This is a genomic window from Kitasatospora sp. NPDC089797, assembly GCF_040684795.1.
Classification (GTDB): Bacteria; Actinomycetota; Actinomycetes; order Streptomycetales; family Streptomycetaceae; genus Kitasatospora.
The window spans coordinates 57,672-104,199 of record NZ_JBFBGS010000033.1 but is presented as its reverse complement, the minus strand read 5'-3'; the positions used below and the strand labels follow the sequence as shown (position 1 = coordinate 104,199).

Sequence of the window (46,528 nt, the reverse complement as noted above, 5' to 3'; positions counted from 1 at the left end):
GCGCCCCGCGCCCCCCCCCCCCCGCCCCCCGGCGCCCCCCGGCCCCCCGCGGGGCCGCGGGGGCGGGGCGCGCCCCCCGGGCCGGCCCGGGCGGCGCGACGGATCCGGTGGACGGGCGCACGGGTACCTCCTTCGAGTCGGGGTCACGAGGACGCGCCCAGACTCTCCCGTCCGTCCCTTCTCCGGCATCTGACAGGGGAAGTAACCTCGGCTACTCCCCCGCGAGTACGCGCCGGGGAGCAGCCGCGGCCCGCGGACTCCTCCGGGAGTACTCCCGTTCCGTGGGGCCCCGATCCCGGCCCGGCTCCCGATCCTGATCCTGATCCCGACCCGGCTCCAGGCCCGGCTCCCGGTCCGGGCTCAGTCCGTCACGGCGAAGCCCTGGGCCGCGCCCAGCCGTTGCAGCGAGTCCCGCCCGGGGATCCCGTCCGCGGCCCCGGCCGTGTACCCGCACCGGCGCTGCCAGCCCGCGTACGCCGTGACCGTGAGGGAGCCGAAGGAACCGTCCACCCAGCGCTGTTCGAGCAACCCCTCGTCGGCCAGCGCCTGTTCGACGATCGCCACCTCCGCCCCGTACGTCCGGTGCCCCTGTGCGGCACCGGGGTCGGTGCGCGCCGCCGCGATCGCGTGGGCGAGCGAGACCGTGCGCGGACCGGGCAGGTAGCCCAGCAGCCGGTTCAGCGAGGCCTCGCCCGGGACGCCGTCCGCCGCCTGGCCGGAGTAGCCCAGGGAGACCTGGTAGCCGGCGTAGTTCTCGGTGTCCGCGTCCGTCCAGTCCGGGCCGGGCCCCGACTGGTAGTGGCTGCCGTGGCCGGCAGCGACCAGCGCCCGGCCGACCACGGTGACCTGGTAGCCGTGGGCGCCGTAGCCGTAGGCCAGGCCGTTGATGGTGACCTGGTACCGGGCGGGGGTGGAGGCCGGCGGGACCGGCTGCCGGTGCGGGGGCGGGTCGGAGGGGGCTCCGGGGCCGGGGCCGGCGCCGAAGTCCGGCCAGGAACCGGGGTCGACGTGGTCGTTGTACGGCACGTGCGCGTGCGCGTACCAGCCGGGCCGGGTCTCCCACACGTGCTCGTCGCGGTGCTCGGAGAAGTCGGTCGGCCGTCCCATCGGCCAGACGTCGGGCACCCCCCAGGAGGAGATCCAGGCGTGGATCCGGTCCCAGCCCGCGCACGGGGTGTCGACCAGCCGGGGGTAGACCGTGCCCTGGTGGCGGCAGTACGGGAAGAACACCGCCTCGATCTGGATCACCACCTGCCCGGCCCGGTTGGTGCGGGTCGGGCTCTGGGCGGGGCTGAGCAGGCTCTTGGAGCGGGAGTCGGCAGGGAACAGCTGCGTCGTGCGTCCGGTGAACGGGTCCCAGACCAGGTGGGGGGCGTCGCCGGCGCCCGCGCCGGTGAAGTACCCGACCAGGTCCTCGTAGGAGCACCAGTCCTGCGGTGCGGCGGCGGTGGCGTTGCGGTCCCAGGTGATGTGGGCGATGGCCTTCGGCGGGTACTGGTGGTCGGTCGGTGCGTGGTCGCCGAGGTCGTGGATCTCGGCACCGGGCAGCCACGGTTCGGGCATGCTGGCTCCTCCGAACGGCGTAGTGACGTCTTTGCCGGTATCGGCAGGTACGCGTCGGGGATTGACCCCGGCGGCGGGATCGATGACGGGATCGGTGGCGTTGAACCACCCGGGGCCGTACGGCCGTTCGGATCAACGAGGGGAGTTCGACCTGGCGTGCGGGCCAGGGGCCCGCAGCGCGCGCCGTCGGCTCCGTACTCCGTCCTGCCCGGAAACGGGCCCGGGGAAAGCCCGGAGGGCCCGGAGACCGGCGGGCGGGGGCGCATTCCACCTCGCCGCGGCTGCCCTGTCAATCGTTGACTTGGAAAGTGGTCTAGTCCACGGTGGTGCGCTCGTAGCCCTCATTTCGGCCTTGCCGCAACGACTCTGACGAACCGACGGAGAACCAGCGCCATGCAGAGAGTCTGCCTCGCCCTGCCCACCATGCGTTCCTGCCCCGAGACCATCGCGGAGCTCCACGAGGAGGCGGCCTACGCCGTCGAGACCTTCGGGACCGAGGTGCACCTCCTCGTCCTCGACACCACCGACGCCGCCACCTTCGCGGAGAACGCGCGCGCCGTCGCCGCGCTGGCGCCCACCCCCGGCGTGGTGGTCCACCACCTGGGCGAGGCGCGGCAGCGGGAGTTCCTGCGCGGGGTGGCCGAGCGCTCCGGCGCCGCCGACCCCGCGCTGCTGCTCGACCTGATGCTCCCGCAGGCGGTCGCCTACGGCTCCTGCGTCAACCGGCTCTTCCTGGGCGCGGCCGCGCTCGGCTGCACCTCGGCGCACCTGCGCAACGACGACGCCGACTTCCAGGTCGTCGACGGCCGCAAGGTCTTCCCGATCCACCACGAGCTGCTCTCGATCGGCCGCCCGGCCGGCGAGGCCGCGGCCGGCGTGTCCCGCTCGGAGCTCGACCCGGCCGACGCGGACAAGCCGGTGATGCTGGTCAGCGGCTCCTTCATCGGCGAACTCAACGTGGACATCAGCGAGATCCACGAGCTGGACCCGGCCGTCTACCGCGACGTGGTCCGCCTGTGGACCCCGCCGGTGTGGCCGGAGGAGGACCGCGACGCGATGGTCGACGTCTCGTTCAAGGGCGCCGGCTCCGAGCCGTTCGAGACCGACGAGTCCGTCCTCGGCGTGCCCGACATCTGGGACGTCTACATGTGCAACATCGCCCTGGACCACCGGGCCTACGAGGTGCTGCCGCTGCTCCCCGCGACCGAGACCATCGGCAGCGACTACGCCCTGCTGCACGCCATGGTCCACTCCCGGCTGCCCGGTGTCGTCCACAACCGCCACATCGTGAACTACTACACGCCCGAGCGCCGCACCGGGGCCGGCTTCATCGCCTACCAGCTGCGCTTCGTCAAGTTCCTGCTGTCGATGCTGTACCTGTACCCGGTCTACGGCGGGATGATCGACCTCAACCGCGAACTGCTCGACGAGCGGCACGGGTTGAGGGTCGAGCCGATCCTCGGCCTGATCCGGGGCAGCGTCGACTGGGACCGGGCCGGCAACGAGCACTGCCTCGACGTCCTGGACAGCTCCTACCGCAAGCTGGGCGGCAAGTACGCCGAGCTCGCGGACGTGGTGGCCGGGCAGCGCCGGCAACTGCTGGACGAGGCACAGCGGGACGCCGAACTCTGGGCGGTGCTGGTGGAGTCCTGGGGGTCCCTGGTGGCGGCCGCGCGCGCGGAGGGACTGGCCGCCGCCCCGGCCGGAGCGGCCGACGGGGCGGAGGAGCCGACCCGGTGAGCGAGGACCTCCGGATCCGCCTGCTGGCCGACGGCGACTGGGACGCCGTGGTCGCGCTGGAACACGACGCGTACGCGGCCGACGGCCTGTCGGAGGGTCGGGAGGCGTTGCAGTCCCGGGCGCGCAGCTCACCGGGCACCTGCTTCGTGCTGGAGCAGCAGGGCGTCGTCCGCGGCTACCTGCTGAGCCTGCCGTACCCGCCGCTGCGCTGCCCGGACCTCAGCCGGCCGGAGGACACGGCGTACGCCTCCGACAACCTCCACGTGCACGACCTGGTGATCGCCGAGGAACTGCGCGGGCGGGAGGTCGCCCTGGAGTTCATGCGGCACTTCCGGGCGCGGGCCGAGGAGCTGGGCTACGGGCGGATCTCGATGGTCGCGGTGCGCGGGGCGGACATCCTGCTGCGGCTGCTCGGCTACCGGGCGCACCGGGAGGTGGCCGTGCCGGAGTGCTACGGGCGGCGCGCGGTCTACATGTCGGCGCCCGTGCGCTGACCCCGGCGACGGACGGGGCACGGACGGACGGATCGGCAGCCCGACGAACGGGGCGGGCCGCCCGGTCGGACGGCCCGGTCGGGCGAACCGGCAGGGCAGACAGGCAGGCGGGCGGGGGTCCACTCGATCGGAGCAGTCCGAGCTGCGGGGATCACTCCTTCGGGTGAAGCTGCTGGCGGTTGCGCCCACCGCGCCGCCGCCGGCAGCACCCGTCCGTCCGCCCGAGGGAGAAGCGCATGAAGGCCGCCGTCGTCCACGACTTCACCGCACCGCTGGTCATCGAGGACCGTCCGGTACCGCAACCGGCCGCGCACCAGGTACGGGTCCGGCTCGAGGCCTCCGGCCTCTGCCACACCGACATCCACGCCGCGCACGGCGACTGGCCGGTCAAGCCGAGCCCGCCGTTCGTCCCCGGCCACGAGGGCGTGGGCATCGTCGAGGCGGTCGGCGCGGAGGTCCGGCACGTCCGGGTCGGCGAGCGGGTCGCCATCGCCTGGCTGGCCGACGCCTGCGGTCGCTGCGACCAGTGCGTCACCGGGTGGGAGACGCTCTGCCTCCAGCAGCACAACAGCGGGTACTCGGTGGACGGCGCCTACGCCGAGTACGCGCTCGCGCACGGCGACTACGTCGTCCCCGTCCCCGACGGCATCGACCCGCTGGACGCCGCCCCGCTGTCCTGCGCGGGCGTCACCACCTACAAGGCGCTCAAGGTCTCCGGTGCCCGCCCCGGGACCCGGGTGCTGGTCTCCGGCATCGGCGGGCTCGGCCACCTCGCCCTCCAGTACGCCCGGATCTCCGGCGCCGAGACCATCGCCGTCGACGTCACCGACGACAAGCTCGCCCTCGCCCGGGACCTCGGCGCCGACCACGTCCTGGACGCCCGCACCCAGGACGTCGCGGCCGAGGTGCAGGCCCTCGGCGGCGCCCACGCGGCCGTCGCGCTCGCCGTCAGCAACGCCTCCTTCCAGGCCGCCTACGGCGCGCTGCGCCGCGGCGGGACGCTGGTGCTGGTCGCCCTCCCGGCCGGCGGAAAGCTGGAACTCCCGGTCTTCGAGACCGTGTTGAACGGCACCAAGGTGATCGGATCGATCGTCGGCACCCGGGAGGACCTCGCCGAGGTGTTCCGGCTGCACGCCCTCGGACGCACCCGGGTGATCCGTGAGACCCGGCAGCTGGACGATGTGAACGCCTGCTTCGACGAGGTGCTGAGCGGCAAGGTCTCGGCCCGCCTGGTCTTCGACCTCCGCTGACCCGGCCGCAGCCACGGCGGGGCGGCGTCCGACGCGCTCCTGGCGGACGCGCCCGCATGCGGGCCGACGGACCGGCCGGACGCGCGGGACCGGTGGGACGCGGGGGGCCGCCGGGCTCCGCCGCGTCCGGGCGCTGTTGCAGTTCAGTCTCCGTTCAGTCCGGCGGGGCTGTGCCGGGGCGGCCGGTCCGGGACCCTTGGGGCAACGGCTCATGCGGCGGGGGGAGTTGCGATGGGGGACGGCGACGGGCTGGTACCGGACGTGGTGGCGGCGCTGGTACGGCTGGCCCAGGGCGTGCGGGGCGGCCCCCGGCAGGCGGTGGCCGAGGTGGTGCGGGCCCGGCTGCGGCTGATGCCGGAGGGGGCGCGGGCCGTCGCCGCGGTCGAGGCCGGCCCGGGCGATCCCCGCGCGCACACCGCGCTGACCGCGGCCGTCGGCCAACTGCTGGCCACCGACCCGGGGTTCGCGGACTACCTGGCCACCACCGCGTTCGGCGGGTCGGGCGCACCGGCCACCGTGCACCTGCGGACCGGACCGCAACCCGGCCCCGCCACCGCCCAGTTGCGGGCGGCCTCGGAGGCCGACCCGACCACCGTCCAGCTGCGGACCGACCCGGAGGCCGACCCCGCGACCGTCCAGCTCCGGGCGGAGCCGGCGGCGAGCCCGGCGACCGTGCAGCTCCGGGTGGGCCAGGACGCACCGTCCGGCCCGAGCACCGTGCAGCTGCGGGTCGACCCGGCGGCGGGCGGCGGCCCGGCGGTGGGCGCCCGCCACAGCACCACGGCCCTCCTCGTCGCCCTGGCCCTGGTGCTGATCGCCGCTCTGGTCGCCCTCGGGATCAACCTCGGCTCCCGGCCGCTGCTGCACCCCACCGGGCCCGACTTCGCCCATGCCGCCCGCACCATCCGGGATCCCGCGCAGGTGCAGGGCGTCCTGCCCGACGCGGCGGCGATGCCCACCGGCTGGCAGGTGGCGGAGGCACCGCGGTCGGGGGCCGGCGGCGCGGCCGGGGCACCCTGCCCGCTGCCGGACGCCTGCGATCAGCAACTCGCCTACGCCACCGTGACGTTCCGTGCCCCGCCGCTCCAGAGCGCCCAGTTCACCGTGCTCACCTTCGACTCCGCCCAGGCCGCCGACCGGGCCTTCGACGGGAGACTGCGCCTCCTCGACGGGGAGGGCGGCACGGCCACCGCGGGCGTCCCCCCGATCGGCGACCGGAGCGCCGCCCGCACCCGGGGGACCGGCTCGGCGGAGGCGCTGGTCCGGGTCGGGCCGACGCTGCTGTCCGTACGGGACGACGGGCCCGGTGCGGCGGTCACCGCGCCCGCCCTGGCCCTGTTCGCCCGGCTGCTCACCGAGCGCGCCCAGCAGGCCCAGGAGGGCCGCACCCCGGACGCCGTCCTCCCCTCCGCCGCGGCCTGACCCCTCCCCCGCGCACCGCCCGCGGCGCCGCCCGCAGGCCCCCGCACGGTCACCGCACGGCCACTGCACGACCCCCGCGCCCGATTCCCGTACGCCCCGCAGGCCGCACCGGCCCGCGGGGCGTACCCGTTGCCCCGGCACCTCTTCCACACCCCTCGCCCCGGTAGCCCGAATGCATGTATCGCTCCCTTGACTGGCGTCACGAGAGCGCCATACTGGCTTCACTCCCGCCCGCCTGATGAGGTGCCCGCCCATGGAGCTCTCCCCCTCAGCGCACCTGGACACGTTCTGTCGCGACCATCTCCCACCCTTCGACCAGTGGCCTGAACTCCTCTTCGAACTACCGGAGTTGGCCTACCCCGACCGCCTGAACTGTGCGGCCGCACTGCTCGACGACACCATCGCCCGGCTCGGGCCGGACCGCCGCTGCCTGCTCACCCCCACCGACCGGTGGAGCTACGGCGAACTGCGCGACCACGCCGACCGGGTCGCCCGGCTGCTCACCGAGGACCTGGGCCTGGCCACCGGCAACCGGGTGCTGCTGCGCGGCCCCAACACGCCCTGGCTGGCAGCCTGCTGGCTCGGCGTGCTCAAGGCCGGCGGCGTGGTGGTCACCACCGTGCCGCTGCTGCGCGCGGCCGAACTGACCGAGCTGGCCCGGATCGCCCGCCCCACCCTCGCCCTGTGCGACCACCGCTTCCTCGCGGAACTCGACCGGGCGGACACCCCCGGCCTGCGGGTCCTGCCCTTCGGCGGCCCCGGCCCGGAGGACCTCACCGCCCGCTGCGCCGATCAGCGCCCCGGGTTCACCGCCGTGCCGACCGCCGCCGACGACGTCGCGCTGATCGCCTTCACCTCCGGCACCACCGGCCGCCCGAAGGCCACCCTGCACTTCCACCGCGACGTGCTGGCCAACGCCGACACCTTCTCCCGCCACCTGCTCCGCCCCACCCCCGACGACCTGTTCACCGGCACCCCGCCGCTCGGCTTCACCTTCGGCCTCGGCGGCCTGCTGGTCTTCCCGCTGCGGGCCGGCGCCGCCAGCCTGCTGCTGGAGCAGGCCACCCCCGACCAGCTCGCCGAGCAGGTCGCCCGGCACGGCGTGAGCGTGCTGTTCACCGCGCCGACCGCCTACCGGGCGATCCTGGCCGCCGGGCTGACCGACCGGCTGGCGGGCGTCCGGCGCTGCGTGTCGGCCGGTGAGCCGCTGCCCGCCGCCGTCTGGGAGGCCTTCCACGCCGCCACCGGCCGCCGGCTGATCGACGGCATCGGGGCCACCGAGCTGCTGCACGTGTTCATCTCGGCCGCGGACGAGTCCATCCGCCCGGGAGCCACCGGCCGGCCCGTCCCCGGCTACCGGGCCGCGATCCTCGACCGGCACGGCGAACCGGTGCCGGACGGCCTCCCCGGGCTGCTCGCGGTCAAGGGCCCGACCGGCTGCCGCTACCTGGACGACGAGCGCCAGCGCGACTACGTCCGCAACGGCTGGAACCTCACCGGCGACACCTACCTGCGCGACCGGGACGGCTACTTCTGGTACCAGGCCCGCAGCGACGACATGATCGTCTCGGCCGGCTACAACATCGCCGGACCCGAGGTCGAGCAGGCGCTCGCCGCCCATCCGGCCGTCGCCGACTGCGCGGTGGTGGCCGCGCCGGACGAGCGGCGCGGCACCGTGGTCAAGGCCTACGTGGTGCTCCGCGAGGGCGCCCCGGCCGGCCCGGAGACCGTCAAGGAGCTCCAGGAGCACGTCAAACGCACCATCGCGCCGTACAAGTACCCGCGGGCCGTCGAGTTCGTCGCCGGGCTGCCGCGCACCGCGACCGGCAAGCTGCTCCGCGCCGAACTCCGCCGCAGGGCCGCCGTGCGGCCGCCGGAACCGTCGGCACTCCCAGAACTCCCGGCACTCCCAGAACTCCTAGAACGCCCGGAACCACAGGAACCACAGGACCCCCCGGGCCCGCGGCCGGCCCCCGCCAGCGTCACCGTCGAGCGCCGGGTCGAATGGGTGGACACCGACGCCGCCGGGCACTACCACTTCTCCGCCGTGCAGCGCTGGGCCGAGGCCGCCGAGGCGGAGCTGCTGCGCCGGCTCGGGCTGGACGGGCTGTTCGGGCGGATCCCCCGGGTGCACTTCGAGGCCGACTACCGGGAACGGCTCTGGTTCGGGGACGTCGTCCGCACCGAGCTGCGGGTGGTCCGGGTCGGCGGCTCGTCGCTGCACTACGCCTTCGAGGTGCACGGCCCGCACGGCCTGGCGGCCAGCGGTCGGATGTCGGTGGTGCACGCCGCGCCGCGGGCCGAGGGCACCGAGCCCTGGCCCGAGCCCGTCCGCCGGGCCCTGACCGGGGCGGGGCCGCAGCAGGCGGAGGTGCCGGCATGACGGCCGGAGCACGACCCGCGACCCGGACCGCCGACCGGATCGCCGTCATCGGCGGCGGCCCCGGCGGGCTCTACTTCGCCGCGCTGGCCAAGCAGTTGGCGCCCGAGCGCGAGATCACCGTGTTCGAGCGCGATGCCCGGGAGGACGCCTTCGGCTTCGGCGTGGTCTTCTCCGACGAGACCCTGGACGGCATCGCCCGGGCCGACCCGAAGGTCTTCGCCGCGATCAGCGCCGAGTTCGCCCGCTGGAGCGACATCGACATCCGCTACGCCGGCCAGGTCCGCACCAGCGGCGGCCACGGCTTCGCCGCCCTGGACCGCAACCGGCTGCGCGCCGTCCTGCAACAGCGCTGCGCCGAACTGCGGGTGGACGTGCGCTACCGCACGCCCGCCCCGCCGGTCGAGCGGCTGCTCGCCGAGCACGACCTGGTGGTGGCCGCCGACGGCATCCACTCGGCGACCCGCGCCGCCCACCCCGAGGCCTTCCGCACCGAGCTGGATGAGCGGAGCTGCCGCTACATCTGGCTCGCCACCGACCGGGTCTTCGAGGCGTTCACCTTCGTCGTCGAGGAGTTCGACTTCGGCACCCTCCAGGTGCACGCCTACCCCTACAGCGCCACCCGCTCGACCTTCATCGTCGAGATCGCCGCGGACGCCTGGCGCCGCGCGGGCTTCGAGGCCCTCGCCGCACGGGAGTTCGCGCGCGGCGAGAGCGACCTGGCGAGCGTGCGGCGCTGCGCGGAGCTGCTGGCCGGGCACCTGGACGGCCACCGGCTGATCCCCAACGCCTCCCGCTGGATCCGCTTCACCACGGTGCGCAACGCCCGTTGGCGCCACCGCAACCTCGTCCTGCTCGGCGACGCCGCGCACTCCGCGCACTTCTCGATCGGCTCCGGCACCAAGCTGGCCCTGGAGGACGCCCTCGCCCTGGCCGCCTCGCTCGCCGAACAGCCCACCCTGGACGAGGCCCTGGCCTGTTACGAGGCCGAGCGACGGGCGGTGGTGGAGTCCACCCAGCGCGCCGCCCAGGCCAGCCTGGAGTGGTTCGAGACCGTCGGCCGCCGCACCGGCCAGGGCGTCGACCAGTTCGCCTTCAACCTGCTCACCCGCAGCCGCCGGGTGACCTACGGCAACCTGCGCGCCCGGGACCCGGAGTTCACCGCCGCCGTGGACGCCGCCGCCGGCGGCCCGCCCGGGGTGCCGCCGATGTTCCGGCCGCTGAAGCTGGGCGCGCTGGAGCTGCGCAACCGGATCGTCGTCCCCCCGCTGGCGACCTTCACCTCCCCCGACACGCTGCCCAGCGCCTTCGACCGCGCCCAGCTGACCGCCCACGCACTGGGCGGCGCCGGGCTGGTGATCGCCGGGATGACGGCGGTCAGCCCCGAGGGCCGGGCCACCGACCATTGCCCCGGGCTGTGGAACGACCGCCAGCAGGCCGCCTGGACCGAACTGCGCCGCGCCCTGGCGGCGGTGAGCGACACCCCGGTCGGCCTCCAGCTCACCCATGCCGGGCGGCGGGGCGCGACGGCCGCGCCCGGCCCGGACGGCATCGGCCGCCCGCTCGCCGGGGGCTGGCCGCTGCTCGCCCCCTCCGCGCTGCCCTGGGACGCCGGGAGCCCCACCCCGGAGGAGCCCGACCACACCCGGCTGGCCGCCGTCGCCGCCGACTTCGCCGCCTCGGCGGAGCGCGCCGCGCGGGCCGGATTCGACCTGCTGGAGCTCCAGTTCGGCCACGGCCACCTGCTCTCCTCCTTCCTCTCCCCGCTCACCAACCACCGCACCGACGGCTACGGCGGCCCACTCACCGGGCGGCTGCGCTTCCCCGTCGAGGTGCTGACCGCCGTGCGCGCCGTCTGGCCCGCCGGGCGGCCGCTGCTGGTCCGGATCTCGGCCGCCGACTGGGCCCCCGGCGGCACCACCGAGGCGGAGGCGGTGGCGATCTGCCGGGCGCTGGGCACCGCCGGGGCGGACGCGGTGGACGTGTCCACCGGCGAGGTGGTGGCGCACCAGCGGCCGCCGTACGGGCGCGGCTACCAGACGCCGTTCGCCGAACTGGTGCGCGCCGCGACCGGGTTGCCGACCGTCGCGGTCGGCGCGATCTCCGGCCACGACGACGCCAACTCCGTCCTGCTGGCCGGCCGCGCCGACCTGGTCGCGATCGGCCGGGCCCAGCTGCACGACCCGCTCTGGACCCTGCACGCCGCGGCCGAACAGGACTACACCGGCCCGGGCGCCCCCTGGCCCGGGCCCTGGCTGGCCGGGCGCCGCAGACCGCCCGGCCCGGGCGCCGACAGGGTCGCGCCGCGCCTGCACCTGCTGCGCGAGCCCGCCCCGCCCGTCCACCGCCGCTGGCCACCGGCTCCGCGCGAGGAGTGAGAGGAAAGCATGGACCTGCCCCGTTTCACCGCCGCCGCCGTCCAGGCCGCCCCGGTCTACCTGGACCCGGCCGCCACCGTGGACAAGGCCGTCGCCCTGATCCAGGAGGCCGCCGGGCACGGCGCCGAACTGGTGGTCTTCCCCGAGGTCTTCGTGCCCGGCTACCCGTACTGGAACTGGACGATGACCCCGGTGCAGGGCTCGCCGTGGTACGAACGGCTCTACCGCGCCGCCGTGGACGTCCCCGGACCGTACGTCGACACCCTGCGGGCCGCCGCCCGGCAGGCCGGGGTGGTACTGGTGATCGGCGTCAACGAGCGCGGCCGGCACAGCCTGGGCGTGCTGTACAACACCCTGCTGATCATCGGCTCGGACGGTGAACTGCTCGACGTGCACCGCAAGTTGGTGCCGACCTGGGCGGAGAAGCTGACCTGGACCCAGGGCGACGGCAGCTCGCTGCGGGTGCACCGGACGGCCGTCGGCCCGCTCGGCGCGCTGGCCTGCGGCGAGAACACCAACACCCTGGCCCGCTTCACCCTGCTGGCCCAGGGCCAACTCGTCCACGCCGCCGCCTACATCGCCCTGCCGGTGGCCCCCGAGGACTACGACATGGCGGAGGCGATCGCGCTGCGCGCCGCCGCCCACTGCTTCGAGGGCAAGCTCTTCACCGTGGTCTCCTGCTCCACCATCTCGCCCGCGATGGTGGACCTGATCGCCGGCGACGACCAGCAGGTCCGCAAGCAGCTCGCCCGCCCCCGCAGCGCCCTGTCCGGGATCTTCGGCCCGGACGGACGGGCGGTCACCGAACCGCTGGTCGACGAGGAGGGCATCGTCTACGCCGAGATCGACCTCGGCCGGTGCATCCAGCCCAAGCAGATGCACGACATCGTCGGCCACTACAACCGCTTCGACGTCTTCCGGCTGCACGTGGACAACCGTCCACTGCGGCCCCTGACCCTGTCCGACGACGAGACGTGACCGAGGAGCAGACATGACCGGCCAGGAAGCCTACGACGACGACCGGATCGGCCGGGCGCGCGTCTCCGACAGCCCGGAACTGCTGGCCTACTACAAGGAGTTGGCCGAGCACGAGGCCGGCGCCCTGTGGACGGTGGCGAACGAGATCGAGCCCTGGTACCCGCAGCCGAGGTCCGTCCCGGTGCTCTGGCGCTACGCCGACCTGCGCCCGCTGGTCCGCAAGGCCCTGCCGCTGGTGAAGGCCGACGACGCGGGCCGCCGGGTGGTGATGCTGGTCAACCCCGGCCGACGCGAACTCAGCGCCGCCGTCGGCCTGTTGTACACCGGCCTGCAGATCATGGGCCCCGGCGAGGCGATGACCGCCCACCGCCACCAGGCCTCCGCCCTGCGCTTCGTGCACGAGGGCACCGGCGCCTGGACGGTCGTGGACGGGCAGAAGCTCAGGGTCGGCCCGCGCGACTTCGCGATCACCCCCAACGGCAGCTGGCACGAGCACGGCAACGAGTCCGACGACGAGGCGGTGATCTGGCAGGACGGCCTGGACATCCCGCTGGTCAACACCCTCGACGCCAACTTCTACGAGGTCCACCCCGACCTCCACCAGCGCCCGGGCCCGGTGCCGAACTCCTCGCTGCTCAGCTACGGCGGCAACCTGCTGCCGTACGGCGTCGAGAAGTGGACCCGTCCGTACTCGCCGCTGCTCGGCTGGCCCTGGGAGCCCAGCTACGACGCACTGCGCCGACTCGCCCGCGCCACCGAGGGCTCCCCGTACGACGGCGTCATCATGGAGTACACCAACCCGGTCACCGGCGGCCCGGTGATGCCCACCATGGCCGCCCACCTCCAACTGCTCCGCCCCGGCCAGGCCACCCGCGCCCACCGGCACACCGGCTCCGTGGTCTACACCGCCGCCAAGGGCCGCGGCGCCTCGGTGATCGCCGGGCGGCGCTTCGAGTGGCAGCAGGGCGACGTCTTCGTCGTCCCGTCCTGGGCCTGGCACGAACACGCGAACCTCGACCAGGGCGAGGACGCCTGCCTGTTCTCCTTCAACGACTTCCCGGTGATGCACTCGCTCGGCCTCTACCGCGAGGAGGCCCACCCGGACCGCGACGGACACCAGCCCACCACCCCGTAACAGGAGTTCACCGAGATGCAGCTGCTGACCTACTGCGCCGACGGCGACCGCACCCCCCGCCTCGGCGCCCGGACCGGCACCGACCGGGTCGCCGACCTGACCGCCCTCGCCACCGCCGCCGGGGTCGGACTCCCCTCCGGCCTGCTGGAGTTGATCAGGGCCGGCGCACCGGCGCTGGCCGCCGTCCGGGAGCTGCTCGACGGCGCCCGGGACGCCGACACCCGGCCGCTCGCCGAGGTCTCGCTGTGCGCCCCGCTGCGCCCCGGCAAGATCGTCGGCGTCGGCCTCAACTACGTGGAACACGTGGCCGAATCGCACCTCAGCCTGGACACCGCCCGTGAACTCCCGGACCGTCCGGTGCTGTTCGGCAAGCCCGCGACCGCCGTCACCGGCCCCGGCCAGCCGATCCGGCACAACGCCGACCTCACCAAGCAGCTCGACTGGGAGTGCGAACTCGCGGTGGTGATCGGCGAACCCGCCTTCCGGGTGAGCGAGGCGGACGCCCTGCGGCACGTGTTCGGCTACAGCATCGTCAACGACATCAGCGCCCGCGACCAGCGCCGGTCGGGGCAGTGGTTCTTCTCCAAGGGCCAGGACAGCTACGCACCGTTCGGCCCGGTCGTGGTCACCGCCGACGAGATCCCCGACCCGCAGCGGCTCGACCTCTCGCTGCGGGTCAACGGCGAACTGCGCCAGGACTCCAACACCCGCCACATGCTGTTCGGAGTCGCCCGGCTGATCGCCGACATCTCCGCCGGCATGACCCTGGAACCCGGCGACGTCATCGCCACCGGCTCCCCCTCCGGGGTCGGCGCCGGCATGGTCCCGCCGCAGTTCCTCCAGCCCGGCGACCTGGTCGAGGCCACCATCGAGCTGATCGGCACGCTCGCCAACCCCGTGATCGACGCCCGCTGAGAGGAGTCCGAGACAGATGACCACCTACCGGATCGGCCAGATCGTCCCCAGCTCCAACGTCACCATGGAGACCGAGGTCCCCGCCCTGCTGCGGGCCCGCGAGGCGATCGCCCCGGAACGGTTCACCTTCCACTCCAGCCGGATGCGGATGACCAGGGTCACCCCCGAGCAACTGCGCGCCATGGACGGCGAGTCCGACCGCTGCGCGGCCGAGCTCTCGGACGCCCGGGTCGACGTGATCGGCTACGCCTGCCTGGTCGCGGTGATGGCCACCGGCCCCGGCTACCACCGCGAGGCGGAGCAGCGGCTGCACCGGCGCACCGTGGAGAACGGCGCCCCCGCACCGGTGGTCACCAGTGCCGGGGCCCTGGTCGCCGGGCTGCACACGCTCGGTGCGCAGCGGGTCGCGATGGTCACCCCGTACCTGCGCCCGCTGGCCCGGACGGTGGTCGACTACCTCGGACAGGAGGGCATCGAGGTGCTCGACCACGCCGCCCTGGAGATCGCCGACAACCTGGACGTGGCCGCCCACGACCCGGCCCGGCTGCCCGCGATCGCCAAGGCGCTCTCCTACTCGGGCGCCGACGCCGTGGTGCTCTCCGCCTGCGTGCAGTTGCCCTCGCTGTCGGCCGTCGAGGAGGCCGAGCAGCAGCTCGGCAAGCCGGTGGTCTCGGCCGCGATCTGCACCACCCACCAGCTGCTGCGCGCGCTCGGCCTGCCCGCCGTCGCCCCCGGCGCCGGGCACCTGCTCTCCGGGGCCTACCGCTGAGGGCCCGCGGCCGGCGGCCGGCGGTGACTCCTCCAGCGGCGGGGCCTGCCGGCCGTGGATCCCTCCGCCGGGGCAACCCGCCGCCGGGGCGACCGTTATGATCACCACCAGCCGTCGGGGAGGAGGGTCCAGGCATGCCGGAGAGCACGCTGAGCACGACCCGGCCCGGCTCCCTGATCAACACCGTCTACGGCGAGTTCGTCCGCCGCCTCGGCGGCTGGATATCGATCGCCGACCTGATCGCGCTGATGACCGAGCTGGACGTCGACGGCCCGGCCGTCCGCTCGGCGATCTCCCGGCTGAAGAAGGCCGGCACCCTGCTCCAGGAGCGCCGCACCGGCACCGGCTACCGGCTGGCCCCGGCCATGGGCCCGGTGTTCGACGAGGGCGACCGGCGGATCTTCCACAGCCTGGAGCCCGCCGAACTCGCCGACGGCTGGGTGGTGGCGGTCTTCTCGGTGCCGGAGTCCGAACGCGCCCACCGCCATCAGCTGCGCTCGCGGCTCAGCTGGCTGGGCTTCGGCAACGCCGCCCCCGGCGTCTGGCTGGCCCCGGCCCGGCTGCTGCCGGACGCCCGCCGTCTGCTGGCCCGGCTGGACCTCAGCGGCTACGTCCACCTGTTCCTCTCCGCCGAGTACGCCGGCTTCGCCGAACTCCGCACGGCGGTGGCGAGTTGGTGGGACCTCCCGGCGATCGAGGCGCAGTACGCGGCCTTCACCGACGCCTGGCGCCCGCTCGCCGACGAGCTGCGCGGGCGGGACCGGGCCGACCCGGTCGAGGCCTTCCGGGCGTACGTGCCGATGCTGACCCAGTGGCGGCGCCTGCCCTATCTCGACCCCGGACTGCCCGAACCGCTGCTGCCCGCGGACTGGAACGCCCGCCCGGCCCGTGCCGTCTTCGCCGAGGTGCACGGGCGGCTCGCCGAACCGAGCCTGCGGTACGTCGAGAAGGTGACCGGCCTGACGGCCCCGCCGACCCCACCCAGCGAACCGACCGCACCCGCCGAACCGCCCCGGACCGCCGGACCGTCCGACCCCCAGGAGCTGCCATGACCGCCCCGGCCGACCTGCTGATCCGCGCCGCCGCCGTGCACACCCTGGTCCCGGGCGAGCCCCCGCAGCGGGCGATCGCCGTCACCGACGGCCGGATCACCGCCCTGTCCGCCGCGCCGGACGGACTGGACGCCCTGGTCGGGCCGGACACCGAGGTGCTGGACGCCCCCACCGGCACGGTGCTGCCCGCCTTCGACGACACCCACACCCATCTGATCCTGGCCGGGCACAGCGTCCACGGCGTCCCGGTCCACCGGGCCCGGGACCTGGCCGGGTTCCTGGCGCTGATCCGCGAGCGCGCCGCCCGCACCCCGGCCGGGGAGTGGATCCTCACCACGGTCAACTGGCAGGAGGTGCTGCTCGCCGAGCAGCGGATGCCGACCACCGAGGAGCTGGACGGCGCCACCGCCGACCACCCGGTGCTGGTCCGCCGGGGCGCCTACAACATGGTGCTGAACTCGGCCGCGCTGCGGCTGGCCGGGATCGACGGTTCCACCGAGTCCCCGGACGGCGGCGTGATCGAGCGCGACGAGCGGGGCCGGCTGACCGGCCGGCTGATCAACCGGGCGACCGAGCTGGTCGAGCGGGTGCTGCCGCGCCCGACCCTCGCCGAGCGGATCGCGGGGCTGCGCGCGGCCTCCGCCGACTACGCCGCCACCGGGATCGGCACCGTGCGCGACTGCCTCGTCCCGGTGGAGGACCTCGACGTGCTGGACGCCGCCCGGGCCGAGGGCGCCCTCGCCGTCCGGGTCCGGGCCCTGGTCTCCGGCTTCGCGGCCCGCACCCCCGAGCAGGTGGACGCCCTGCTGGACCGGATGGACGACTGGCGCTCGGGCGGCCGGGACGACGGACAACTACGGCTGTGGGGCGTCAAGTTCGGCATCGACGGCGGCTTCGAGGCGGGCGCTCTGGAGGAGCCGTACCAAGGGCAGCCGTGCTACCACGGCCGGCTGCTCTGGGAGCCGGAGGAGTTGCTCACCGCGGTGGACCGGGTGGTCGAACGCGGCTGGCGGGCGGGCGTGCACGCCTGGGGCGACCGCGGGCTGCGGGTGCTGCTGGACGTCTTCGAGCAGGTGCTGAAGCGCCGCCCGGGCCTGCTGCCGGGCACCCTCGTGGTCGAGCACGGCGGGCTCGCCCGACCCGACCAGCGCGCCCGGGCGATCGCGCTCGGCATCCCGGTGACGGTGCAGCACCCGCTGCTGCACGACGGCGCGCTCACCCAGCAGCGCGCCTGGGGCGAAGAGCGCACCGCCGCGCTGTTCCCGCTGCGCGAGTGGCTGGACGAGGGTGCGCAGCTCTCGGCCGGCTCGGACTTCCCGGTCGGCCCGTACGGCGCGATGCTGTCGGTCTGGGGCATGACGACCCGCGGCACCACGGCCGGGGTGGTCGGCCCCGAGCACGCGATCGGGCGCGCCGAGGCGATCGCGCTGCACACCGTGAACGCGGCCCGGCTGACCGGCGAGAGCACCGTGCGCGGCAGCCTCCGCCCCGGATCGTCGGCCGATCTCACGCTCTGGCCGGTCGACCCGCTGAGCTGCCCGACGGCGGCGCTGCGCGAGCTGCTGCCGACCCGGACCGTGGTCAACGGTCGCACGGTGCACCGGGCCTGACGAATCGTCAGGCGATCGGGGCCGGTCAGGCCGCGATGAGCTCCCGCAGGTCGATGTCGCCGCGGTGCAGGGCGCGCAGGTCCTCGTGCAGGGAGGACGGCGGGACGACGAGCACGTCGCCGCGCGCGTGGTCGAGGCAGTGCCGGGCGACCGAGCCGCGCAGCAGTCGGCGCAGTCGCCCGCGCAGCGAGCCGTGCCGACCGGCACTGATCACCAGCAGGTCCCCGGGCCGGTCGGCCAGTGCGGTCAGCACCGGCCCGGCCTCGCCGCGCATCACCAGCGGCTGGACGGGCAGGCCGATCGGCAGGCCGCCGAAGGCCTGGCCGAGCGCGCTCTCCAGCCTGGCCTCGGCGGCGTCGCGCCAGGCGCGGAGCAGCGGCGGGCACGGCCGGGCGCGGTAGCTGCGCTCACCGCCGACCGGGGTCCAGGCCAGCACCGGGACCAGGAGGGCCCCGCGGGCCCGGGCCTCCTCGGCGGCCCGGTGCAGGGCGGTGAGGCTGTGCAGTGAGCCGCTCACTCCGACGATGACGCGCGCGTCGCCCGACATGATCCTTCGCTTTCCGGGGTCAAATCTCATCCAATGTCTGCGATTATGCTGCCATGACGGCGCAGTGGCCTGCAAATCAAAGGCATTCACTGAATAAGGCCTTGCATCACTCGCCTTCCGGCCGGACTTCCTGGAGCAGCCCCCAGGTCTGGAGCAGCCCCCAGGTGAAGTCGGCCGCCCACACCCGGCGCCGCCCGTCCGCGTCCGGCGCCTCGAAGTCCAGCCGGAAGCGGGTCGGCGCACTACCCTCCCGCGGCACCGCCCCCGGGAAGGCCGCCCCCACGTCGCCCACCACGCAGCCCCACGGCACCAGGTCGGCCACCGTCCGCAGCTCCGGCAACGGCGCGCCCGCCGCCCGCACCAGCCACTCGTTCAGCACCGGCGCACCGATCTCCGCCGGCCCCAGCAGCACCTCGAAGCGCAGCTCCGGCCAGAGCGGCAGCGCCCACTGCCGCGCGGTGCACGCGAGGTCGCCGATCCGGCGCGGCAGGCTCGCCTCCGCCGGCCCGAGCACGGCGGCGTAGCGGGCCGCGCCGCGCGGGAACCGGGGCGCCCGGACCATCGCCTGCCAGCGCTTGTTCACCTCCCGCATCGACGCGCGGGTGGCGCCGAGCCGCCGCACCGCGTCCTCCACCAGCCCGGGGTGGTGGTCGGCCATCCGCCGCAGCAGGTAGAGCTGGAACTCGGTGACCCCGAACCCGTTGATCGCCATACCGGCAGGCTAGTCCCCACCCTTTTGTTCGAGCAGGTGTTCGATTCTCGGCGTACGCTGGACCCCATGCACGGCACCGTCCACCTCCAGCCCTCGCTGTTCGAAGAAGCCGCGGAGCCCCGACTCGGGCCGCTCGACGGCCTCCAGCGCCTGCCGCTCGGCGACGGCGCCTGGCTGGACGTGCTGCCCGGCTGGCTGCGCGGGGCCGACCGGCTGTTCGAACACCTGGCGGCCACGGTGCCCTGGCGGGCCGAACAGCGCGAGATGTACGAGCGGACGGTCGACGTCCCCCGCCTGCTCGCCTCCTACGCCGCCGACGCCGAGCCGCCGCACCCCGTCCTCGGCGCGGCCCGGACCGCGCTCGGCCGGCACTACGCGCCGGAACTGGGCGAGCCCTTCCGCACCCTCGGACTCTGCTACTACCGGGACGGCCGGGACAGCGTCGCCTGGCACGGCGACCGGATCGGGCGCGGCGCCCGCGAGGACACCATGGTGGCGATCCTCTCCGTCGGCGAGCCGCGCGTCCTCGCCCTGCGGCCGCGGTTCGGCGGCGGACCGGTGGTGCGCCGCCCGCTCGGCCACGGCGACCTGGTGGTGATGGGCGGTTCCTGCCAGCGCACCTGGGAACACGCGGTCCCCAAGACCACCCGCCCGGTCGGCCCCCGGATCAGCATCCAGTTCCGCCCCCACGGAGTGGCCTGAAGCATCCGGAGGCCGGCTGCTCTTCACGGTGACCCGCGACGCCTACGGCTCCAGGCGGGGGTCGTCGATGTCCACGGTGGCGACCCCGGGCGGATACAGCTCCGGGCGGGCCGTCAGGATCAGGTGCTGCAACGGACGCGCCGGAGTGGGCAGGCTCGTGGCGATCACCTGCGCGAGATCCGCGCCTCCGTAACCGTCGCGGACCATGGTCGCCACCACCACGGCGGTGCTCGCGTCCAGGGGCTCGAACTCGAGCGCGGGCAGCGCCATGACCGCGTGCGCGGCACCCTCGTCCTTGATCTCGGCCTCGACCACGCACAGCACCGGCACCAGCAGGTGCTGGAACGGGCTCTGCAGGGCGGAGTCCACGATCCGGTGCAGGCGCGGGTGACCGGCCGCCAGCGCGGACAGGGCGCTGGAATCCAGGATGATCACGCGCTGCGCCGGGGGGCGACCTTGGCCCGGGCGTCGGCCGCGGCGATGTCGTAGACCCGCTGCAGGAGGTTCGGCCCCTCGCCCAGCTCGGTGTCGGTGAGAGTCATCCCGAAGTGCTCCCGCAACAGCCGGCGACCCTCGGCGACGCGCTCCGCGATCTGCTCCGCGGTCGGCTGCGCCTCCACCAGCAGGGCCACCTGGGCGCCGATCGTGGTGCCGCGGGCCGCCGCGAGGGCGGCCAGCCGGTCACGCGTCTCAGGGGAGACCTTGATCGTCGCATCAGCCATACCACGAGCGTACACCGCTGGTGTACCAGCGGTGTACCGCTCCGTCCCGGCGATGTACCGGCGATGTACCGGGCCGGGGACCTCAGTCCTTGACCGCGCCCGCCAGTCCGGAGACCAGCTTCCGCTGCACCGCGATGAAGAAGATCAGCACCGGCACGGTCATCAGGGTCGACGCCGCCATGATCCCGCCCCAGTCGTTCTCGTCCGGCTTGAAGAACACCAGCAGGGCGGAGGGCAGCGTCTGGTTCTGGGTGGCGCTGATGATGAAGGTCTTCGCGAAGACGAAGTCGTTCCAGGCGGCGATGAAGGAGAACACGCTGGTCGCGGCCAGGCCCGGGGCCACCAGCGGCAGCAGGATCCGCCACAGGATGCGGGTCCGGCTCGCCCCGTCGATCTGCGCGGCCTCCTCGATCGAGACCGGCACCGCCGCGACGAAGCCGCGCATCATCCAGATCCCGAACGGCAGGGAGAACGCCAACTGCACCAGCACCAGCGAGGCCAGGGTGTTCAGCCCGACGCCCGGGGCGAACCGGCCCGCGTCGCGGAACATGAAGAACAGCGGGATGGTAAGCGCCTCGACCGGGATCATCTGGGCGATCAGGAACATCACCATGATCGTGGTGCGGAAGCGGAACCGGAACCTGGTCACCGCGACGGCGGCCAGGAACACCACCACCGCCGACAGCACCACCACCGACAGCGCCACCACCAGGCTGTTCACGAAGTACCGGCCGAAGCCGTCCACGCTGAGCACCTGGCGGAAGCTCTCCAGCGTCGGGTGCGCCGTCCACGGCTTCGGGTCCAGCGCCTGCACCTCGCCCTTGGGCTTGAACGCCGAGAGCACCATCCAGAAGATCGGGAAGGCGGTCACCACCGCCGCCACGACCGCGCCGGTGTTGGCGGCCAGCCGCCACCGGGCCCGCGTGTTGCGCGTGTTGCGCGGGCCGGCACCGCGCCGAACAGTCGTCACCGTGCTCACAGTTCGTTCCCCGTCCGTCGCAGGGTGCGGATGTACAGGACCGTCGGGATCACCAGGATCAGCAGCATGATCACGCCGATCGCCGCGCCCAGCCCGTACTGCGAGGAGGCGAACGCCTTCTGGTACGCGTACACGTTGAGCACCAGGTTCTGGCCGGCGATCCCGCCGCCCTCGGTCATCACGTAGATCTGGGTGAAGACCTTGAAGTCCCAGATCACCGACTGGATCACCACGATGGTCAGGATCGGCCGCAGCATCGGCGCGGTGATCCGGCGGAAGGTGGTCCAGGTGCCGGCGCCGTCCAGCGCGGCGGCCTCCATGACCTCCTCCGGGATGGCGCGGATGCCCGCGTACAGGGTGACCATCACGAACGGGAAGGAGTGCCACACCACCACGGCACCGACGATCAGGAACGCCGTCCACTTGTCGTAGAACCAGTTGAACTCGTGGAATCCGCTCAGCCCGAGCTTCACCAGGGTGTGGTTGACCAGGCCGAGGTTGGTGTCGAACAGGAAGCTCCACACCGTCGAGCCGGTCATCGCGGGCGCCGCCCAGGCGGCCATCGCCGCCGTGGTCAGCAGCAGCCGCGGCCACCGGCCGACCTTCGTGAGCAGCACCGCGAGGGTGGCGCCGACGGCCAGGGTGGCGACCACGCAGAACGCGGCGAAGCCGACGGTCTGCAGCAGCACCGTCCAGAACTGGCCGTCCTCCAGGATCTTCGCGTAGTTGCCGAAGCCGACGAAGGAGGTCGGGACGCCACCGGAGGCCTGGGCCTGCCCGAAGTCCAGCACGGACAGCAGCCCGAGCTGGTAGACGGGGTAGGCCACCAGCGGGATCAGGATGACCGCGGCCGGCAGGAGCAGCAGCAACGGGGGCCTGCGGCGCCGGCCGCCCGGGGGTGCGGCCGGCGCCCTGCCCCCACGGCGCCGCGGGGAAGGCGGCGCCGACGGGGCGGTCGTGGTGGATGCGGACACGTGCGTGACCTGCTCTCTGCTCGGCGCGTCGGTGGTCGGCGGATCAGCGGGCGGCGAAGGCCGAGTTGATCTGCGCCGCGGCGTCGGCCGAGGCCTTGGCCACGTCCGCCTTGCCGGTGACGACCTGCTGGAGCATCGTCGGGATCACCGACTGGGCGTCGATCTGCGCCCACCCCTGGTCCAGCGGCACGAAGCGGGTGCCGGCCGCGATGGTGTCGGTGAACGGCTTCAGGAAGGCGTCCTTCGTCCCGACCTTGCCGCTGACGGACTTGAGCGTCGGCAGGTTGCCCATCGCGTCGTACATCTGCTCCTGGTAGGCCGGGCCCGCGAGCAGTTCGGCGAACTCGACGGCCAGGGTGCGGTGCTTGGCCGCCTTCATCACCCCGAGGTTGTTGCCGCCCGCGAAGGCGGGGGCGATCGAACCGGCCTTCTCGCCGGGCAGCGGGACCACGCCGTACTTGCCCTTGACCGCGCCCGCGTCCACCTTGCTGCGGTTGGAGTTGAGCAGCACCGCCATCGCCGACTTTCCGGCCGCGAACAGGTCGACGGTCTTGCCGCCGGTCAGGTCGGCGCACTGCTGGGCGGGGCAGCCGTCCGGTCCGAACAGGTCGGTGTAGCGCTTGATCCCGGCCTGCGAGGCGGGCGAGTCGATGGCGGCCTTGAACGCGGAGCCGTTCTTGGCCGCGATGTCGCCGCCCGCGTCCCAGACGAACGGCAGTGCGGCGAAGGTGTACTTGCCGCCGACCGCGATGCCGAAGGTGTCGGGGTGCGCGCCGTGGATCTTCTGCCCGGCGGCGACCAGTTCGGCGTACGAGGTGGGCGGGTTGAGCCCGGCCTCGGTGAACAGGTCGGTGCGGTAGTACAGGGCGCGGACGCCGACCCACCACGGCAGCCCGTAGGTCTTGCCGTCGACCACCGCGGTCTGCGCGATCGCCGGGTCGAGGTCGCCCTTGCTCTGCCACTTGTCCAGTTCGGCGCCGATCTCGGCGAGGCCGCCGGCCGCCACGTAGCCGGGCAAGTCGGTGTTGCCGAACTCGACCAGGTCGGGGGCGCTGTTGGGGTCGTTGAAGGCGCCCTTCATCTTGGCCGCGCGGGCCGAGGCGTCGGTGTCGATGTAGCTGACCTTGACGGTGACGCCCTGGTGGGAGGCCTGGAACTCGTTGACCGCCTTGCCGACCACGGCCTCCTTGGCCGCGTTGCCCGCCTCGTTGTACAGCCAGACCTGGAGCGTGCCGGTCCGGTCGTCGGCGGCCTTGTCGCCCGCCGGTGCGGCGGTGCCCGGGGCGCAGGCGGTCGCGGCGAGGCAGCCGACGGCGAGCACGGCCGCGGCGGCGGCCCGAGTGGTGAGTCGCATGGGTGGAGACCTCCCCTCCCGACAGTTGCCGCCGAGACGTGCGCCGCTGCGGACGGGCACGTCGAAGCAGGCCCTGACCGGGGCCGGTGGTGGGTGAGTGGTGGGGGTGACGGCAGGGCTCGGCGCCTCGGGTGGGCGACGCCGCCTGCTCGATGGCAGGGACGTTAGGCGTGGGCGATCGACCCCAACAAGAGGCGGTTCACGAAGTTTTGCACTGCACAACGTTGTATCGCAGATGCGGCGATCCGGCCCCGAAGGGGTACGTTCTGACAACCGCCGCCGACGAGCGGGGGAACTCCAGCGGAACCGGACCAGGGAACGGACCCATGACGGAGACGTCGCCCCAGCAACCCCCACCAGCCACCACCCCGGCGCCTGCGCCGTCGCCCGCGCCTGCGCCTGCGCCGAAGAACACCACCGAGCGCAACCAGTCCTCCTCGCTGCGCCGGGCGCTCGCCGTGCTCGGCCACGTCCGGGACCACGGCGACGGGCGGGGCGTCCCGCTCGCCCAACTCGCCGACGGGCTGGGTCTCAACAAGAGCACCGTGCTCCGGCTGGCCGGCCCGCTGCTCGACGAGCACCTGCTCGAACGGGACCGCGAGACCGGCTGGTTCCGACTCGGCCACGGCGCGCTCCGGCTCGGCCAGGCCTATCTGACCACCCTCGACCTGCGCAGCGTCGCCGCCGAACACCTGCGCCGACTCCAGCGCGAGGCCGGGGAGACGGTCCACCTCACGGTCTGGCAGTCCCCGGGGATCGTCTACCTGGACAAGGTCGAGGACGAGACCAACGTCCGGATGGCCTCCCGGGTCGGCAGCCGGGCACCCGCGTACTGCACCGCCACCGGAAAGGCGATCCTCGCCTGGCTGCCCGAGGAGGCGGTCACCGAGGTCGTCGCGGCCGGACTGCGCCCGGTCACCGCCTGGACCATCTCCGACGAGACCCGGCTGCGCGCCGACCTGGCCCGGATCCGGGCCCGCGGCTACTCGATCGACGACCGGGAGAACGAACCCGAGGTGCGCTGCGTGGCCGCGCCGATCTTCGACCACACCGGCGAGGTCACGGCGGCGCTCTCCGTCTCCGGCCTCACCTCGCGGATGACCGCCGCCCGGGTCCGCGCCCTCGGCCCGGTCGTCGCCCAGGTCGGTCTGCGGATCTCCCGCGAACTCGGCTCCGACCGCCAGCCGTCCTGACGGCGGCCGGGAACACCCGCGGCGGGGAACGCTCGTGGCGGGGGCCTCCCGCTGCCCGGAGACGCGGACGGGGCCCGGCGCCTGGAAAGGCACCGGACCCCGTCCGTCCGTGGAGCGCCAGGCCCGGATCGCACGGACTCTTCCTACTGAAAGTAGGACGTGCTCTGGTAGCACCGCTGACGCCTGACGAGGAATCATCTCCCCCGCGACGGGAGTTACAGTACAAGCTCCGTGATCAAGCGCCAAATCGGAGGCGAACCCGGCATGACGAACAGCCGCCCGGAGACCCGACCGGACCCCCAGCCGGACCCGCTGCCGAACCCGCAGCCGACGGCCCGACCGACAGCCCGACCGACGGCCCGGTGGGAGAGCGTCCCGTACGCCGACGGACGGCTGCTGGACGTCCACCGCCCGCCCGGCGACACCGCCGGGCCCGCCCCGGTGGTCCTGCTCTGGCACGGCTCTGGCCCCGACGAGCGCGACGTGCTGCGCCCGCTCGCCCAGGAGGCCGCCGGGCTGGGCCTGTTGGTCCTCGTCCCGGATTGGCGCTCGGACCGGGAGGACGGCGGCCGCGCCGACCTGCTCGCCTCGCTCGCCTTCGCCCACCGCAACGCCGCCCGGTACGGCGGGGATCCGACCCGTTTCGTGCTGGCCGGCTGGTCGCTCGGCGGCCGGGAGGCCGTCGCGGTGGCCACCCACCCGGACACCCCGGCCGACCTCCGCCCCACCGCCGCCGTCGGGATCGCCTCCGCCTACGGCCGCCCGGCCGCCACCACCGGCGACGTCCCGCTCGACCACCTCGCCGCGGCGCCCTCCCCGGTACCGGTCCTGCTGGTGCTGGGGACCACCGACGAGGTGGTGCCGGCCGAGCTCACCCGTCGGCTGCACACCGTGGTGCCGACCGCCGAACTGCTCGAACTCCCCACCGACCACGCCGGCGTGGTGATGACCGTGTACGGCCCCGAGGCCGACCGCTGTCTGCCCGCCACCGACCCCGCCACCGTGGCGGCCGGCCGGCGGACCGCCGCCCTCCTGGCCCGGGCGGCCGGGGTCCGGTAGCGGGCCCGCGGCAGCCGACCGGACCGTCCCGCGCACCCCAACTGCCGTTCCCCGTAAGGGTGTCGGGTCAGGCCCCGGTGACCAGCTCGCGCAACCCGTAACCGCGCTCCAGCGCCTCCAGATCCCGCTGCAACGGCGGCCGCGGGACGGTGAGCACCGGGCAGGTCGCGTACCGGACGCAGTAGGCGGTCACCGACGGCCGGATCAGCCGGGAGAGGCGGCCCCGCTCGCGGCCCGCGCCCAGCACCAGGACGTCGTCCGGCCGGTCGGCGCAGCGCACCAGGGTGTGGGCGGTCTCACCGCGGACGGCCTGGCAGCGCAGCCGCACTCCGGCGTAGCACCCGGCGAAGGCCTCGTCCAGGGCCTGCCGCAGCCGGGCGACGGCGGCATCGCGACCGGCGTCGACCACCGGCGGGCAGACCGAGCGGCGGTACCCGAGCTCGCCCGCCGGCGGGGTCCAGCACAGCACGGCGAGCACCTCGACGTCCGTCCGCCGGGCCTCGGTCACCGCGTGGTGCAGGGCGGCGAGGCTGCCGAGCGAGCCGCTGACGCCGACCACGATCCGGCCCCCGTCCGCACCCGTGTCCGCGTCCGTCATCGTCCGCCTCCGCCTTCCGCCTCGCCGGCCCGGCCGCGTCCGACGCGACCGCCGCGACCGCCCTGCGGCGCGTCACCCCAGCTAAGCGGTCGGCCCCCGGCCGCCCCTGGCCGTTGACGCGGCTCTGACGCGCCGCCCGGCGTTCCGTACGCGTCCCTGATGCCCGCCGGGCCGGGGCGGATCACGCCTCCACCGCTCCTGCCGCCGCTCCCGGTGCGCCCGCCTCCGGCGGCGGCCCCGCGTCCCCGAGGCCGGCGGAGTGGTCGGCGGACACCCGGGCCCGGTGCACCGCGCCGACCGGCGGGACCGGCAGCGGGTGGGCGGCCCGGGTGCGGAAGCCGTCCAGCAGCAGGGCGAGGTGGCGGCGCCAGAGGTCGGCGCGCAGGTCGGTGGCGGCGGGCAGGGCGCGGCAGAGCGGGCCGAGCAGGGACAGCAGGTCCCCGGTGACCACGTCGCGCCGCATGCTGCCCTGCTCCTGGGCGCGGGCGACCAGCGCACCGACGGTGGCGGCGTGCCCCCGGCCGATCCCGGTCGTCCCGGCCGTCCCGGCGGTGCCGAGGGTGCTGGCGGTGCCGGCGGTGCCGGCGGTGCCGGGGGTGCCCGGAACGGCCCGGGTGACCAGGTCGTTGATGCCCCGGTCGGCGGCGACGAGTTCGCAGATCCGCTCGCAGTACCGTTCCAGAGCCGCCCAGGCGTCCCCGGCGGCCAGCGCCTCCCGCCCGGCGGCGGCCAGTCCGGCCCCGGCGTCCGCGAAGACCTCGGCGACCAGCGCCGCACGGGTGGGGAAGTGCCGGTAGAGGGTGGCGTTGCCGACCCCGGCCTCCTTGGCGATCCGGTCCAGCGGCACGTCGAGGCCGTACCGGGAGAACAGGTCGCGGGCGGCAGAGACCAGCAGGTCCCGGTTGCGCCGGGCGTCGCGCCGGAGCCGTCCCGCGGGGTTCGCGCTGCTCGGTGCCATGCAACGACCCTAGCAACCGTACGGCCGCCCGGAGTTCACCGGTTCGATGCCCGGGGCCCGGCCTGCCGGAGTGCGCCGACCGGACCGCTCGGACCGGCAACTACCCTACGGGGAAACGGAACAGCGCGGCCCGGTGCGGCCGCAGGGTACGGGGGCGGGGCGGCATGGCCACGGTGACGGAGTTGCGGTACTACCCCGTGAAGGGGTGCGCCGGAGTGCGCGTGGAGCAGGCGGAGTTGACCCGGGCCGGGCTGGCGCACGACCGGGTGTTCATGGTGGTGGACGAGGAGGGCGGCTTCCGCTCCCAGCGGCGGGACCCGCTGCTGGCCACCGTCCGCCCGACGGTGGCGGAGGGGGGCGGACGGCTGCGGCTCGCCGCGCCGGGGGTGGAGCCGGTGGCGCTCGCCGTGGACACCGAGGGCCCGCGTCGCGAGGTGCGGCTGTTCGGCACGCCGTACCGCGCCGTCGACCAGGGCGAGGAGGCCGCCGCGTGGTTCTCCCAGGTGCTCGGCTCGCCCAGCCGGCTGGTCCGGGTGCCGCCGGAGCACGACCGGGTGGCCGACGGGCTGACCCCGGGGACCTCCGGCTTCGCCGACAGCAGTGCGGTGCACCTGCTGTCCCGCGCGACCCTGGACGACTTCCACGCCCGCGCGGCGGGGGCCGGGGCGCCGCTGCCGGTGGAGCGGTTCCGGCCGAACCTGGTGGTGGACGGCTGGTCGGAGCCGCACACCGAGGACCTGCTCCGCCGCTTCACCGTCGGCGGTGCCGGGGCGGACGCCGAACCGCCGGCCGGACCGGGTGCCGACCTGGACCGCGAGCCGGGCGCCGAGCCGGGCGCCGAGTTGGGCTACACCAAGCTGGCGATCCGCTGCTCGGTGACGCTGGTGGACCAGACCACCGGCGCCAAGGCCGGCCCGGAGCCGCTGCGCACCCTGGCCCGCTACCGCCGGGCGACGGCCGGCGGGGTCGCGTTCGGCAGCAAGTTCTCGGTGCTGCGGCCGGGCACCCTGCGGGTCGGGGACGCGCTGACGGTGAGCGCCTGGGGACCGTCCGAGCTGTAGGCCGAGTGGCGCGCGCCGGAACGGCGGTGGCCCCGGCGGGCTTCCCCGCCGGGGCCACGCGCGCGACGGCGGGCGTCAGCAGGTCTGGTCGACCAGGTAGAACGTGGCGTAGTGGTCGCCGGTGTAGTAGTCCTCCTGGGAGGCCTCGCCGGTGATGATCCGGCGGGTGCCGCGGGTCGGCGCGCCCGGGGTGATGACGGTGTACTCGTGGTAGTACCCGTACGACTGGCTGGGCAGGACACCCTCTCTGTTCTGGAACACCACGCCGTCCTGCGAGTACGGGAACGGCCCGTCCGAGGCGATCAGGTTCAGGGTGTCGGCGGCCTGCGACGGCAGCGCGGACAGGCACACGGTTCCGCTCACGTCGGCGTGCGCGTCGGTGGCGACGGCGACGGGGGCGAGGGTCATCAGGGCGACGGCGGTGATGGCGGCAGCGCGAGTCTTCCACGCGCGTAGAGTGCGAGTCATGTCCACCAGTGTGGCGAGCCACCGACAACTCCGGAAGGCCCCGGAACAACTATTAACCGGCGGGTAACTCCCTTGTCCCACCTGCGACTTCATCCAGACGTCACACTCCGTGGACCGATCGTCGAAGCCGTCCACGAACCGCCCGCGGCCCCCTTGGGTCGACCGCCGTCGAACAACCGCGGCCCCCGCTGTCGGGCTCCTCACACCTTCACAGCACTCCCACAGCGGCCGCTCCCCGCCGCATAGAGTCATGGATCGCGACGGGCAGCCGGAACGATCTCCGACGGGCGGACAACGGGGTGGACATGGGTACGGGAACGGACACCGCGCTGACGGCGCACCAGCTGATCGGGCTGCTGGTCGACCCCGGCGGCTTCGACAGCTGGGACGAGCCGCCCGCCGCACCGCCGGCCGACCCGGGCTACCGCGCCTCGCTCGACCGGGCCCGCGAGCGCACCGGCCTGGACGAGGCGGTGCTCACCGGCCGCGGCCTGGTCCACGGGCGGCCGGTCGCCCTGGTCGCCTCCGAGTTCCGCTTCCTCGGCGGGTCGATCGGCGTCGCCACCGCCGAACGGATCACCCGGGCCGTCGAACGCGCCACCGCCGAGCGGCTCCCGCTGCTCGCCCTGCCGGTCTCCGGCGGCACCAGGATGCAGGAGGGCTCGGCGGCCTTCCTCTGCATGCTTCGCATCACCGCGGCCGTCCAGGCCCACCGCGCGGCGGGCCTCCCCTACCTCAGCTACCTGCGCAACCCGACCATGGGCGGGGTCTTCGCCTCCTGGGGCACCCTCGGCCAGCTGGTCCTCGCCGAACCGGGCGCCCGCCTCGGCTTCCTCGGCCCCCGGGTGTACGAGGAACTGCGCGGCGTCGAGCTCCCGCCGGACGTCCAGCGGGCCGAGACGCTGGCCGGGAACGGGCTGGTCGACGCCGTGGTGCCGCCGCAGGAGCTGCGCGAGCTGCTCCGCCGCACGCTCACCGTGCTCGGCACGACCCCTCCCCTTCCTCCTGCCGCTCCCCTTTCCTCCGGCCCCGCCTCCGCTCCGCCGTCCCCCCGGCCCGCGGGACCGGACGCCGCGACACCGGACGCCGCAGCACCGAACGTCACGACACCGGACGCCGCCGCCGCGGACGCCGGGACACCGGACGCCTGGGACTCCGTCCGCCGCACCCGCCGCCCGGACCGCCCCGGCACCCGCGAGCTACTCCGCCGCACCGCCGAGGAGCTGGTGCTGCTCGACGCGCCCGGCGGCCGTGACGGCGCCCTGGTCCGCGCGCTCGCCGTGCTCGGCGGCCATCCCGTCCTGGTCGTCGGCCAGGAGCGGCGGAGCGCGGCGCACGAGCGCCCCTTCACCGCCGCCGACCTGCGGGCCGTCCGGCGCAGCGCCCGGCTGGCCGAGGAGCTGGGCCTGCCGCTGGTCACCGTGGTGGACACCGCCGGGGCCGAGTTGTCCGCCCGGGCCGAACGGGAGGGGATCGCGGTCGAGATCGCGCACTGCCTGACCACCCTGCTCGCCCTGCGCACCCCCGTCCTCGCCGTCCTGCTCGGCCAGGGCTCCGGCGGCGGTGCGCTCGCCCTGCTCCCGGCCGACCGGGTGCTGGCCGCCGGGCACGCCTGGCTGGCGCCGCTGCCGCCGGAGGGCGCCTCGGCGATCGTGCACCGGGACGGCGCCCACGCCGCCGAGCTGGCCCGCTCCCAGGGCATCGACGCCCACCGGCTGGCCGAGGTCGGCCTGGTCGACGAGGTGGTCGACGAGCTGCCGGACGCCGCCGAGGAGCCGGCGGCCTTCTGTGCGCGCCTCGGCGGGGCGGTCGTCCGGGCGCTGGGCGAGCTGTCGGCCACCGGCGGGACGGAGCGGCTCGCCGCCCGGGCACTCCGGCACCGGCGCCTGGGCGACCTCCGCTGAGCCCCGCCCTGCTCCGACGCCCGGCCGGTCCACGGCACTCGTCCGTCCACGGCACTCGCCCGTCCCCGGCGCTCGCCCGTCCCCGATCGCGGCCTTCGCCCCCGAAGGCGGCCTTCGGTGGCCTTGCGCGCCCGGCCCGCCACGGAACGCGACCGATTCCTGTGGCGCCGGGCACAGATCGTCAGTACCCAAAGTGCTGTGACCGGATCGTGCGGTGACGGCGGCCGCCGCTAAACGGTGAGTGCGCTCACAGGCGAAACGTGCCTACGACGGACGGTAGTGGTGCCCCCGGGCCGCTTCGCCCACCCCCGGAGCAGGCCCCGGCGGGACGGCGTCCGCCCAGCTCGGAGCCGGTCCGGACACCTCCCCCGGAGGCCCCTTCGAATCCACGGCCCCCGGCGCGCGTACGACCGTCCGTCGTAACGAGGGGGTCTTGGCGGCGGCCGATCCGGTCTGGCAACAATGGCTCTCGTCGTCAGCCGCACCGGCACCTGTCCCGCCGGTGGACGGCTTTTCGCCGAGTCGCGCCCCACCACCACAACGGCCCCTGTCCGGCCCGTGGAGCTGGGTGGAGCGCGACTCAGCCCAACCTGATTGAGGTCTTGTCCTACATGCCCACTTTCAAGCTCCGTATGCGCACCTCTGCCGCCGTTCTCGCCGGCACCGCCGCCCTCACCGCCCTGGGCGCGGGTGTGCTCCCCGCCACCGCGAACGCCGCGACCGCCTCCCCGCAGACCCTCGCCGCGCAGATCGTCCCGGCGAACCAGCTGGCCTCCTTCAGCCAGATCATCTCCCACGAGTCCGGCTGGAACGTCTCCGCGACCAACGCGAGCTCCGGCGCCTACGGCCTGGGCCAGGCGCTGCCGGGCTCCAAGATGGCCTCCGCCGGCTCCGACTGGAAGACCAACCCGGCCACCCAGATCAAGTGGGCGCTGGACTACATGAACTCCCGCTACGGCAGCCCGAACGCCGCCTGGAACTTCTGGCAGGCCAACCACTGGTACTAAGCCGACCGACCACCGGCGTACCAGCGTCCCACCTGTCTCCTGACCTCATCCCCCTCACCCTTGGGGCCGGACAGGGACCACCGGGGTGACCCGAGAGGGCCCGGGCCCGCGCGATCCGCGTGGCCCGGGCCCTCTCGTGCCTTGTCCGCTGCGGCTTCCCGTCGCGCCTTCCCGGCACACCTTCCCCCGTGGCGTCCCACCGCGCCGGGGCCGTGCCGGGGCCCGTCTCAGAGGTCCCCGGTGAGCCCCAGCAGCTCCCGCATCCGCGCGTACTTGGCGGCCAGCCGCTCGGCGGTCGCCGGATCCAGCGAGGCCAGCCGGGCCGGGTCCGTGTTGTGCGCCAGGTCGGCGCGCTTGACCAGCAGCGCCCCGGGTGTGGCCAGGATCCGCGCGGTGTACGCCTCGACCGGCTCGTCGGGCCGCCGGGTGAGCGCGTCCACGATCGCCTTGGTCTCCGCCGGCAGCGCGGCCCGCGCCAGCCACTCCCGGCTCAGCCGGTCGTCCTCGACGGTGTCGTGCAGCCAGCCCGCCGCGACCTGCGCCTCGCTGCCGCCGCGGGCCGCCGTGCCACGGGCGACCGCCGCGATGTGCTCGCTGTACGGGTGGCCGTTCTTGTCCGTCTGCCCCCGGTGGGCACCGCGCGCGACGGCCTCCACCTCGGACAGGCTCAGGTACTGGTCCTCCACCGGGCCATCGTAGGCCGGACCCGCCGACCGGTGACAACCGCGGCACGGTCCGTCACCTCACCCCGGGCCCGATGATCAACTCCCCGACGGCCACTGGTTTACTGCCTCAGGGGGGTTCTCGGCGGTTCCGATGGTCCTGGACCCCGGGCGGGCGACACCCGCCGTACCCGGCAGGCCCGTCGAGCGATCCGAGGAACCATGCATGCCCTCCATCCGCTGCTGTCCGCCTTCGCCCCGATCTGGGTGCTCACCGCGGTCGGCTACGTCGTCGCCCGCGCCGGACTGCTCGGACCGCAGGCGGAGTTGATCCTGACCCGCTTCGTCTTCCACGTCGCGATGCCGGCCGCGCTCTTCCTGATGATCGCCCGCACCTCGCTGGGGCGCTTCGCCAACCCGTCGATGCTCGCCTTCGTGTCCGGCACCGCCGTCGCGACCGGCCTCGGACTGCTCGTCGGGCGCCTGCTGTTCCGCCGCGAGCGCGGTGAACTCGCGATCGGCGCGATGGCCTCCGGCTACGTCAACTCCGCCAACCTCGGCATCCCGGTGACCATGCAGGTGGTCGGCGACGCCTCCTTCGTCGGACCGGTGATCCTCTTCCAGATCCTGCTGGTCACCCCCGCCGTACTGGCCGTGCTGGACAGCGGCGCGGCCGGTCGGCGGGCCCTGCTCACCCTGCCGCTGCGCAACCCGATCCTGCTCGCCACCGCCCTCGGCGCGGTCGCCTCCGCGACCGGGTTCCACCTGCCCGCCGAGCTCAACCACTCGGCCGACCTGCTCGGCGCCGCCGGTGTGCCCACCGCCCTGGTCGCCCTCGGCATGTCGCTGCACAACCGGCCGCCCGCGGAGGGCCGTTCACGCCGCGCGGAGGTCGGACTGACGGTCGCGATCAAGACCCTGGTCCAGCCGCTGGTCGCACTGGTGGTGGCCGGCCCGGTGCTCCACCTGCCCACCCACCAACTGCTCACCGTGGTGCTGTTCTCCGCCCTGCCGACGGCCCAGAACATCTACACCTACGCCCGCGAGTACGGGCAGGGCACCGAACTCGCCCGGGACACCGTGCTCTGGTCGACGCTGGCCTCGATGGTGACCCTGTCCGTGATCGCCTGGAGCCTGGGCCCCTCCTAGCGCCGGGGGCGCTGGGGCACTGAGGGCGCTGGGTACTGAGGGCGCCGGGCGCTGCCGGACCCGGCCGGCTCCTCCCGGCTACGCCTCGCGGGCGGTGGCGACCACCGAGGTCATCGCCTCCAGGAAGCGCCGGGCGGTCGCCAGCTCCGCCGGCTCGAACCGGCCCATCTCCGCGACCAGGGCCCCGATCAGCCCGCCGAAGAAGCCCTGCCCCAGCTCCATCGCCCGCTCCTCCACCACCAGCAGCACCCTCCGCCGGTCCTGCGGGTCGCGCTCGCGGCGGATCAGCCCGAGCCGCTCCAGCCGGTCCACCAGGCCGGTGGTACCGGCCGAGTTCAGCCGCAACGCCTCCCCGAGCCGTCCCGGGGTGACCACCTCCCCGGCGCGGGCGGCGTCCAGCAGGTGGATCAGGGCCCGCAGATCGGTCGGGTGCAGACCGCTACGGGCTGCGAACTCCGCCCCGAACAGGTCGAGTTCGACCGTCAGACCGCGCAGCAGGTGGACCAGCCGCATCGGCTCCACAACCTCGGACACCCTGTCGCCCTCCCTCGGGCACGCCTGTGCCATTATTCTCTCGTTGAACGAGAGACTCGTTCGACGAGTGAGTTTATGCGTATCCGCACGCGATCACACCACACCCCGCGGAGGCCCATGATGTCCGCCCGCACCACCCCCTCCCCCGTGCCGCGCCTCGCCGCCTTCCTCGCCGCGTACGACCGGCTGCTCGCCCGCTGGCCCGTACCGGTCGAGGCCCTCACCGTCCGCACCGCCCACGGCACCACCCGGATCAACGCCTGCGGCCCGGCCGACGGCCGCCCGCTCGTCCTGCTCCACGGCGGTGGCGCCACCTCCACCATGTGGTTCGCCAACGCCGGCGCCTGGGCCGAAGCCGGCCACCGGGTCCTCGCCGTCGACCTCATCGGCGACCCCGGCCGCAGCATCCACGACGGTGCCCCGCTCGGCGACCTCCCCGGCCTGCTCGGTTGGCTGGACGCCGTGCTGGACCGACTCGGCATCGCCGAAGCCGACTTCTGCGGCCACTCGTACGGCGCCTGGATCGCCCTCCGGTACGCGCTGCACGCGCCCGCCCGGGTCGGCCGGCTCGCCCTCCTCGACCCCACCCAGTGCTTCGTCGGCTTCCGCCCCGGCTACCTCCTGCGCGCCGCCCCGCTCTTCCTGCCCGGCCGCACCCCGCACCGCGCCCGCTCCTACCTCGACTGGGAAGCGACCGGCGGGCCCCGGACGGATCCGGACTGGCGCGAGCTCTACGCCCTCGGCTACGCCGACTTCCCCGCCTCCCCCGTCGTCACCGGTCCCCGCCCCACCCCCGCCCGTCTCCACGCCCTCACCGCGCCCACGCCCGTGCCCGTGCTCGCGCTCTACGCCGACCACTCCCGCACCCACCGCGCCCACCGCGCCGCCGAAGCCACCCGCCGCGCCCTCCCCCACGCCACCGTGGCCACGGTCCCCGGCGCCACCCACCACAACCTGCCAATGGCCGCCGCCCCCGAGGTCAACCGGCACGTCCTCACCTTCCTCACCCCACAGCACCCCTGACCGGGCCTCGGCCACCCCGCCCCCGTCTCGGCCCCTGCTCCGATCCGATGGCCCACGGAGCATCACGTCCGATGGCCTACGGAGCATCACGGCGCCCGGCGTCCGGAAACCGACGCCCGTTCAAGTCTCCTGCCCCGACCGACACTTGGCGCTGGCACACTGTCGCCCCGCAGCAGCACCACTCCCACGTCCCTCCCTTGGAGCAGCCATGGCCGTGTCCCTCCGACGTCTCGCCCCCGCGGCGGTCCTCGCGCTCGCCGCCCTGACCGTGACCCCGGGCGGCGCCTCCGCCGCCGCACCGGCCCGCGCCGTCGACACCTCCCCGGGCGACCACCTGGGGCTGACCTGGTCGGTGCTGGAGCAGCGCGGGACCTCGGTGCACGTCGGGACGGACCGCCTCAGCAACCCCTACCTCGGCGACACCGACGCCGCGACCGAACTGCCCGTGCTCTGCATCCGGCTGGACGGCCGCCCGGCACCGGACGGGATCCCGACCAGCGGCTTCCACAGCTGGGCGGGCGGCGAGGTCGCGGTCACGGACCCGACCGCGGGCTCCGACCTGACCGGCCGCGACGCCGGCGACGAGCTCTGCGCGGACACCTTCGGCGGCGACTGGCGTATGGCGGAGTTCCACGACGGTGAGGGCTGGTCGCTCTGGGCCACCGGCTCGCTCCCGCAGGGCACCCGGTTCTGGACGGCCATCAACGACCAGCCGGCCAACCCCTGGAGCTGACCGCACCGGTCCGTTCCCGCGGCGGTCGTGCCGCCCGGTACGGCTGCCCCGGGAGCGGCGCGCTCCTGGGGAACGCGGGCGCTCGGTCCACGGGGTGCCCGGACCGGCCGCACCGGGTGGGCGGGACCCGTTCCGGCACCGTCGGCGGCCGCCGTCAGTAGATCAGATAGCCCGGGCGGTGCCCCTCGTCGTCGATCTCCCCGGTGGCCTGGGCCCGCAGCTTGCGGGACAGCTCCTCCAGGGCCCGGGAGGCCGCGACCTCCTCGCCGATCCTGGCGAGCGGGCGGTCCTCCGCGCTCTTCTCCGCCTCTCCGTGCGCGCTCAGGCCGGGCGCTCTCGCGCCGGTCAACCTCGCGTCGCACACCGTGTGCACGCCGTCTTCGTCGAAGCTCAGCTCCACGTCCCACTGGTTGTGCATGCCACACCTCCTGGCGCCGGCCCCCGTCGCGCCGGTCCGGGCCGCGCCGGGCGGAGGACCCGTGGCGGCCGCTCACACCAGCGTGCGCCCGCCCCACCCGCAGCGGCAAGCGCGGCAGTTGCGCTGCCGGGAGCAGCGGTGCGGACGGTGGCGATGCGGACGGTGGCCGTCACCGCCGGTGCGGGAGGCCCGCGTCCGATCGGCCCGGGCGCCGCCCCGGCGGTACGCTGACGGAAGCGCGCCGCGACCGCCGATCCTCCCCCGGAACCGCCGGCGCGGCGCGGGGCAGCGACAACCTGGTGGTCCCTCCGTGGCGGTCTTCCTCCTGGCTCTGGGCGCGGCCTGCTGTCTGGGACTCGGCTTCGTCCTCCAGCAGCACGCGGCGCAACGGGCCCCCCGTGCCGACCTGCTGCGCTGGCGCCTGCTGCTGGACCTGATGCGGATGCCCGAGTGGCTGCTCGGCACCGGGTTCATGGTCGGCGGTCTGCTGCTGTCCGCGCTCGCGCTGAACCAGGGCGAGGTCTCCCTGGTCGAGCCGTTGCTGGCAACCAACCTGATCTTCGCCATGGCGCTCTCCCGGGTGCTGACCCGTCAGAGCCTCGGCCGCTCGGGCTGGGCCGGGGTGCTGCTGCTCGGCCTCGGGGTGACGGCGTTCATCGTGGCCGGGCAGCCGACCGGCGGCGGCCCGCCCGCCGGGGAACTGCGCCACTGGCTGGTGGTCGGCACGGTGGTCGGGCTGACCCTGCTGCTGGTGGCACTGGCCCGACGGCTGCCGCTGTTCGAGGAGGCCACCCTGCTGGCCCTCGCCGCCGGACTCCTCTACGGCCTCCAGGACGCGCTCACCCGCACCACCACCCAGCGCCTCGACCAGAGCGGCCTCACCGCGGTGCTGCGCACCTGGCAGCCGTACGCGGTGGTGGTGGCGGGCGTGGTCGGACTGCTGCTGGTGCAGAGCGCCTTCGAAGCCGCCCCGCTGCGGATGTCCCTCCCCGCGCTGACCGCCGCCCAGCCGCTCGCCGGGATCGCCTGCGCGGTCGGCTTCCTGGGCGACCGACTGCGGGTCACCCCGGCCGCGCTGGCCTGGCAGGCGGTCGGGCTGGTGGCGATCGTGGTCGGAGTGATCGTGATCGGCCGACATCCCGCGCTGCCCGGCAGCATCCGCGACACCCTGGAGAGCGTCGGGGCGCCACCGGAAGGGCCGCCCACCGACGGCCGCACGAGCGGCGACGGCGACGAGCCCGGCAACAACGCAGGCGACGGAAACGGGCCTGGCAGAAGCGAGCGCGGCGGCAACGAGCGCGACAACGGGGCCGGCGACGGTGCCGACGGCGGCCGTACCACCGGAGTGGACGGCCCGGGCGAGTAGGCGGAGCGATGTGCTGGAGCGCCCAGGCGGACGCCGTGGTCGGCGGGGCGGTCGCGGCCGTCGGCGTGGCCTGTCTGGTGCGGGCCGCGCGGGCCGGACGACCGCAGCGGCTGCTGCTGGCCGCGCTCCCGCTGGTGCTGGGCGTGCACCAGCTCGTCGAGGCACTGGTCTGGCTGGGCACGGAGGGCGAGTTGCCGTCGGGCCTCGCCCGGGCGGCCCGCACCGCCTGGGCGGTGATCGCCCTGCCGCTGCTGCCGGTGCTGGTCCCCACCGGCGTCCGGTGCGCGGCCGGGGAGCCCGGACACCCGGCCGACGCCGGCCGACGCCGCGCGCTCGGCCTGCTGGCCCTGCTGGGCGCAGCGGTGGCGGTCCCGCTCGCGGTCGCCGTCGCCACCCGCCCGGTGACGGCCTCCCCGCACGGCCACACCCTCGGCTACGCCGTCGGCATCCCGCACTCGGCCCTCCTGCTCGCCGGTTACCTCCTCACCACGGTCGGCTCCCTCCTGCTCAGCGGCGACCGCCTGCTCCGCCGCCTCGGCCTGCTCACCGGAGCGGGCGCTGTGGTCTGCGCCCTGCTCTGGCGGTTCGCGTTCGTCTCCACCTGGTGTGCCCTCGCTGCCCTGGCCAGCCTCCTGCTCCTTCACTGGGCGGGGAGACCGCCCATGGTCCACCTGCTGGGGCAACCGGCCACGGACCGCCGCTGATCCGCCGCGCCCGGCCACCGACCCGGGCTGCCCGCGCCCGTACCCGCGCCCGGTCGGTCGGCTTCCACCGGTCGCCTGCCCGGTTTCTGCCCGGTCTCTGCCCAGCGGCTACGGCCGGGCCGGCTCCTTCGCTCCGTCCTCTGCCAACGCCTGCCCACCCTGTTCACTCAGCCCGCTCTGCCCGCTCTGCCCGCTCTGCCCGCTCTGCCCACCGACGCCGTCGGCCTCGGCCCCGCCGTGCCCCCGTAGGCGGTCCATCTCCCGCCATTCCGGCCGCAGGCCGGTCAGCGTGGTGCTGGCCGCATACAGGAGGCCGGCCACGAGCAGGCTGGGTATCAGACCGACCAGGGCGACCGCCGCACCCGCGAGGATCCCGCCGAGCGGGACGCCTGCCCAGGCCAGGGAGTCCCCGAGGGCGTGGACCCGCCCGAGGAGGCGCCGGGGGATCCGTTCGAAGAAGAGCGCGCCGAGGATCGGGTTGAGGAAGCCCGCGCCCAGACCGCCCACGGCGAAGACCACGACCACCAGCCACATCGGCGCGCCCAGGGCCAGCACCAGGAAGCGCGGGGCACCCGCCGCCAGGTACCCGACGAAGAAGACCGTCCGACGCGGCAGCCGGTGGGCGAGCACCGCCGCGATCAGGCTGCCGGCCACCGCCGTGACGCCCATGACGCTGCCGATCAGGCCGAGCGCGACCGGTCCGTTGCCGGACTCCCGGGCCCAGACCGGGACCAAGACGGTCGCGAACCCGGCGTCGAGCAGATTGGTGACGCCGATCAGGAGCGTCACCGTGAGCAGCAGGGGCTCGGTCCGCAGGAAGGCGAAGCCCTCCCGGAACCTCCGCCAGTACCCGTCGCCGTCCTGCGCGGACGCGCCCGGGCCCGCGTCAGGGTCGGGTTCGGAATCCACGCCCGGCACCACCGGGCGCCCCATGCCCCGCGGCAGCGCCAGCGCGATGACCAGTGACCCGAGGGCGAACGTGCCCGCGTTGACCGCCAGCCCGGCCAGCGGCCCCATCAACGCGACCAGCCCGCCGCCGACCGCCGGGCCGACGGTGGAGGCCAGCCGCTCGGTGACCCCGGCCAGCCCGGTCGCCCGCTCCATCGGCACCCGGGCGTGGTCGGCGGCCTCCGGCACCATGACGGACTTGGCCAAGTCGCCCGGCCCGCGCATCGCGCCGATCACCGCGACCATCACCAGCAGCGCCCAGAACGGCAGCAGCCCCCGGGCCTGCAGCAGCGGGACCAGCCCGGCCGCGACCGCACTCACCGCGTCAGTCGTCCACGACACCAGCCGCGGCCCGAGCCGGTCGACCAGCGGCCCGGTCAGCGCCTTGACCAGCACGTACGGCGCCATCTCGACGAAGGCGACCAGGCCCGTCCGGGTGGCGCTGCCGGTGGTGGCCAGCACGAACCAGGGCAGGGCGATGGCCGAGACCCGGGTGCCGGTCAGGGAGACCGCCATGGCGGTGAGCACTCCGGCCAGGGGCCGGAAGCTGCGCGCGGGCCGATCGGTGATGGTGGCCGTCATTCCGCACTCCCCTCCTCCGGTTCGAACGGCCCCTGCGGATCGGGCAGCACGTGGAACACCACGGAGACCTGTTCGCTGCCCTCCGGCACCGGCCCGTCGGCGCCGACCCTGCGGTAGCGCCGGAGGACCGCGGACAGCTCCCCGGTCAGTTGCTCGGCCTCGGCGGGGGTGAGTTGCAGCAGTGCGTCGCTGAGGTCGACCGCCCTGCGCCACTCCCTGGGCATGGTCTCGAAGGCGTCCAGCGAGCGCTGCGCGATCAGGGTGTGGCCGCCCAGGACGGAGCGCAGGAATTCCGCGGCCGCTCCGGCCTCGTCGTCCGCCATGGACTCCGCCGTCCAGACCGTCGTCCGGTGCACCGCACGCCACCACCGGTCGCGGGCGTTGCCGCGCTCGGTGTCCTCCTCGACGAAGCCCGCGGCCGCGAGCTGGCGCAGGTGGTAGCTGGTGGCCCCGGAGTTGAGCCCCAGCTGTTCGGCGAGCTTGGTCGCCGTGGACGGGCCGTGCTTGCGCAGCAGCCCGATCAGTCGCATCCGCACGGGGTGGGCCATCGCCCTCATGCCCTGGGCAGTGAGGACGACGTGCGGGTCGTCACTGTGCATCCAGCCGCGGTCATCGGTCATGGCGAAGAGCGTAGAACCACAAAGAATCCTTTGCAAAGGGTTTTTTGCGAAGAGTTCTCTGCGGTCGCCGCGCGGGCGTCCGGGGCCGGGCGGCGACCGCACCCCGCCCCGCCGCTCGGCGGACCGCCCACCCGCCGCTCGGCGGGGGCCGCGGCCCGGTTCGGGTCCCGGAGCCGGATTGTCACCCGGACGGCGGAGGCGCAGGCTGGCACCAGGGCCCGGGAAGCGGCCCGCCCCGGTCGGCCGCGGACTCGATGACGGCCGCCGGTCCGGCACGAGGGGCAGGGCGATGGCACGCGGGAAGCTCTGGGGCTACGTCGCGTCGGGTGCCCGGGTACTGGGCGTCCTCGGTGGCGCGCGCGGCGGCGCCCGGCGCAAGGGCGGTCAGGGCGCGGCGGAGGGCCTCGGCCCGTTCCCGCGGGTCGCCATGGCCGGGCCCCGGACGCTGTCCCGGACGGAGCTCGACCAGCTGTGCTGGACCGGTCGGCAGGCCGGCTGCGAGCCGCAGGCGCGGCACGTCCAGCTCGCCGAGGTGGTGCACCGGGTGGTGCGCGGCGGCGGCCGGGCGGCGGCCGTCACGGTCCGCCTGGCCCCGGGGCTGCCGGTGGTGGCCGGGGACGGCCGCCGGTTGGAGGCCGCGATCGCCGGGCTGCTCGACCACGCGATCCGGCGCAGCCCGCTGGGCGGCCGGGTGCTGGTCCGGGCGGACGTCCGGCGCACCGGCCCGGCGGCGCCCCGGACCCCGACCGGACGGACCCCCACCGGACGAACCCCGACCGGACGGACGGCGGGCGGACGGACGGCCTGCGGGCGCAGCAGCGGGAGCGGCCGGGAGCGGGTGGAGCTGCGGATATCCGACCGCGGTAGCTACGAGCCGCCGGGGAGCCGGGAACGGCCGCCGACCGACGCACGGGCCGCCGAACCGGTGGGCCCGGCCCTGCAGGGCCTGGTACTGGCGGCCGGCGGAGGGCTCACGGTCGAACCGACCCCCGGCGGCGGCCTGACCGTGGTGCTGCTGCTCGCGGTCGCCTACGACTGACCGCCGGGCCTCCCGTCCCGGCTCCCCGACCGGACCCGGGCCCGCCCCGGAGCCGCGAACGGCGAGCACCGACGGCGAACGGCGACCGGAGCCCGCCGAACCTAGACTTGCCCCATGCCCCGGCTCAACGACCAGGTCAGGGACCTGCTCCAGGAGTACGCCGACCTGATCAACATCACCGGCGGGGACGCCTTCCGGGCCCGCGCCTACGAGAAGGCCGCCCGGGCCGTCGGCGCGCACCCCGAGGACCTGGCCGACCTGGACGTCAGGGGACTCCAGCAGATCCCCGGCGTCGGCCGGTCCACCGCCGAGAAGATCGCCGAGTACCTCGGCTCCGGAACGATCGCCGCGCTGGACGCCCTGCGCGCCGAGATCCCGCCCGGCGTACGGGAGATGACGGCCGTCCCCGGGGTCGGCCCGAAGCGCGCCCTCGCCCTCCACCGCGACCTCGGCATCGCCTCCGTGGACGAACTCGCCGCCGCGGTCCGCGCCGACCGGCTCTCCGACCTGGCCGGCTTCGGCGAGCGCAGCGGGGAGAAGATCCTGCACGGCATCGAGCTGATGCGGCAGTCCGGCGGCCGGACCCTCCTCGACACCGCGACCGAGCTGGCCGAGCAACTGGTCGAGGCGCTCTCCGCCGTTCCCGGCTGCACCCGCTGCGCGTACGCGGGTTCGCTGCGCCGGATGCGCGAGACGGTCGGCGACATCGACGTGCTGGCGACCGCCGCCGACTCCGCGCCGCTGATGGCCGCGCTCACCGAACTCCCGTACGTGGCCGAGGTGATCGGCAGCGGGCCGACCAAGACCTCGGTGCGCACCACGGAGGGGATCCAGGTGGACCTGCGGGTCGTCCCCGAGGAGGACTGGGGCGCCGCGCTGGTCTACTTCACCGGTTCCAAGGCGCACAACATCAAGTTGCGCACCAGGGCGGTGCGGGCCGGTCTGAAGCTCTCCGAGTACGGGCTGTTCGAGGTCGACGACGAGCCGGACGGCGCGGAGGGCAGGGGCGACAACGGCGGCAAGGGCGACGAGAGGAGCAGGGCGGGCAGGGCGGGCAAGGGCTCGCGGCAGGGCGCCCGGGACGGCGCCAAGGTGGTCTCCGCGACCGAGGAGGAGGTCTACGCGGCGCTCGGCCTGCCCTGGATCCCGCCGCCGTTGCGCGAGGACCGGGGCGAGATCGAGGCCGCGCTGAACGGCGAACTCCCGGACCTGATCCGGGAGTCGGACCTGCGCGGCGACCTGCACACCCACACCGACCTGACCGACGGGCTGGCCACCCTCACCGAGATGGTCGACACGGCGGCGGCCCGCGGCTACTCCTACTACGCCGTCACCGACCACGCGCCGGACCTGGTGATGCAGCGGATGACCGACGAGAAGATGCTCGCCCAGCGCGCGGAACTGCGCCGACTCGCCGACCGCCACCGGAAGTTGCGCCTCCTGCACGGCACCGAGCTGAACATCGGGCCGGACGGCGGGGTGGACTGGCCGCCCGAGTTCCTGGCCGGCTTCGACGTCTGCGTGGCCTCCGTGCACTCGCACTTCACCCTCGACCGCGCCGCCCAGACCCGTCGGCTGATCCGCGCCTGCGAGAACCCGTACGTCCACGTCATCGGGCACCTCACCACCCGCCGGATCGGTCGGCGCGGTCCGATCGACGTCGACCTGGACGCGGTGTTCGCGGCCGCCGCGCGCACCGGCACCGCGATCGAGATCAACAGCTCGCCGCAGCGGCTGGACCTGCGCGACGAGGACGTGCTGCGGGCCAAGCGGCACGGCGTGCGGTTCGCGATCGACAGCGACGCCCACGCCACCGGCCAGCTGGGCTACCCGCGGTTCGGCATCGGTACGGCGCAACGCGGCTGGCTCACCGTCGAGGACGTGGTCAACGCCTGGACGTGGCAGCGGCTGAAGCACTTCCTCCGCAAGGACGCGGTGGCGAAGCAGTAGCGGAGCGGAGCGACGACGACCGGCGTAGTAGACGACACCCGTAGTGACGACACCCGTAGTGAGCGGCCCGCCCGAAACCGGACCGCCCACCCGCCGGAGCAGCCCACCCCCGGACCGCCCACCCGCCGGTGCCCGCTAGCTCCCCCCGACCGAGGCCCCCGGTGAGGCCAGCACCCGGGCCGCGCTGCGGTGCCCTAGCCCGGCCGCCAGGTGCAGGTCCCCGGTGTCCAGGAAGCCGGCCAGGAACCCCGCCGCGAAGGCGTCCCCGGCCCCGGTCAGGTCGCGCACCTCCGCGACCGGCGGCACCGGCACGGTGAACAGCCCCTCGCCCGGCACGTCGACGCTGGTCGCCCCGGCGCCGGACTTGGTGACCACCGTGGTGGTCGGCAGCCGGTCGCGCTCCGGCCCCGGCAGGCCGTCCACCAGCAGGCCGAGGAAGGCCGACTCGGAGCGGTTGGCGAATACGAAGGTCGGCGCCAACTCGGCCAGCAGGCCGAGGAACCGCTCCCGCCCGTACTCCTCCAGCATGCCGGTCGAGGAGGCGTCCACCGAGGTGGTGCCGCCCGCCCGCCGGACCCGGTCGAGCGCGTCCACCGCCGTCCCGCCGACCGGCTCGCCGTCGAAGGAGTAGCCGGGCACGTGCAGGTGGGTCAGGCCGGCCAGCCAGTCCTCCGGGACGCGTTCCAGCAGGGTGGCGGCGCCGCGGTCCGGCAGCATGGTCCGCTCGCCGTCCGGGTCGATCAGCACCACGATGCTGCCGGTCCGGCCGCTCCGCTGCACCCGCACGTCCACGCCGTGGCCGCCGAGTTCGGCGACGATGCCGTCCCCGACCTGGTCCGCGCCCACGCAGCCGAGGAAGCGGGCCGGGTACTGGCCGGCGGCGAAGCAGGCGACGTTGGCGGCGCTGCCACCGCGCCGCCGGAAGACCCGGGCGCCGGAGTCGGTGCCGTGGCGCAGCGGGCCGTCGACCCAGACCACGATGTCCTCGACGAGGTCGCCGAGCACCCCGAGCACGGGTCAGGCCCCGGTGGACGCGGCGGCGGAGCCACCCGTCCCGCCGGTCCGGGCGGCCTCGCCGCCCCGGACCCCCGAAGCGGCCAGCGCGGTGGCGATCTCGCCGCCGAGCCGGACGTTGCCGCGGTAGACCTCGACGTTGACCTCCAGGCTGCGCCCGTGGGTGTCGCGCTGGATGTGGTCGAGCAGGAAGGGGGTGGAGGCGTTGCCGGTGATGCCCTGGCGCTCGGCCTCGGCCCAGGCGCGGGTCAGGATGCCGTCCAGCTCCTCCGGCGGCAACTGCTTGGCCGGGTCGACGGGGTTGGCGATCAGCACGGCCTGCGGCAGGTCGAGCCGGTCGCGGGCGTCGATGACCCCGGCGGCCTCCTCCGCCGACTGCACGGCGAAGTTGATCTCGTGCCCGGAGTCGGTGACGTAGAAGCCGGGGTACCTGGTGGTGCGGTAGCCGATGACCGGGATGTTGAACGTCTCGAAGCGCTCCAGGGTGGCCCGGATGTCGAGGATGGACTTCACCCCGGCGCTGATCACGGTGACCGGGGTGGCGGCCAGGGTGGTCATGTCGGCGGACTCGTCGAAGCTCTCGGAGGCGCCGAAGTGGACGCCGCCGAGGCCGCCGGTGGAGAAGACCCGCACGCCGGCGCGGTGGGCGAGGAAGGCGGTGGCGGCGACGGTGGTGCCGCCGTGCCGGCCGAGCGCGGCGACCACCGGCAGGTCGCGCAGGCTGACCTTGTCCAGGCCGTCGGCGGCGGCGAGTTCGGTGATCTGCTCGGTGCTCAGCCCGACCGTGGGGACGCCCGCGTGCACGCCGATGGTGGCGGGGACGACGCCCGTCCCGCGCAGCTGCCGCTCGGCCTCCAGCGCGACGGCGAGGTTGCGCGGCCGCGGCAGTCCGTGGGTGAAGATCGTCGACTCCAGGGCGACCACGGGACGGCCGTCGGCGACGGCCTGCGCGACCTCCTCGGAGACCTGGATGGCGGGGGTGCTGGCGGGCAGTCCGGTCATGGTGTGGGCTTCCTGTGAGATGCCACTGCGATGGGGCAACGTGCCGTTCAGCGTAGGGACGGTTCGGATCGGAAACCAGAATGAGTCCTGGGGTTTCCGATAGCCGGTCGCCTATCGGTTCGCACTAGGATGACCCCCATGGGCTTCACCTTGCGGCAGCTGGAGGTCTTCCTCACCGTCGCCGAGACGCTGCACTTCGGCCGGGCCGCCGAGCGGCTGCACATCTCGCAGCCGACGGTCAGCCAGGAGGTCGCCCGACTGGAGCGGACCGTCGGCGTCGAGCTGTTCGACCGCAGCCGCCGCTCGGTCGCGCTGACCGAGGCGGGCGAGGTGATGGCGGCCGAGAGCGCCCGGCTGCTCGACCAGGCCGGGGCGATGCTGGCCAGGGTCCGGCTGCACGAGGAGTCCCGGCTCGGCACGGCCCGGATCGTCGCCTCCCCGAGCGTGGTGAACCGGCTGCTGCCCGCCGTGGTCAGCCGGGCCGAACAGGAACTGCCCGTGCTCGACACCGCCGAACTCGCCGTCGACACCGGTCAGGTGTCCGCCACCCTGGCCGGCGAACTCGCCGACATCGGCCTCGGCCGCTTCCTCGAGGACGTCCCCGGCTACCGGCTGGAGCGGATCGCCGACGAGCCGGTCCGGGTCGCCCTCGGCCGGGACCACCCGCTGGCCGGACGGATCAGCCTGCGACTCGCCGAACTGCGCGACCTGCCACTGCTGTTGTGGCCGCGCGAGCAGCACCCCCGGTACTACGACCACGTGCTCGGGCTGTGCGCCGAGCACGGCGTCGACCCGCCGGTCCTGGTCAGCCCGCCGCGGATCGTCGGCTCCCGGCTCTACCTGCTGGCCCGCAACCGCGC

At 74.7% G+C, this 46,528-nt stretch carries 43 protein-coding genes and 2 pseudogenes (1 of these 45 running past the window's edge); 27 read left to right on the top strand and 18 right to left on the bottom strand.

Going from position 1 to position 46,528, the window contains the following annotated elements; translation table 11 throughout:
• Nucleotides 1-360 precede the first annotated feature (360 nt).
• Complete coding sequence (locus tag AB0O91_RS25965; protein WP_363437417.1) at nt 361-1,563, bottom strand: peptidoglycan-binding protein; 1,203 nt, start codon at nt 1,561-1,563, stop codon at nt 361-363.
• 393 nt (nt 1,564-1,956) lie between these two features.
• On the opposite strand from AB0O91_RS25965, the gene AB0O91_RS25960 reads away from it, so the two are divergent.
• The 13 genes and pseudogenes from AB0O91_RS25960 (at nt 1,957) to AB0O91_RS25900 (ending at nt 17,686) form a co-directional block, all read left to right on the top strand.
• A complete protein-coding gene (locus tag AB0O91_RS25960) occupies nt 1,957-3,303 on the top strand; it encodes a DUF6271 family protein (protein ID WP_363437415.1) in 1,347 nt (448 codons plus the stop codon).
• Nucleotides 3,300-3,797 carry a GNAT family N-acetyltransferase gene (locus AB0O91_RS25955; protein ID WP_363437412.1) on the top strand — a complete coding sequence of 166 codons (498 nt, stop codon included), beginning with the start codon at nt 3,300-3,302 and terminating at the stop codon, nt 3,795-3,797. The genes AB0O91_RS25960 and AB0O91_RS25955 overlap by 4 nt, the downstream gene beginning before the upstream one ends.
• A 236-nt stretch (nt 3,798-4,033) precedes the next feature.
• Entirely contained in the window at nt 4,034-5,047 is a 1,014-nt protein-coding gene (gene adhP, locus AB0O91_RS25950) for an alcohol dehydrogenase AdhP (protein WP_363437410.1), read from the top strand.
• A gap of 231 nt (nt 5,048-5,278) precedes the next feature.
• Nucleotides 5,279-6,469 (top strand): hypothetical protein, encoded by a 1,191-nt coding sequence (locus AB0O91_RS25945; protein ID WP_363437408.1) that lies wholly within the window; start codon nt 5,279-5,281, stop codon nt 6,467-6,469.
• Between the two features lie 253 nt (nt 6,470-6,722).
• Nucleotides 6,723-8,321 (top strand): annotated as a pseudogene (locus AB0O91_RS25940) (AMP-binding protein); the annotation flags it as partial.
• A 12-nt stretch (nt 8,322-8,333) separates the two neighbouring features.
• Nucleotides 8,334-8,852, top strand: coding sequence for a thioesterase family protein (locus AB0O91_RS25935; protein WP_363437431.1), 519 nt, complete (start codon nt 8,334-8,336; stop codon nt 8,850-8,852).
• Nucleotides 8,849-11,227 carry an FAD-dependent monooxygenase gene (locus AB0O91_RS25930; protein ID WP_363437405.1) on the top strand — a complete coding sequence of 793 codons (2,379 nt, stop codon included), beginning with the start codon at nt 8,849-8,851 and terminating at the stop codon, nt 11,225-11,227. Before AB0O91_RS25935 ends, AB0O91_RS25930 begins: the two co-directional genes overlap by 4 nt.
• Before the next feature lie 9 nt (nt 11,228-11,236).
• A complete protein-coding gene (locus tag AB0O91_RS25925; RefSeq protein ID WP_363437402.1) occupies nt 11,237-12,205 on the top strand; it encodes a carbon-nitrogen hydrolase family protein in 969 nt (322 codons plus the stop codon).
• A 13-nt stretch (nt 12,206-12,218) separates the two neighbouring features.
• Nucleotides 12,219-13,340, top strand: coding sequence for a cupin domain-containing protein (locus AB0O91_RS25920; RefSeq protein WP_363437399.1), 1,122 nt, complete (start codon nt 12,219-12,221; stop codon nt 13,338-13,340).
• Between the two features lie 15 nt (nt 13,341-13,355).
• Nucleotides 13,356-14,255 carry a fumarylacetoacetate hydrolase family protein gene (locus AB0O91_RS25915; protein ID WP_363437397.1) on the top strand — a complete coding sequence of 300 codons (900 nt, stop codon included), beginning with the start codon at nt 13,356-13,358 and terminating at the stop codon, nt 14,253-14,255.
• Nucleotides 14,256-14,271: 16 nt separating this feature from the next.
• On the top strand, nt 14,272-15,024 hold the full coding sequence (locus AB0O91_RS25910) for an Asp/Glu racemase (RefSeq protein ID WP_363437394.1): 753 nt from the start codon (nt 14,272-14,274) through the stop codon (nt 15,022-15,024).
• 134 nt (nt 15,025-15,158) lie between these two features.
• On the top strand, nt 15,159-16,076 hold the full coding sequence (locus AB0O91_RS25905; RefSeq protein ID WP_363437391.1) for a PaaX family transcriptional regulator C-terminal domain-containing protein: 918 nt from the start codon (nt 15,159-15,161) through the stop codon (nt 16,074-16,076).
• Complete coding sequence (locus AB0O91_RS25900; protein ID WP_363437388.1) at nt 16,073-17,686, top strand: amidohydrolase; 1,614 nt, start codon at nt 16,073-16,075, stop codon at nt 17,684-17,686. Before AB0O91_RS25905 ends, AB0O91_RS25900 begins: the two co-directional genes overlap by 4 nt.
• Before the next feature lie 25 nt (nt 17,687-17,711).
• Here AB0O91_RS25900 and AB0O91_RS25895 read toward each other — a convergent pair whose 3' ends face one another.
• Both AB0O91_RS25895 and AB0O91_RS25890 read right to left on the bottom strand, forming a co-directional pair.
• Complete coding sequence (locus AB0O91_RS25895; protein ID WP_363437386.1) at nt 17,712-18,233, bottom strand: universal stress protein; 522 nt, start codon at nt 18,231-18,233, stop codon at nt 17,712-17,714.
• A 106-nt stretch (nt 18,234-18,339) separates the two neighbouring features.
• A complete protein-coding gene (locus AB0O91_RS25890) occupies nt 18,340-18,945 on the bottom strand; it encodes a hypothetical protein (protein ID WP_363437383.1) in 606 nt (201 codons plus the stop codon).
• 66 nt (nt 18,946-19,011) lie between these two features.
• Here AB0O91_RS25890 and AB0O91_RS25885 point away from each other — a divergent pair, with 66 nt between their 5' ends.
• Entirely contained in the window at nt 19,012-19,647 is a 636-nt protein-coding gene (locus AB0O91_RS25885; RefSeq protein WP_363437380.1) for an alpha-ketoglutarate-dependent dioxygenase AlkB, read from the top strand.
• Between the two features lie 42 nt (nt 19,648-19,689).
• Here the strand turns inward: AB0O91_RS25885 and AB0O91_RS25880 are convergent, their stop codons facing one another.
• The 5 genes from AB0O91_RS25880 to AB0O91_RS25860 all read right to left on the bottom strand — a co-directional run bounded on the left by AB0O91_RS25880 (nt 19,690) and on the right by AB0O91_RS25860 (nt 23,676).
• A complete protein-coding gene (locus AB0O91_RS25880) occupies nt 19,690-20,082 on the bottom strand; it encodes a hypothetical protein (RefSeq protein WP_363437377.1) in 393 nt (130 codons plus the stop codon).
• Complete coding sequence (locus AB0O91_RS25875) at nt 20,079-20,369, bottom strand: hypothetical protein (protein ID WP_363437374.1); 291 nt, start codon at nt 20,367-20,369, stop codon at nt 20,079-20,081. Before AB0O91_RS25875 ends, AB0O91_RS25880 begins: the two co-directional genes overlap by 4 nt.
• An 82-nt stretch (nt 20,370-20,451) precedes the next feature.
• Nucleotides 20,452-21,339, bottom strand: a complete 888-nt coding sequence (locus AB0O91_RS25870) for a carbohydrate ABC transporter permease (RefSeq protein WP_363437428.1) — start codon at nt 21,337-21,339, stop codon at nt 20,452-20,454.
• Nucleotides 21,340-21,344: 5 nt separating this feature from the next.
• Nucleotides 21,345-22,322: a sugar ABC transporter permease gene (locus AB0O91_RS25865; protein ID WP_363437372.1), complete on the bottom strand. Its 978-nt coding sequence runs from the start codon at nt 22,320-22,322 to the stop codon at nt 21,345-21,347.
• Between the two features lie 43 nt (nt 22,323-22,365).
• A complete protein-coding gene (locus AB0O91_RS25860) occupies nt 22,366-23,676 on the bottom strand; it encodes an extracellular solute-binding protein (protein WP_363437369.1) in 1,311 nt (436 codons plus the stop codon).
• 326 nt (nt 23,677-24,002) lie between these two features.
• On the opposite strand from AB0O91_RS25860, the gene AB0O91_RS25855 reads away from it, so the two are divergent.
• A complete protein-coding gene (locus tag AB0O91_RS25855; protein ID WP_363437366.1) occupies nt 24,003-24,869 on the top strand; it encodes an IclR family transcriptional regulator in 867 nt (288 codons plus the stop codon).
• Nucleotides 24,870-25,133: 264 nt separating this feature from the next.
• Nucleotides 25,134-25,928 (top strand): alpha/beta hydrolase, encoded by a 795-nt coding sequence (locus AB0O91_RS25850; protein ID WP_363437363.1) that lies wholly within the window; start codon nt 25,134-25,136, stop codon nt 25,926-25,928.
• 67 nt (nt 25,929-25,995) lie between these two features.
• Here the strand turns inward: AB0O91_RS25850 and AB0O91_RS25845 are convergent, their stop codons facing one another.
• Together AB0O91_RS25845 and AB0O91_RS25840 are read right to left on the bottom strand one after the other, a co-directional pair.
• On the bottom strand, nt 25,996-26,526 hold the full coding sequence (locus AB0O91_RS25845; RefSeq protein ID WP_363437361.1) for a universal stress protein: 531 nt from the start codon (nt 26,524-26,526) through the stop codon (nt 25,996-25,998).
• 181 nt (nt 26,527-26,707) lie between these two features.
• Entirely contained in the window at nt 26,708-27,484 is a 777-nt protein-coding gene (locus AB0O91_RS25840) for a helix-turn-helix domain-containing protein (RefSeq protein ID WP_363437358.1), read from the bottom strand.
• Between the two features lie 164 nt (nt 27,485-27,648).
• Here AB0O91_RS25840 and AB0O91_RS25835 point away from each other — a divergent pair, with 164 nt between their 5' ends.
• Nucleotides 27,649-28,545, top strand: coding sequence for an MOSC N-terminal beta barrel domain-containing protein (locus AB0O91_RS25835; RefSeq protein ID WP_363437356.1), 897 nt, complete (start codon nt 27,649-27,651; stop codon nt 28,543-28,545).
• Between the two features lie 75 nt (nt 28,546-28,620).
• On the opposite strand, the gene AB0O91_RS25830 is transcribed toward AB0O91_RS25835, so the two are convergent.
• Nucleotides 28,621-28,953, bottom strand: coding sequence for a ribonuclease (locus AB0O91_RS25830; RefSeq protein ID WP_363437425.1), 333 nt, complete (start codon nt 28,951-28,953; stop codon nt 28,621-28,623).
• 365 nt (nt 28,954-29,318) lie between these two features.
• On the opposite strand from AB0O91_RS25830, the gene AB0O91_RS25825 reads away from it, so the two are divergent.
• Both AB0O91_RS25825 and AB0O91_RS25820 read left to right on the top strand, forming a co-directional pair.
• The gene (locus tag AB0O91_RS25825; protein WP_363437353.1) at nt 29,319-30,917 is read left to right on the top strand and encodes a carboxyl transferase domain-containing protein; all 1,599 of its coding nucleotides are present in this window, start codon (nt 29,319-29,321) and stop codon (nt 30,915-30,917) included.
• A 632-nt stretch (nt 30,918-31,549) separates the two neighbouring features.
• Nucleotides 31,550-31,924, top strand: coding sequence for a transglycosylase SLT domain-containing protein (locus AB0O91_RS25820; RefSeq protein ID WP_363437350.1), 375 nt, complete (start codon nt 31,550-31,552; stop codon nt 31,922-31,924).
• A 227-nt stretch (nt 31,925-32,151) separates the two neighbouring features.
• Here AB0O91_RS25820 and AB0O91_RS25815 read toward each other — a convergent pair whose 3' ends face one another.
• The gene (locus AB0O91_RS25815) at nt 32,152-32,610 is read right to left on the bottom strand and encodes an HD domain-containing protein (RefSeq protein WP_363437347.1); all 459 of its coding nucleotides are present in this window, start codon (nt 32,608-32,610) and stop codon (nt 32,152-32,154) included.
• A gap of 198 nt (nt 32,611-32,808) precedes the next feature.
• On the opposite strand from AB0O91_RS25815, the gene AB0O91_RS25810 reads away from it, so the two are divergent.
• Nucleotides 32,809-33,735: an AEC family transporter gene (locus AB0O91_RS25810; RefSeq protein ID WP_363437344.1), complete on the top strand. Its 927-nt coding sequence runs from the start codon at nt 32,809-32,811 to the stop codon at nt 33,733-33,735.
• Nucleotides 33,736-33,813: 78 nt separating this feature from the next.
• Here the strand turns inward: AB0O91_RS25810 and AB0O91_RS25805 are convergent, their stop codons facing one another.
• Nucleotides 33,814-34,248: a MarR family transcriptional regulator gene (locus tag AB0O91_RS25805; RefSeq protein WP_363437422.1), complete on the bottom strand. Its 435-nt coding sequence runs from the start codon at nt 34,246-34,248 to the stop codon at nt 33,814-33,816.
• A gap of 138 nt (nt 34,249-34,386) precedes the next feature.
• On the opposite strand from AB0O91_RS25805, the gene AB0O91_RS25800 reads away from it, so the two are divergent.
• Together AB0O91_RS25800 and AB0O91_RS25795 are read left to right on the top strand one after the other, a co-directional pair.
• Nucleotides 34,387-35,292 carry an alpha/beta fold hydrolase gene (locus tag AB0O91_RS25800; protein WP_363437341.1) on the top strand — a complete coding sequence of 302 codons (906 nt, stop codon included), beginning with the start codon at nt 34,387-34,389 and terminating at the stop codon, nt 35,290-35,292.
• A gap of 208 nt (nt 35,293-35,500) precedes the next feature.
• Complete coding sequence (locus tag AB0O91_RS25795; RefSeq protein WP_363437338.1) at nt 35,501-36,025, top strand: hypothetical protein; 525 nt, start codon at nt 35,501-35,503, stop codon at nt 36,023-36,025.
• A gap of 154 nt (nt 36,026-36,179) precedes the next feature.
• Here the strand turns inward: AB0O91_RS25795 and AB0O91_RS25790 are convergent, their stop codons facing one another.
• Nucleotides 36,180-36,443 (bottom strand): dsRBD fold-containing protein, encoded by a 264-nt coding sequence (locus AB0O91_RS25790; protein WP_363437335.1) that lies wholly within the window; start codon nt 36,441-36,443, stop codon nt 36,180-36,182.
• 310 nt (nt 36,444-36,753) lie between these two features.
• On the opposite strand from AB0O91_RS25790, the pseudogene AB0O91_RS25785 reads away from it, so the two are divergent.
• Nucleotides 36,754-37,593, top strand: a pseudogene (locus tag AB0O91_RS25785) (DMT family transporter); the annotation flags it as partial.
• A 224-nt stretch (nt 37,594-37,817) separates the two neighbouring features.
• Nucleotides 37,818-38,513: a DUF6629 family protein gene (locus AB0O91_RS25780; RefSeq protein ID WP_363437332.1), complete on the top strand. Its 696-nt coding sequence runs from the start codon at nt 37,818-37,820 to the stop codon at nt 38,511-38,513.
• Between the two features lie 108 nt (nt 38,514-38,621).
• Here AB0O91_RS25780 and AB0O91_RS25775 read toward each other — a convergent pair whose 3' ends face one another.
• Together AB0O91_RS25775 and AB0O91_RS25770 are read right to left on the bottom strand one after the other, a co-directional pair.
• Nucleotides 38,622-40,043 (bottom strand): MFS transporter, encoded by a 1,422-nt coding sequence (locus AB0O91_RS25775; protein WP_363437329.1) that lies wholly within the window; start codon nt 40,041-40,043, stop codon nt 38,622-38,624.
• Nucleotides 40,040-40,663, bottom strand: a complete 624-nt coding sequence (locus tag AB0O91_RS25770) for a helix-turn-helix domain-containing protein (protein ID WP_363437326.1) — start codon at nt 40,661-40,663, stop codon at nt 40,040-40,042. The genes AB0O91_RS25775 and AB0O91_RS25770 overlap by 4 nt, the downstream gene beginning before the upstream one ends.
• Nucleotides 40,664-40,952: 289 nt before the next feature.
• Here AB0O91_RS25770 and AB0O91_RS25765 point away from each other — a divergent pair, with 289 nt between their 5' ends.
• Nucleotides 40,953-41,702, top strand: coding sequence for a hypothetical protein (locus tag AB0O91_RS25765; RefSeq protein WP_363437323.1), 750 nt, complete (start codon nt 40,953-40,955; stop codon nt 41,700-41,702).
• A 114-nt stretch (nt 41,703-41,816) separates the two neighbouring features.
• Complete coding sequence (locus AB0O91_RS25760) at nt 41,817-43,652, top strand: helix-hairpin-helix domain-containing protein (RefSeq protein ID WP_363437320.1); 1,836 nt, start codon at nt 41,817-41,819, stop codon at nt 43,650-43,652.
• 135 nt (nt 43,653-43,787) lie between these two features.
• On the opposite strand, the gene AB0O91_RS25755 is transcribed toward AB0O91_RS25760, so the two are convergent.
• The gene (locus tag AB0O91_RS25755) at nt 43,788-44,666 is read right to left on the bottom strand and encodes a PfkB family carbohydrate kinase (protein ID WP_363437317.1); all 879 of its coding nucleotides are present in this window, start codon (nt 44,664-44,666) and stop codon (nt 43,788-43,790) included.
• Nucleotides 44,667-44,669: 3 nt separating this feature from the next.
• Nucleotides 44,670-45,668, bottom strand: coding sequence for a pseudouridine-5'-phosphate glycosidase (locus AB0O91_RS25750; protein WP_363437314.1), 999 nt, complete (start codon nt 45,666-45,668; stop codon nt 44,670-44,672).
• Between the two features lie 138 nt (nt 45,669-45,806).
• Between AB0O91_RS25750 and AB0O91_RS25745 the strand changes: the two genes are divergently transcribed.
• Nucleotides 45,807-46,528: the 5' portion of a LysR family transcriptional regulator gene (locus tag AB0O91_RS25745; RefSeq protein WP_363437312.1), read on the top strand. The gene runs 181 nt beyond the window's last position; only the first 722 of its 903 coding nucleotides appear in the window; it begins with the start codon at nt 45,807-45,809; the stop codon falls past the right edge of the window.

Bases quoted from the DNA above. Each gene is read 5' to 3' on its own strand.
- AB0O91_RS25965 (WP_363437417.1), bottom strand. From the start codon at position 1,563: ATGCCCGAACCGTGGCTGCCCGGTGCCGAGATCCACGACCTCGGCGAC.
- AB0O91_RS25960 (WP_363437415.1), top strand. From the start codon at position 1,957: ATGCAGAGAGTCTGCCTCGCCCTGCCCACCATGCGTTCCTGCCCCGAG.
- adhP (WP_363437410.1), top strand. From the start codon at position 4,034: ATGAAGGCCGCCGTCGTCCACGACTTCACCGCACCGCTGGTCATCGAG.
- AB0O91_RS25945 (WP_363437408.1), top strand. From the start codon at position 5,279: ATGGGGGACGGCGACGGGCTGGTACCGGACGTGGTGGCGGCGCTGGTA.
- AB0O91_RS25930 (WP_363437405.1), top strand. From the start codon at position 8,849: ATGACGGCCGGAGCACGACCCGCGACCCGGACCGCCGACCGGATCGCC.
- AB0O91_RS25925 (WP_363437402.1), top strand. From the start codon at position 11,237: ATGGACCTGCCCCGTTTCACCGCCGCCGCCGTCCAGGCCGCCCCGGTC.
- AB0O91_RS25920 (WP_363437399.1), top strand. From the start codon at position 12,219: ATGACCGGCCAGGAAGCCTACGACGACGACCGGATCGGCCGGGCGCGC.
- AB0O91_RS25915 (WP_363437397.1), top strand. From the start codon at position 13,356: ATGCAGCTGCTGACCTACTGCGCCGACGGCGACCGCACCCCCCGCCTC.
- AB0O91_RS25910 (WP_363437394.1), top strand. From the start codon at position 14,272: ATGACCACCTACCGGATCGGCCAGATCGTCCCCAGCTCCAACGTCACC.
- AB0O91_RS25905 (WP_363437391.1), top strand. From the start codon at position 15,159: ATGCCGGAGAGCACGCTGAGCACGACCCGGCCCGGCTCCCTGATCAAC.
- AB0O91_RS25900 (WP_363437388.1), top strand. From the start codon at position 16,073: ATGACCGCCCCGGCCGACCTGCTGATCCGCGCCGCCGCCGTGCACACC.
- AB0O91_RS25895 (WP_363437386.1), bottom strand. From the start codon at position 18,233: ATGTCGGGCGACGCGCGCGTCATCGTCGGAGTGAGCGGCTCACTGCAC.
- AB0O91_RS25890 (WP_363437383.1), bottom strand. From the start codon at position 18,945: ATGGCGATCAACGGGTTCGGGGTCACCGAGTTCCAGCTCTACCTGCTG.
- AB0O91_RS25885 (WP_363437380.1), top strand. From the start codon at position 19,012: ATGCACGGCACCGTCCACCTCCAGCCCTCGCTGTTCGAAGAAGCCGCG.
- AB0O91_RS25875 (WP_363437374.1), bottom strand. From the start codon at position 20,369: ATGGCTGATGCGACGATCAAGGTCTCCCCTGAGACGCGTGACCGGCTG.
- AB0O91_RS25860 (WP_363437369.1), bottom strand. From the start codon at position 23,676: ATGCGACTCACCACTCGGGCCGCCGCCGCGGCCGTGCTCGCCGTCGGC.
- AB0O91_RS25855 (WP_363437366.1), top strand. From the start codon at position 24,003: ATGACGGAGACGTCGCCCCAGCAACCCCCACCAGCCACCACCCCGGCG.
- AB0O91_RS25850 (WP_363437363.1), top strand. From the start codon at position 25,134: ATGACGAACAGCCGCCCGGAGACCCGACCGGACCCCCAGCCGGACCCG.
- AB0O91_RS25845 (WP_363437361.1), bottom strand. From the start codon at position 26,526: ATGACGGACGCGGACACGGGTGCGGACGGGGGCCGGATCGTGGTCGGC.
- AB0O91_RS25840 (WP_363437358.1), bottom strand. From the start codon at position 27,484: ATGGCACCGAGCAGCGCGAACCCCGCGGGACGGCTCCGGCGCGACGCC.
- AB0O91_RS25835 (WP_363437356.1), top strand. From the start codon at position 27,649: ATGGCCACGGTGACGGAGTTGCGGTACTACCCCGTGAAGGGGTGCGCC.
- AB0O91_RS25830 (WP_363437425.1), bottom strand. From the start codon at position 28,953: ATGACCCTCGCCCCCGTCGCCGTCGCCACCGACGCGCACGCCGACGTG.
- AB0O91_RS25825 (WP_363437353.1), top strand. From the start codon at position 29,319: ATGGGTACGGGAACGGACACCGCGCTGACGGCGCACCAGCTGATCGGG.
- AB0O91_RS25820 (WP_363437350.1), top strand. From the start codon at position 31,550: ATGCGCACCTCTGCCGCCGTTCTCGCCGGCACCGCCGCCCTCACCGCC.
- AB0O91_RS25810 (WP_363437344.1), top strand. From the start codon at position 32,809: ATGCATGCCCTCCATCCGCTGCTGTCCGCCTTCGCCCCGATCTGGGTG.
- AB0O91_RS25805 (WP_363437422.1), bottom strand. From the start codon at position 34,248: ATGCGGCTGGTCCACCTGCTGCGCGGTCTGACGGTCGAACTCGACCTG.
- AB0O91_RS25800 (WP_363437341.1), top strand. From the start codon at position 34,387: ATGATGTCCGCCCGCACCACCCCCTCCCCCGTGCCGCGCCTCGCCGCC.
- AB0O91_RS25795 (WP_363437338.1), top strand. From the start codon at position 35,501: ATGGCCGTGTCCCTCCGACGTCTCGCCCCCGCGGCGGTCCTCGCGCTC.
- AB0O91_RS25790 (WP_363437335.1), bottom strand. From the start codon at position 36,443: ATGCACAACCAGTGGGACGTGGAGCTGAGCTTCGACGAAGACGGCGTG.
- AB0O91_RS25780 (WP_363437332.1), top strand. From the start codon at position 37,818: ATGTGCTGGAGCGCCCAGGCGGACGCCGTGGTCGGCGGGGCGGTCGCG.
- AB0O91_RS25775 (WP_363437329.1), bottom strand. From the start codon at position 40,043: ATGACGGCCACCATCACCGATCGGCCCGCGCGCAGCTTCCGGCCCCTG.
- AB0O91_RS25770 (WP_363437326.1), bottom strand. From the start codon at position 40,663: ATGACCGATGACCGCGGCTGGATGCACAGTGACGACCCGCACGTCGTC.
- AB0O91_RS25765 (WP_363437323.1), top strand. From the start codon at position 40,953: ATGGCACGCGGGAAGCTCTGGGGCTACGTCGCGTCGGGTGCCCGGGTA.
- AB0O91_RS25760 (WP_363437320.1), top strand. From the start codon at position 41,817: ATGCCCCGGCTCAACGACCAGGTCAGGGACCTGCTCCAGGAGTACGCC.
- AB0O91_RS25750 (WP_363437314.1), bottom strand. From the start codon at position 45,668: ATGACCGGACTGCCCGCCAGCACCCCCGCCATCCAGGTCTCCGAGGAG.